Source organism: Nocardia sp. NPDC004278 (genome assembly GCF_053602975.1).
This window is the reverse complement of record NZ_JBSGEQ010000003.1, coordinates 1-57,128: the sequence shown is the minus strand read 5'-3', so window position 1 is coordinate 57,128 and position 57,128 is coordinate 1. Positions and strand designations below refer to the sequence as shown.

Genomic DNA, 57,128 nt, shown 5'->3' with positions numbered 1-57,128 from the left:
AGCAGTTCCCGGCGCACGAAGGCACCGAGCGGCAGTTCGGCGGCCCGAGCCCGGCGGCCGAACATGCCGAGTACGTCGGCGGGCAGGTCGTATACCTGGATGAGCGTCAGTGCGGCGGAGTCGAATGCCGGGGTCAGATCACGGCCCTGGGACTCCAGGAATTCCACGATCGTGTCCACCGAAGTTCGCCTGCGCGCCATCGCGATCAGTTCCTGACGAACGACATCCTCGACCGCTATACCCGCGGCACGGGCACGGCGGCGGAACACCGCGACAGCATCGGTGGGCAGATCGGATACCCGGAGTTGAGCCACGGTGACCAGAGTAGCTGTGCCACAACCGATTCGGCAGGTCTCGATTGTGCAACAACTATCCGAAAAACGCCTCGGCTTCGCGATATCGATCCTCGGGTACGCGCTTGAGCTGCTTGGTGGCCTCGGATAACGGCACCAAATCGATGGAAGTGCCGTGCAGCGCGACCATTTGACCGAAATGCCCGGCATGTACGGCCTCGGCGGCGTGCAATCCGAAGCGGGTGGCCAGCACCCGGTCGTACGGGGTCGGGCTACCGCCGCGCTGGACGTGGCCGAGCACCGTGGTGCGGACCTCCTTGCCGATGCGGCGTTCGATCTCGGGGCCGAGCTGCTGGGCGACACCGGTGAACCGCTCGTGGCCGAATTCGTCGATCCCCCCTTCGCGGAGCGCGAAACCGGTATCGGGGGCGGGATGCGCGCCCTCGGCGACCACGCAGATGAAATGCTTATCGCCGCGTTGGAAGCGGCGCTTGATCATCGTGCACACCTCGTCCACATCGAAGGGCACCTCGGGGACCAGTGTCAGATGTGCGCCCGCCGCCATGCCCGAGTTGATCGCGATCCAGCCCGCGTGCCGGCCCATCACCTCGACCAGCATGACGCGCTGATGCGATTCCGCGGTGGTGTGCAGCCGGTCGATCGCCTCGGAGGCGATGGACAGCGCGGTGTCGTGGCCGAAAGTGACATCGGTGCAGTCGATGTCGTTATCGATGGTCTTCGGTACGCCGACCACCGGGACGCCCTCATCGGACAGCCAACTGGCCGCGGTGAGCGTGCCTTCGCCGCCGATGGGGATCAGCGCCTCGATGCCGTTGTCGTCGAGGGTCCGCTTGATCTGGTCCAATCCGGCGCGCAGCTTATCGGGATTGGTACGGGCGGTGCCGAGCATGGTGCCGCCCTTGGTGAGCAGGCGGTCGGTGCGATCGTCGTTGTGGATGGTGATCTTTCGATTTTCCAGTAGGCCGCGCCAGCCGTCCTCGAAGCCGATGATCGCGTCGCCGTAGCGTCCGTTCGCGGTGCGAACGATGGCACGGATGACCGCGTTCAGTCCTGGACAGTCGCCGCCTCCGGTCAAGACTCCGATGCGCATGGCGCATATCTTGCACCGCTTTGCGCGATCATGTAGCCGCACCCCCATGAACCTTGGGTAACGGCTATGCCTCAATACACATAGACGATCGCGTTCTCGCCGCCGCTACAGGTCGCGAATTGATCACCAGCGGTGCAATTCATTGTGTAGTCGCGATTGCTGACCGGGCTGTGCGCAATGATCGAGCGGTCGGTGATGGCGGTGTCGCCACCGTCGGCGTACGCCTTGCGGACCTCCTCGGCGAAGGCGCAGCTGGTGACCGTGGTGCCGATCGCGGATGACGTGAACCGGCCGAGGGCCGGATAGAGCTGGGCGCACGGCTTGGCCCCTGCGGGTAGGCGGGCGGACATGGTCGTCGTGGTCGGCTGCGCGGAATGCTCGCCGAAACCGTTGCGCACATACCAGCCGACAGCGCCCGCGATGACGAGGACCATCAGTGCCGCGACGATCCACCCGACGCGCCGCGATCGGCGCGCGGACGTCGGTGACCGATCCGGTGGATACGGTGCGTCGGATTGGGGCATCGGCATGCCGGGAGTTTTCGCGAGAGCCTCGGTGGTGGCGTCGAGCGGCCGTCGCATCGGATCGGATGGAATCCGGGGCACGATCGTCGACTCCAGCCCGGTGATCGGCTGCGGGCCGCTGGTTGAATGCGGGCTGCCGGTCGGGTGTGGGCCACCGGTTGGATACGGCCTGCCGGGTGCCTGTGGCCCCTTGGTCGACGGCGGCACACCAGGTGACTGCGAACCCTTGGTCGACTGCGGCACACCAGGTGACTGCGAACCCTTGGTCGACTGCGGCACACCAGGTGACTGCGAACCCTTGGTCGACTGCGGCGCACCGGGTGACTGCGGCCCACTGGTCGACTGGTGTCCCCTGGTCGGCTGCGGCTCAGCGATCGGTCGTGGCCCACTGATCAATGGCGATCCCGCCACCGATTGCGGCCCACCCGCCGACCGCGGCCCACCTGGCGAGGACGCTCCGCCTGCCGACTGGCGCCCCACTGTCGATTCGGGTCCGAATGCCGGAAATACGATGGTGGCCGGGGCGCGCGACGGGCGCTGGGATATCTGCGCGGTCGGCAATTCCGAATTCGGCAGCGACGATGTGCCCGAGACCGCCGCCCTGGCCGCCGCCGCCAGCGCACCGGCCGTCGGGTAGCGATCGGCGGGCTCCTTGGCCATACCGCGCGAGATCACCTCGTCCAGTGCGGCGGGCAGTTCGGCACGCATGGTGGTCGGCCGTGGTGGCGGTGTCGAAAGATGAGCCCGAATCAGCGAACTCATGCCGTCCGATGGGAAAGGTTGGGCGCCGGTGAGGCATTCGAACAGCACGCAGGCCAGTGAGTAGACGTCGGCGGTGCCGCCGATCGGGGTGATATCGAATCGTTCCGGCGCGATATAGCTATAGGAGCCGATGGCCTGGCCGGTCGCGGTCACGCTCGGATCGCTTTCGGAGCGGGCGATGCCGAAATCGGCGAGGTACGCAAAATCGGAGGGGGTGACCAGAATATTGGCCGGTTTGACGTCGCGATGCACCAAACCCTCGGCATGCGCGGCATCGAGCGCGGCCGCGACCTGTTCGATGATGCCGACCGCGCGGGCAGGGCTCAGCGGACCCTTGTCCCGCAGCACCGAGCGCAGATCACTGCCGCGAACCAGTCGCATATCGATATAGAGGACACTCTCGATCTCGCCCCAGTCGTGGATCGGGATGACGTGCGGTTCGGCCAGCCGGGCGGCAACCCGGGATTCCTGCCGGAACCGCCGCTGGAACCGCGGGTCGCCCGCCAGTCCCACAGGCAGCAGTTTGACCGCAACCACCCGGTCCTTGACCGTGTCGTATGCCTCGTAGACCTCCCCCATACCGCCGCGGCCGAGCAGGGCGCGCAATTCGTAGGGGCCGAATCGCGTACCGGCCCGCGACTCCGTGTCGTCCACCCCGTTTACCTCCACCTCGCGGCCACGACCCCACAGTCGTGGTCCGGCGACCTCATCCGATAAGTCGGGATTGTCGGGTGCCGCCGTTACCCGGTCCAGTGTGCGCGCTCAGGTCGCCGCCTGCGCAGCCATCAAGGCCGCGCAGGCGAACGCCGCCGTATGGCACCGCGCCCGATCAGGAACAGGCGCCACCGGATAGTTCATCGAGATGCTGTGAGATCACCGTGGCCAGCCGATCCAGGATGCTCATACCGTCGGAGAATGAGCCCGAATCGGGTTGTACGGCAATGGCGACCGCTATCCGACCGCCCGGTCCCTCGATCAGACCGAACTGACGAACCAAATAGGAGCCGGAGGTATCGGGGCCCCAGCCGCCCTTGAATTCCGCGCCGGCGAGCCCGCCGAGGCCCCAGCGCTGACTCGACGTGATCTGCTCCATCAGGTCGATCACACCCGCGGCCTGTGGCAGACACGGTAGTCGGGAGGCGAATCTGACCTGCTCGGTCAGCGCCCAGTCCGCCTGCCCGAATGCCGAGGCATCCGATCGGACCTTGGTGGCGGGCACCGTGGTCTTGCTATCGCCGCCCTCGCGCAGGACGGTCTCGACCGCCTTGGCCGCATCCTGGCCGGTACCGAGCGACTGCCAGAGGGTATCCGCCGCCGCATTGTCGGACTGGGTGATCGCAGCGGTCGCCGCATAGCTCGAACTCGTCGAGCTCTTGCGGAATGCGGCGATCGTCAACGGAACCTTCATCGTCGACCAGGCGGGTCCGGTGGTCCAGTCGCCGAAGGTCACCATCTTCTGGCCGCCGACCGGCATGACCGCCATGCCGAGCTTGCCGTGCACACTCACCTGCAGTTCCTGGAATCCGGCCGCCAGCGTGCCCGGCACGGTGAAGGACAGTTGCTGCTGGTCGGTATGCGCCGCGGCCGCGGTGATGCTGGTCTGCGCTACCGAATTCCTACCGGTGTCCGCACCGCATCCGACCAGGACGAGCAGTCCGGTCAGCGCGGTACCGCCGACTGCCATACGCAGGCGCCGGGTTCGATCAAAATACATACTTCGACACATTCTCGTTTCGAACTCCCCCGGGTTTCGATGTCAATACGGCATCCCGACACCGTACTTGGCATTCGCGCTTGCCGCCCACCGCAACCGCGCCGAGGTCGCCGAACTGCGCACAGCGACAACGGCTTACGACGTGGTCGAACAGTATGAACACCGCGACTCGCACACCCGGTCGGTATCGGTCGGCCGGAATCGGCAGCGACACCCCCGCGCCGCTGGCGGCCGACCGCACCCGTGAACTCATCCTTCAGAACGTACTCGACGGTTGATCGCATCCCACTTTCGCCAGGCAATGACGCAAATGTGACACCGCACCGCGCCTGCGCCGAACCCAGTCGCAGACAAGGGCTCTCATGACCGCGTCGGCATCCCGGGATCGACACCCACCGCGCGAATGATCACCTTTTCGCTGGTCGCCGCCCCGACGGTCCCGCAGGCAAGGGCGTGTCGCCCTGGTGCACAAGCGCGCAGGCGGCGCAGGATAGGGCAATGGAGCTGACTTCGGTACACATCGATAAGCCGGACGATCTCAATGTCATCATCGGGCAGGCTCACTTCATCAAGACCGTTGAGGATCTGCACGAGGCACTGGTTGGGATCAGTCCGCATCTGCGGTTCGGGTTGGCATTCTGTGAGGCGTCGGGGCTGCGATTGGTCCGAACCTCCGGTAATGACGATGAGCTGACCGAACTCGCCACCAAGAATGCGGTCGCGCTGGGCGCGGGACATTCGTTCATCGTCTTTCTGCGCGAGGGGTATCCGGTCAATGTGCTCAATGCGGTGCGGCTAGTTCCCGAGATCTGCGGAATCTATTGTGCGACAGCCAATCCGGTTGAAGTCCTGATTGCCGAGACCGAGCTGGGACGGGGGATTCTCGGCGTTGTCGACGGTGGCGCACCGCTGGGTGTCGAAGGTCCGGACGATCAGCGCGACCGCAAACAGTTGCTGCGTCGGATCGGTTACAAGTTGTAGACGGCTCACCGTTTATCGGGTTGATTCGGCGCGAACAACCATCCGCCACCGCCGGTGAGTTCGAGCCGGGCGGTGTGGTGCTGGTCGACCGTTGTGCGGTGGGCGGTGCTGAACAAGATGATGTCGGGGAGTTCGGTGCGGATGAGAGTGTAGAGGGCGAATTCCAAACCTTCGTCCACGGCCGAGGTCGCCTCGTCCAGGAATGCCGCCTCGGGACGGATCAGGATAATCCGAGCGAATGCCAATCGCTGCTGTTCACCGGGCGAGAGGATATTCGCCCAATCGGCCTCCTCGTCCAATCTGGTTGCCAGATGCCCGAGTTGTACCTTGGTCAGAGCGGCACTCAGCTCCGCATCGGGGGCGCTCTCGGGCGCCGCGGGATAGGTGACGGCCGTGCGCAGATCGCCCAGCGGGATATACGGCAGTTGCGAGAGGAACAAGGTGCCGCTGGCCTCCGGTCGACCGACAACACCACTGGTGTAGGGCCACATCTCCGCGATGGCGCGCAACAGCGTCGTCTTGCCGGTCCCGGAAAGCCCCTTGACGACCACCGCGTCCCCGCTGCGCAGCCGCAGATTCAACTCCTCGATCAGGACAACGCCGTCGGGCTTCGACACGTCGACCTTTGTCAACTCCACCGAACCGTCCAACGCACGCACGCCGATGGTGGGCAGTTCGCGCGATTGCGCACTTGCCTCGACGAGACCGTACAGACGCAGCATGGTCGCGCGGAAGGCCGCGAATTGGCTGTAGCTGTTGCGGAAGAACGACAGCGATTCCTGGATCTGCCCGAATGCGGAACCGGTCTGATTGACATCGCCGAGGGTGAGCGTCCCGACGAAGAAGTGCGGCGCCTGGATGAGCCAAGGAAAGACCTTGGCCGTCTCCGTCGCCGCCTCATTCCAGCCGATGAAACGGGTAGTGAACAGGACCAGGCGATAGTAGACGCGCAGCACTTCCGCGAATAACGTACGCAATCCCATACTTTCCGCGCCCCCGCCGCGGTAGAACGCGATGCGTTCCGCGTTCTCGCGCAATCGGACCAGTGCATAGCGGAAGTCGGCCGTGACGGCCTGATATCGGAAGCCGAGCCCGATCAGTGGACGGCCGAGCCAGAACGCAACGGCCGTGGCCACCAGCACGTAGACGAACACCAGGAACACCATGGCCCGTGGAATTTCGACGCCGAAAAGATACAGCGGCTCCGAAAGGTGCCACAGGATCTCGCTGAAGGACACCACCGACACAACAGCGGTGACGGCCCCGAGCGACAGCGTCCGCGCACTCGCGATCATATCGCCGACATCCTGCTGGATGCGCTGGTCCGGGTTATCGATGGGATGGTCGATAAATCGGGTCCGATAGAAGGCCCGATCCCCGATCCACGTTTCGGTGAGATGGTCGGTAAGCCAACGGCGCCAGCCGATTTCGAAGACCTGACCGAGATAGAAATCCAACTGAGTGCGCAACACCTCGACGGAGGCGAGCAAGGCGAAGATGGCCAGCGAATGCCAGAACGCGTTCTGGGCGGCATCGAGCCCGGGGCCGTCACGGCGCCCCATCGCCTGGGCGGCACGCTGTAGGGCCGAGAACATGTCATTGCCCTGATAGGACAGCAGCACCTGCACCCGGACCGATAAAATGGCACTCAACATCAGCACCGCGACCAACGGGATACTGCGCAATGCCGCGCTACCGGTGAAGAACGCGCCGGTGACGATCCGGAAATGTCGACCCCATACGGTGATCCGCAGCAACAATGCCGCGACAAGGAGAAAGACGACGGCGGTGATCGGGAAGGCAATGAGCAGCCACCGCGCCGACCCGGCGAGTTCGTCGCTCCAGTCGCGTGACGCAGACACCGCAGTCTCCGATCGTTTCCGGGCAGCATCGAAACAGCAGTCGAGAATTCGCCCGGCACCGGGCGCGCGAATGCCAACGTTACTTGCTACCTGGGCAAACTCGGTGGATCCTGATCGACTCGCAACACACAGCGGGTCCGGGTGTAGATCGTCGGCATGCACTCGTTGCAGTGGATACATGCCGAACGCGTGCGCTGATCGGCTTGGATGCGGCGCAGCAGATCCGGTTCGCGCAGCAGCGCCCGCCCCATCGCGACGAAATCGAAACCCTCCGCCATTGCCCGTTGCATGGTGGCGAAGTCGGTAATACCGCCCAGCAGGATCAGCGGCATCGAAAGTTCACTGCGGAACTGGCGGGCGCGCTCGAGCAGGTACGCGTCACGATACGGATACTCACGCAGGAAGGCCCGGCCCATCAGGCGAAAGCCCCATCGGGCGGGCGCGGGAAGCACTTTCGCGAATTCCTTGCGCGGTGCGGCGCCATGGAACAGCAGCATCGGGTTGAGCAATGAGCTGCCGGCGGTCAACTCCAGGGCGTCCAACGCACCGTCCGCCTCCAGCCACGACGCCACCCGCAACGATTCCGGAACCGAAAGTCCGCCGCGCACACCGTCTTCCATATTCAATTTGGCAATGACGGCCAAACGGTCGCCCACCGCTTCGCGCACCGCGAGCGCAACCTCGCGAGCGAGTCGGGCCCTATTGACCGAGGATCCGCCATAGCGGTCCTTGCGCCGATTCAGCAGCGGACTCAGGAACGAACTCACCAAATAGTTGTGACCGAAATGGATTTCGACCGCATCGAAACCCGCTTGCTCGGCCAGTCGAGCCGCATTCGCGAAATCTGCGATGACCGTGGCAATTTCGGACAGATCCGGAACATGCATGGGGCGCATGCCGAGTGGACTGAACATCCGACTCGGCGCCAATGCGGGTGCGCGGTTGGATGCGGCATTGGCCACCGGGCCCGCATGTCCGAGTTGGGCGCTGGCCGCCGCACCCTCGGCGTGCACCGCGTCGGTGAGCTTGCGCAGTCCCGGCACGGCCTCTGGACGCATCCAGATCTGATGGCGGTCGGTGCGTCCGCCCGGTGACGTGGCGCAGTAGGCGAGTGTGGTCATCCCGACGCCACCGGCCGCGACTTCCCGATGGAAATCGATCAATTCGTCGGTGACCAGCGCATCCGGCGTCCGTCCCTCGAAGGTCGCGGACTTGATCACCCTGTTGCGCAACGTGACCGGGCCCAGCGTGGCAGGGGCAAATACCTCGTTCATTTCTGCTGTCCCCTCGTCGCGGTGAGTCCGGCGACCACGAAATCGCGCAGTGTGCGCACCGCCTCGTCCGACATCTCACGCTCCCCCGTTCCGACACCGCCGAACTGCACGATGATCAATTCGAAAGCCAACGCCCACCGCCGCCGACTCTCGGATTCGCTCACCTCCGGCAGCAAACCGATCCAGTCGTCCATCCGGAACCACGGCCGACGCCACACCGTCGGATGCCGTCCGAGGACGACCTGGGCCAGCAGCCGCAGGTGCAGCCGCCCGACCGGATCGGCCGCCAGCCCGATGAACGGCTCGATCACCGCGTCCACGACCGTCGCCACCGATGCGTGCGCATCGGTCACCTCGGTCAGCCGTTCGGCCCACAGCGATCCGAGGCGATCCTCCAGCAGCGCCGCGACCAGCGCCTCCTTCGACCCGAAGTGATAGTGCACCGCGGCCGAATTCGCCCCCGCCGCCACACACACCGCCCGCACCGAGACGTCGTCATATCGCTCGGTCAGCAATAGCCGCTCAGCCGCGAGCAATAGCCGCTCCCGCGTCCCCGTCGCCGTTGTCCGCTCCGTCATGCACAGAGTCAACCACGAATCCGATCATCGATTCAAGCATTGATTGAATCGATGATTGAAAGATGCGGAGCTATCATTGGGCCACCTCGATACCGGCGGGGTTTCCGACGGCGCGGTGCGCCGCGAAAACGACCCTGATCAGGACGGAAGCATGATGAGTCAGCACATCGGCTACCGGAGAATCTATGAAGCGCCGATTCCCTCCGATGGGACCCGGGTGCTCGTCGATCGGGTGTGGCCGCGCGGGATGCGGAAGACGGATGCGCATCTGGACGAGTGGATGCGCGATATCGCTCCCTCGACCGAACTGCGCCAGTGGTACGGCCATCGGCCGGAGCGGTTCGCCGAATTCCGTCGCCGATATCTCGCCGAATTGCGGGACGCGCGACATCGGGACGCGGTCGCGCAACTGCGGGAAATGGCCAGCCGACATCCGGTGACGCTATTGTCCGCCACCCGCGACATCGACCATAGCCAGGCCGCAGTTCTCGCGAACTGGATTGCGACGCAGACAAATTCGCCGGACTAGGCACTGGTATCGACACATTGTCGCAACCATGCCTGTCAAGGCCGGGTCACTCACATCGAGCCGGAATCGCTGGTAGTGCACGCAACATCGGTCTCGTGTGCATCTTCCGGTGCGGACTATATGCAATTTGCACAGTCGGTGTCGATGGTCAGCCATCCGATCAGCGCGGCGGCAATCAGGACATCATCGGCCGCTAGCGTGTCCGTATGCCCCGTACCACGCCAGCCTTCCTGTAACGTGTTCCACTTCTGGGGTGCGAGCAGAGGGTCCGGAAGGGGAATCAACGCGATGATGAGTTTCTTCGTGAGACAGGGCGACCAGCTCATAGCTGAGAAGCTGGCGCTCAGTCCATGGGCACCGGACAAGCTGAGCGGAACAGGCGTGTGCGGTCTGCTCGCTCGTGAGCTCGAGGGCCACTGCCCCGACGGATTCGTTCCGGCGCGGCTGACCGTGGACCTCTACCAGCCGGTGGCCAACGCAGCGTTCGATATGCGCAGCAGGGTGGTCCGCCGGGGCTCGCGGATCGCCGTCATCGACGCCACCCTGGTGCAGGAAGGCCAGGAACGGGTCCGGGCATCAGCGGTGTTCCTGACCACCGGCGACGAGCCCCCGGGACAGGTGTGGAGCCGGGCCGAAGACCTGCCGACGCCTCCGGAAGGTTGCGCTTCCCCGGAGGGGTCACCGCCACTGTTCAAAAGCGGTGAGCACGACTGGACTTCCGATTTCGGGGCCAATCAGAACGCCGAGCGCAAGGTCTCCTGGCACAGTCTGCCGCCGCTAGTGGCCGGTGAGCCGATCACCCCGTTCCAACGCGCCGCGTTCCTCGGCGACGCCACCAACCACGTGTGCCACTGGGGATCCGCAGGCGCCGGCTATATCAACACCGACGTCACCGTGGCCCTCTCTCGGCTCCCGATCGGCCACGAACTCGGGCTGCGCGCCGACAACACCATCGCTGCCGACGGCATCTCCATCGGCAGCGCCACCCTCTACGACCGCACCGGGCCCGTCGGCACCTGCGTGGTGACCACACTGTCCAACGCTCGCCGCCAAATCGACTTCACAACCACGACAGCCGCCGCACGCGCCGGCGAACCGCGCTGACGCAGGAGCGAGTTCGCTGCCCCCGGCTGCCTCGTTACCTGCTTCATCCGCGCCGCGGGCAGAGGCAAGTCAGGAAACACGCAGACAGCGGCCAGTTGCACTCACCACTGTCGGGGGTACTCAGTTCGAGCCAGTTGATAGCCTGAGTGCCGGTCGGACAGACTGCTTCGGCGTACGCGACCAAGAGGCGGTCGCCGCCATTGAATGGATCAGGCCAGGCCGAATACTTCGGGGGCATGCGTATGGACGTGCGTTTGCCGAGAACCGCCTCCTTCGCGCGCCATCTAAGAACCGCCTCCGACAGCTGATGTGGATCGTGCATGTGCATCGGAACCGTTGTGCTGCATGATGTCTCGTCGTAGTCGTCGAGTTCTCCAGCAGATGGTCGCAATCGACAGCGAAACCGTAACCGGTGCAACGGAATTCGAGTGCAATGCGCAGTTTCTGCGATTACTGCGGTCATCGGTCTCGGATCCGCGGAAATACTGGTGAGGAGTGCGCTGCCGCATGACCGGCGCGATCTATCGGCACGACATGGAGATATGACCCCCGCGCTCCGAGTCGGTCGACTCAATGCCAACGGCTACGTCGCAGCGTAAAGTGCTGTCTGCGTTCCGCATTCGGCTCTGCCCGACTGATTTGCTTTCTGGCCGAGTGGGATTGGCGAGACCGCGATGTTGTTCGCAGCACTCATCTCTGGAAGGACGCATGCTCACCACCACCGAATCCGAGCTGGAAGATCTCTATGCGGCCATTGAGAAATCCGCGCGGCTAGTGAACGTTCCCTGCGCGCGAGACGCTGTCCGGCCCACCCTGACCGCATACGGCAGGATGCTCACGCAGTCCGTGATCTCTTTCAGAGTGGTCACCGACGCCCGCCGCTCGGGAGACCTCGACTATCGTTTTCTGACGTTGCCGAGAGACGTCGACCCTTACAACATCGCCCTTTCCAACAAACTGATTCCCGAGACCGATCATCCGGTTGGCGCTCTGCTGGACCAGGTCCAGAAACAGTGCCCCATCGACAGCTACGGGATCGACATCGGTGTAGTCGGCGGCTTCAAGAAAATCTGGCCGTTCTTTCCTGCCGATGGCGTGCAAAAGGTATCGGAGCTTGCCGCACTCCCGGCCATGCCGCCCAGTCTCGCCGACCACGCCCGCATGTTCGCACGTCACGGCTTGGAGGACAAAGTCGGCTTGCTCGGGATCGACTACTACGACAAGACGATGAACGTGTATTTTCCCGGACTGCCGGCCGAGTGCTTCGCGCCCCGCGCCATCGTGTCGCTGCACCGCGACGCCGGACTTCCGGACCCGAGCGATCAATTCCTCTCGATCACCGAGAAAGCATTCGATATATACGCCACCATCAGCTGGGAATCTCCTCGGATCGAGCGGCTCTGTTTCCCTGTGATAACACCGGACCCGAGAACGCTCCCAGTCCCGATCGACCCGAGCTTCGCGCAACTCGTCGACAAAGTTCCGATCAGCACGACCGACCGTCGATTCACCTATGCCGCCACCTCGTCGCCCCGTGGCGAGTCCTACAAATTCAGTTGGTTCTACCAATGGCAGCCCAGAATGCTGGACAAGATGAAGACGTCCGATTCATAGTGCCCTGCACCTGCCTCTAGGCCGGCTCACCAGCCATAATGCACCGAGCGGAAGATTCGCGAGCCCGGCTCGACCTGCTCAACCAGCGCGCTCGACGCACTGCACCAGCGGGTCACCGATCAACCACGCCTATTCGCGTCGGTACTCTCATGCCGACCGGAAGTTGAACGTCGCACAGTAATCGCTGGCCCGAGGCCCCTGAGCGACAAGAGGTTCCCTCACGCGATGAAACCCAGGTCGTGACGAGCGGTACCGACAGCGGGACCCGGGTCGGTCGCGACGACGCGGTGCAGCAATTCCGAGTAAATGTCACGGAAGTCGACGGTGGTCTTCAGATCACCGTTGTCCAGGTCGGTGAGGCTTGGCTCGTCGCCGTAGCAGCCGCCCTTGACCCGCGCTCCCGCAACGAACACCGGCCCGGCAGTGCCGTGGTCGGTGCCCTGGGAAGCGTTGGCGGCGACGCGGCGGCCGAATTCGCTGTAGGCCATGAGAACTACGTCGCGGCCACGGGGATGCCCTGCCATATCCGTCAAGAACGCCGACACCGCCTGGTCCAGCCGTCCGAGCAGTTGCTGCTGGGTGCGGCGTTCATCGGCATGGGTGTCGAAGCCGCCCAGACTGACCGAATACACCCGGGTGGGCACACCCGCCTTGATGCACTGTCCGACGAGCGCGAGCTGGGCGGCGAGCGGATTACCGCCCGGACCGGCGGGTTTCGTGCCGATCGAGGAAAACGTCTGTGCCACAGCCTTTTCGGCGTGATAGCCCGCACAGACGAGTGCCTGGGCGGGACTGTCGCGGGGGTCGGTGGCGGCGAGCGCGGCCAATTCGGCGGACAATTCCGGCGATAGCGGGGCCGAGGCGGGATCCAGCGCCGCTGCGGTGTGCTTTTCCCCTATCGCCAGCTGCGGCAGCACCGGGCCGATATTGACCGCACGGACCGGGTCGTCGCCGGTCGTGTCGAGCCAGCGCCCGATCCATCCGGTATTGACGGGGCGGTCCGGAGTGGCCGTCTGCCAGATGTCCATCGAGCGGAAATGGCTGTGATCCGGATGCGGATAGCCGACCCCGCGCACGATCGCGAGGTTGTGGCTGCCCCACAGGTCCGCGAAGCCCTTCATCGCCGGATTGAGTCCGAGTTGCCCGTCCAGGTGCAGTACCTCCTGCGGCTGATACGACAACTCCGGCCGCGCGTCGTGATAGGCGTTGTCCGCGTACGGAATCACGGTGTTGACGCCGTCGTTGCCGCCGTACATCGTTACCAGGACCAGGATTCCGGCGTCCGGCGCCAGGGGGGCGGTGGCCGCGTGCCGGTGCACTTCCTCCCAGGTGATCACGGAGCCACCGGCCACCCCGAGCGCACCCAGTACGCTGCTGCCGACGAGGAACTGTCTGCGATTGAATCGAGCCATGGTTCGATGACTTTCCGGTCAGCTGGTCAGATACTCGGGAGTGTTCACCGCGATCGCGGTGAGCCGGGCGGGATCGTTTCGGACCGCCGCGAGCACGGCGGCGCTGCGGTCCGACCAGGCGCCGATGCCGAGCTGGTAGCCGACCGCATCGAGGCGATCGCCCGGCGCGGCGGACGAAATCCGGCTCAGGTCAGCCTTTTTCACGAGCTCAGATGCCGCGGTGAGCCGAATCCGCGCCGCGGCTGTCGACATCCACGCCTGGCCGTGCGGCCAGCCACCGACCGACGGCGGGTAGAACGGCAGCTGTCCGAGATTGCGCAGCACACCCGCCAGCTTCTTGACGTCGGCGTCGTTGTCCATCGGGACCGCCAGCGCGCGCACCATGCCGATCAGCCATTCGACCGGGCCGTGCACGACAGTGTCTTGCACAGTGGCGAATTCGTCGTCGGTGAGGATCGCAACCACCATCCCCGCGGCATCGCGATTCGGTCCGTAGGCCGCCACGGCGCGATCGATCGCCGGTTGCGACGGCGGTGTATCGGAGCCGAGCTGCTGCCACATCCGCCCGGCCACATAGCGAGCCGACTCGGGCCGACCGAGCACGATATCGCAGAATTCGCGGGCGCCGAGCGAACCCGTCACGCCGAGTACGGTTTTGGGTCCGGGATCGTGCCGCTGGGAATTCAGCGTGGCGGCCCCGCTGGCGTCGATCGTCCACCCGGTCAGTGCACGTGCGCCTTCGCGCACATCGGTCTCGGTGTAACCGTTGCCGTGTCCGAGCGCGAACAGTTCCAGGAACTCGCGCGACAGATTCTCGTTGGGCGCCTTCGCCGAATTACTCGTGCCGTCGAGCCATTTGAGCATGGCCGCGTCGGTGAGCATCGCGTAGGCCAGCGCGCCGAAGTCGCCGGTGCCCAGAGTGCGCAGCTTCTGGTTCTGCGCGGCCAGCGTGGCGGCATTGCGAACTTTGGCCGCCGATGTCGCAAAGTGGTTGTGCCACAATAGGGTCAGCTTTTCATGGATCGGCTGATGTACGGCGGCCATGCGCCGCAACCACCACGCGGTCAGCATTGCGAGTTCGTTGTTGCGTTCGGCGTTGTACCGTCGGCGGACCTCGGGCGTCGCATTTTTACCCGGTGCTGTGGTCTCGGCGAACACCGGCAGCGGCGTCGCCCGCGCGCCGGCATCGCCGTCCGGGTCGGTGGTCAATGCCGATCGCAGATAGTCGGCGGGCTGCTGCGCACGCACGGCATCGATCTCGGCCCCGGTCGCACCGAAGCCGGCGCGACGAAGCACGCGCGCGGTGCGCATCCACTGCGCCGATTGGCTGCCCATGATCCGAGTATCGCGCCGCCCCCGGCGTTCATCGGCTCGTTCAGCACGACCTTTCAGGCAATCTTCAGCTCCGAGGCGCAACAATGACACCTGTGCAGCCGGGACGAATACTTGTCATCGAAGACGCCGAGGCCATCCGGGTCGCGGTCGGATCGGGGCTGACCACGGCCGGACACGAGGTGCTCAGCCGGGAGCACGGCCAACAGTTGGAGCGCGATCTCGCGCAGTTCCGGCCGGATGTGGTCGTGCTCGACATCATGCTGCCCGGACGCGACGGATTCACCCTGCTGGAAACTGTGCGCGCCAGATCAGGGGCCGGTGTCGTCATCCTGACCGCCCGCGATGGTATCGAGGACCGGCTGCGCGGGCTGCGAGCCGGCTCGGATGATTATGTGGTCAAGCCGTTCGACCTGGCCGAGCTGGTGGCCCGGGTCGATGCGCTGTTGCGGCGGATGGGCCGACTCCAGACCAAGACCACGATCGGCGATCTCGTCATCGACGTGGAATCCGGTGCGGTGCACCGCGGCGGCGAGACCATCGTGCTGACCCTCACCGAGTTCAAACTCCTCGGCTATCTCGCCGCGCACCGCGACCGGGTGGTCACCAAGGCCCAAATCCTGACCGCCGTATGGGGATACGACGATTACGACCCCAACCTGGTCGAGGTGAATGTCAGCGCGGTTCGACGCAAGCTGGAAGCACACGGACCGCGGCTGCTGCACACCGTGCGCGGTCTCGGCTACACCTTGCGGGTCGGCGACCAGTGAGCTGGCAGCGCCGCCCGGGTGACTACTACAGCTCTCATCGGGCCGGGGTGCGATGAAGACGGTGTCGCTGCGCAGGCGCGTCACGCTCACCACCGCTACGGTGCTCGGTGCGGTACTGATCGTTGTTTCGCTGGTGGTGCACGGGTTGTTCGCGGTGGCGCTGAATCGCAGTCAGAACGCCGTACTCGCCGACCGCGTTCAACTGGCGCAGCAACTTGCCGGCCAAGGCATCTCGCCCACCGATCTGCTCACCCGGATCGATGCGCGGTCGGTGCGAGCGCGGCTCGTCCTCGCCGACGGCCGCACCTTCGGCAGCCTGAATGCCCAGCACGAGGACCAGTCCACGGTGAAGACCAGACACGTGCTGCTCAATGGCCGAGGCGAGTTGGACCACGCGCGAATGACCCTGCAACTCGACACCAAACTATTGGCGGGGGCGCAGTCGAAGCTGGTGGGCGTGCTCGCGGGCACCACCGCCGCGGCGCTGCTCGTCATCGTCATCGGGTTGCCGTTCGGTATCCGGCGCGCCCTCGCACCCTTGGATTCCATGACCGTGCTGGCTCGCGAGATCGCTCACGGCCGACGCGGGCGGCGGTTGTTGCCATCGCGACCCGACACCGAACTGGGACGCACCGCAACGGCTTTCGATGAAATGCTGGACGCACTGGAAGGCGCCGAGGCCCGAGCACAGGCGTCCGAGGAACAGATCCGTACCTTCGTCGCCGACGCCGCGCACGAGTTGCGCACCCCGATCACCGGAATTCGCGCGATCGCCGAAGCGGTCCTGCAGCAGCCGCCCGACGCCGATCCCGACGCCAGCCTGCAGATGCAGCTGCTGTTGGTCCGTGAGGCCCAGCGCGCGGGACGGCTGGTCGACGATCTCGTCGATCTGGCTCGCATCGACGCCGGACTGCCGCTGCGGCATACACCGACCGATCTACACGATCTCGCCGATGCCCAGTTGAGTCGGATGCGGCTGCTGCACGGCGATATCGAGTTCGAACTCGCGGGCGATCACGTGGTCGCGGCCATCGACCCCGAACGCGTCAACCAGGTGCTGTTGAACCTGCTCGAGAACGCGTGCCAAGCCATGCCGGATAGCGGCGCGGTGACGGTGCGGGTCAGCGCCACCAGCAACCTGGCCGAGGTGACGATCAGCGATACCGGCCCGGGGGTGCCACCCGGCGAACGCGAGCGGATCTTCGACCGGCTGGTGCGTCTCGACCGGGCACGCGATCGCCGCGCGGACGGTTCCGGCCTGGGACTTGCCATCGCCCGCGGCATCGCCAGAGCCCATGGCGGCGACCTGATCTGCCTCGACCCTGCGCCCGGACAACACGGTGCCGTATTCGTGCTGCGGCTGAAGATCGCCTGAAGATAGTGGCGCGACAAGTGCGCTCGGCAGGTCGGGTCGGCAGATTCGATGGGGACATATCCCGCCGACCACTGGAGTAAGAATGAAGCGCAGTCTCGTCGCCGCCACCCTCGCCGGCCTCGCCGGACTTGCCATCGCCCTGCCCGCGACCGCCTCCGCCGACCCCGGGCCGCAATGCAGCCCCGCGGCCGCGGCCCAGGCGAAGGCGGACAGCGCTCCGAAGGTCGCGGCATTCCTGTCCAGTCACCCGGACTTCGCCGCAGAAGTGGCGAAGGTGAAGGCCCTGCCCAAGGATCAGCGCAAGGCGGAGTGGAAGTCCTACCGCCAGGCGCACCCGCAGGACGTACAGGACTTCAGGACCGCCCGCGCGGACATCCACGACTACCGCCAGACCTGCCACAAGTAGCCATCGATCTCGGCCACCCGCGCCCGGTGTCACGGGTGCGGGTGCGGGTGCGGGTGCGGATCGAGAGATACTCGCGTCCGCCCTGATGACAGTTAGGCTGATCGGCGCCGCATCGGCCACCGTCCCCGCGGCAGCATCAAACTCGGCTGGCGCACATCGGATCCCCGGCGCCGATTCGACCGTCCCATGGGACTGCGTCGCGAATGCTCGGGCCCACGCATCTAACTCGTGCGATGCGTGCCTACGCACCACGCGACCAAACCAGTGCCGAATCCAGACAGCTTCTGCCGTATCCAGCCGTCGGTCCGGGGAGTTCCGTCGACGTAGTCAAATGGTGGTCGCACCCGCACAATCGACCGCCGGATGACTACGTTCGGCGAGCACTTGGACTGGATAGCGGGGGAATCGGTCTGACGAGATAGGGTGTGGCACTGGCGAATACAGCCGCCAGTGATGCGGTGTTTGCGCTGACTGCAGCGGGTGCAACGGACATTGTCAGCATCGGATGGATGTGGATTCCTCGGCGATCGCACGCTCAGGTCGTTGAGTGTTCGACAGGCGAGATGCGCTGCGGCTCAGGATATCCGCTCATAGCTCCCCGATGAGCGGACGTTCGTGGGATGGTCCAGCTTCGATAGCGGGATGCGCCGAGCTTCTTCGCTCGACGTTGGCAGTGCTTCTCTATGCTGACATTCGGCATCGCTTGCTGTGGACAGGTGAAAGGGGGGGCTCGTGGCTCATCCCGGCATCGGCGCAACGTTCGCGGACCATGTCATCGAAGGCGTGCTCGGCCAGGGCGGGATGGGCACGGTCTATCTTGCTCGCCACCCTCGCCTGCCCAGATCGGTGGCGCTGAAGCTGCTCAACCGTGAGGTTTCCAGCGACGCGGAGCTGCGTCGGCGATTCGAGCGGGAAGCCAGCGTTGTGGCACAGCTCGAGCACCCCAATATCGTGGGAGTCTACGATCGTGGCACTCACGATGGCCATCTGTGGATCGCCATGCAGTACATCCAGGGATCCGACGCCGGCCGCCTGGACTGCCGAACCGTCACCGGCGATCGGGCAGCACGGATCATCACCGACGTCGCTGCGGCCCTCGACTACGCCCACGCCCACGGTGTGCTGCACCGCGATATCAAACCGGCCAATATCCTGCTGGCCGCCCCCGATGCCGGCCGCGGAGAACGCGGCGTGCTCACCGACTTCGGCATCGCACGGCTGCAGGACGCGACGACCAAGGTCACCGCCACCGGAACCTTCGTCGCGACGATCGCCTACGCCGCGCCCGAACAGCTGACCGGCCAGCCCCTCGACGGCCGCGCCGATCAGTACTCACTGGCATGCACCCTGTTCAGCATGCTCGCCGGGCGATCGCCCTTCGCCGCCGACCACCCCGGGCAGGTCGTGGCCGGGCACCTGAGCGCACCGGTACCATCACTGGTCCGACTTCGGCCGGATCTCCCCGCGCAGCTGGACGCAGTTCTCGCTCGCGCCATGGCCAAGGAGCCTGGCCAACGATTCGGCAGCTGTGGCCAATTCGCCGCGGCGGTCGCCGACGCCCTTCGATATCCGGCTGAACCGACCACCGGGCTCGACGCACCGACGGTGGCCACCGAGACGGTAGGAGGGAGTCCATCCCAGCGGGCAACGATCGTCCAGGACTGGGCACATCCCGCCACGGCGGCAACCGCGGCGGCGCCCTATGGCCGACAGATTCCGATGCCGCGCCGCCAGGTGCGACCGCCTGCACGCGACAAGACCGGAGTCATCATCGCGATTGCCGTGCTCTTGTCCGTGGTCGTGGGTGTGGTAGCCGCTACCTCCCAGGCGCTGATCGGGACACACCGGGACGCCCAAACTACGGTTCCGGCGGGACCTTCGAAAACATTTGTGCCCAAGCCGTGGCTCCCAGAACTACAGGTAATTGCGGACACGTTCCCGAAACTGGTCCCGAGCAAGGAGGGCTCGTCAGCTTCCTGGCGAGGGGCTTTGTGTCTCCCCTCGTTCACTCAATCCGACGCGTCTGTGGGGGCGATCGAGTGCCAGCCGCCGGGTTCGAGCTCCAGCCAGGGAGACCATGTGTACAAGGTGATGGATTTCGGAACCACCGAGGCCGCCAAGGAGTGGATCGACAAGGGCACGAGTAGTGACCACGGTAAGGTCATACGGCTCGCGCACGCTGGGTGCGTCGCGGATCCGCTGGTCTTTCTCCCTCAGCTCGGTGGCGGTGCGGAGATAGCGTTCCCGGATGACCCCACCAGGTCGAGGTTTCTGGTGACTGTGAGTCCGGTCGCGGGTTCGATCGCGGACGTCCCGTCGAACTGGTTCCCGTCGGCTCCCGTTTGCGGATGAGTCGATATTTGCACACAGGTGTTGGCTCCTGCGGATGCCCGGCCAACCAGGCAGCATGTCGGCTTGGAAGTCTCACACGATCCGCTGATGCCTCCTCGCGGGCGTTGTCCGCATGCGCGGCAGTGCCGCTGGGTGCGGTCAACCGTGCGAGATACACAGCGGCACAGGACATCCGCTATTCCGCTGATCGACTGCTAGCCAACGAATTCTGGGCCGCTGTCCCCACCGTCGACCAGGTCTGTTGTTGCGGCCAGTCGAGACAGGCTCATGCCGTGCGGAGATCCTGCGGCGGTTGCCGCTGTTATGCCGTCAGGTGTTGAGCCATGAACACCTGGGAACGGTGTCAGTCGATGTGAGCCGTGGCGGGTGTACGAATATGACGTAACCGCAGGTAGTCGAGTTGGCGACGCTACAGGGGTCGTCTGGTTGAGGTGTCGGTAGATGGTGGGCCCGGTGGCGCCGAACTATCACTGGTACATGTGATCTGGACGTCTCCCAGGAGATTCGATGCCAAGGCCGAGTCGGGGTGTCGTAGAAGACCTTTCAGAAGACGAAGCCGCGCAGTGCCAGGAAGCGCATACCGCCGACCGCCGCCATGATGGCGATCACGGCGCCGGCCTGCGCGATCTCGCCGAGGCCGGGTGCCAAGAACTCGAGACCGGCCAGCGCCGCCGTGCTGATCAGCAGGCCGATCAGTGCCAGCCCGCCGCCTTCCCACTGTGCGCTGAACCAGCCGACCCGTCCGGCCGCACGGAAGGTGAGCTGGCGGTGCAGTTCGTTCGCGATCACCGTGCTGACGATCGAGCCGACGATATTGGCGACCAGCGGGCCGCTCCCGTTCATGGCCATGAACAGCAGGCCATAGGCAATGTTGCTGGAGCCGCCGACCAGGGCGAAGCGGATCAGCTGGGCGAAGGCGTGATCACCGCGCAGATACCGCATCATGCGGGCGAGACGGTCGAGCGATTCTGTGCGCAGCATCGGGAACGGGCCGGCACCGATGGTAGCGATGTCATCGAGGATCGTGGTGTCCCCGTACGCTTTCCGCATCCCGGAAGCGGCGATTGCTGTGCTGTTCACATGAGTACTGTCGCCAGCCGGTCGGTCACCGACCTGACGCCGACCTGACACGCCAACTGACACGGTGTCCGGCCTGGTCACCGCGGACAAGGGGTGACGAACACGCACCGGTCCGCGTATTACGTACGCGGGATCATCGACAGCGGTGCGCGGCCCGACACAACGCCCCACGTCAACGAAGGCACCTCATCGCGGAGGATCCAATCGATCTCGAGCGCGTTCAACGCGCGATAACGCCGCGACCCGCGCGTTCAATCGGGGACAAACGTTGGCCAGCAGCTGATCTCACGACCGCGTGCTCATGCCGCATTGCGTACGTCTCGGCCAGCGCGATTGGTGTCCTCGCCGCGCGGCAACACCGGCGATCGCGGAGATCGGGCTGGACCAGCTCGCGCAGCTGGGTCTCGACAGGTCATCCACCTCGGTTCGGGGCGCGTGTCGACGTGGCCTTCAGGCAGGTGCCTCACCGAGTATGCTGATCTGCTCGGCAAGGATCTCGTCGGATCGCTCGGCGAAGTCCAGTAGCAGCGTGATCTGATCGTCGGTGTAGCCGCTGACCAGATCTGCCATCCGCTCGTACAGCGGCTGGTACAGCGCCGTCGCTTCCGCGACGCGCTCGGGCACAGCGTGGACGGTCACCTGCCGTCGATCCGCCGAATCATGTTGCCTGGTCGCGAAACCGGCACGCTCCAGCCGGTCGATCACGGTGGTGGTAGCGCTGGGGGTAAGCCGCAACTCATCGGCCAGCGTGCGGGCTGATCGAGGACCCTGCGAGAGTAGGTACACGCTTTTCAGATCGGTCGGGGTGATGCCGAGCCGCGTGGCGATCAGTTCGGCGAGCACCGTGCTCCGCGCCGCCGCCCGCTGCTGCCCGGCGAGTAGGCGCTCGACCGCCATGAAATCTCCTTCGATGAACGCATTGTTCGATGATCGTATCATTTCGACATACAGTGGCGGCATGCGAACCACATTGCTCGACAAGTCCAGACTGTTCGACGGCGCCGATGTCACTCTGATGCATCGTGACGACCGGTGGTGGATGATCATGGGCGAGCTCGTGGACCCCGCCGTGCACCGGATCGACCTCCGGGTCGCGCACCTGCCCCAGGGTGCCGCCATCGACAGCCTGGAGTGGACGATCGACGGACAGTGCGCGGAGCGGACTCCGGCGAACAGCTGGGACGCCACCGGCTACCACTGCGTGTCCTATGTGCGCGGCCGGTCCGGCGGACAGTGGGTCGAACGCCTCTACTACGCGAGCGCTGCCGCCGCGACCGACATCACCGGGCCGTATTCGATCGGCTTTCTGGAATGGGATGGCTCCGAGTGGGTTCGCCATCCCGAGCCCGTGTTCACCGCGACAGAATCGTGGGAGCTCGGCACCGTGGCCGAGCCGAACCTGCTTTACCACGGCGGTCGCTGGCTGCTCTGGTACTGCGCGGGCCTGTCCGCCAACGGCACCCAGGTGATCGGATACGCGGAAAGCCCGGACGGCGTGACCGGTTGGACCGGTAGGCGGATCTTCGCCGCCGATGGCGAATTCGATGCTGTCGTCGCCGCTTCCGATGCGGCATTCGATTTGGTGACCGCGAAGCACCCGCTGACCACTACCCCCGGATCCCGAGACGGTGTGTGGTGGACGCGGGCCGCAACGTTCGGCGACTGGCCAGGGCCGATACAGCTGGTTTCCACCACCGACGGCACGCCATGGCACCGTGACGGCGTGTGGAAACCATCGGTGGTCAGGCAAGGCGACGATCTAGTCGTGTTCTTCAACGGCTCGCGGCGCGAGGGCCGCTCGCCCGGACTGTCCGTCGGCCGAGTCCACTACCGTCTCGGCTGACGATCCCCCTCGTCGAGCACCCCGGCCGGACGGCCTCTCATACCGCGACCCGCGCGTTCAATCGGGGACAAACGTTGGCCAGCAGTTGATCTCGCGAGCGCGCTCCTAGCCGATTACCGAGTCGCGTACGGGCCGAAACACACATCAACCGCACAGCGCCAGTTGGGTGAAAGCCCGAAGCGCATCGTCGATGGGATGGGGCTGTGGCTTCCCTGAGGAGTCGAGTTGGTTCCATCGCTGCAGGTTCACCGCGATGGACATTTGCCGCTTTTCGTCAGCGCTGGTCATGGATATCGCGCCGCCGCCCCAGACCGAACCGTCATGGCCCCAGTAGGTGCCGTGACCGGGCACCGTCATCTTATGCAGGCCCAGACCGTAGTCGATTGTCTTACCTTCGAAGGAGATGACCGGAACAGTATGTTGCATCTGCGCCAGCGCTGCTCGGCTGATGATTTCGCCTGCCAGCAGCAGGCCGAAGAAGCGGTTCAGGTCCGCGGCGGTCGATATCAGCGAAGCCGCCGGCCCCACCCACGACATGTCATAGACGCTGTAGTCGCGGGGCGGGTCGATCATGCCGAACCACGCCTCGTAGTGCAGTGAGTGCGGTCCGTTGATATGCGGTCCGGCTGGGAGTTCGGTGTCCCGCAGCCCGGCGCGCTCGATGACGTTGCGAGTGATGCATTTCTCCGCCGAGGTACCGGTAACCGACTCCAGGAGTTGGCACATGAGCAGGTAATTGGTGTTCGAATACACCCCCGGAGTGCCACCCGGCTTCCCGGTGGCAGGCGCCGACACCCCCATCTCGATCAGTTCGGTCGCGTGAAACCTGGTGAACCGGCTGTCATCCAGGCTTGCCGGTGTCGTTTTCGCCAGGTTCGGGAATGCCGCGAGGGACGGGTAGGCATGCGGGAGGTAGTCGGCGAGGCCGCTGGTGTGGTTGATCAACATCCGGACGGTGATCGCCGCACCTCGTTCGCCGGGAACCAGCCGCGGCAGGTAGTGGCCGATGGGTGTGTCGAGCTCTATTTCGCCGTCGTCGACCAGCTGCAGCACGGCGGCGGCGGTGAACGTCTTGGTGATGCTGCCGACGCGGTGTCGCATCTCGACTGTGACGGGGCGGCCGGTGGCGATATCGGCTACTCCGGCTGCGCCGCACCAGATTTGGTCGTCGTTGCGCACTTCGGCGAAGACTCCGGGTATGCCCGCGCGATGGACGGTCTCCAGGGCGGTCTGTAGCTTCTCGGGATCAAATGTGTTGGTCACGGGACCACTATCGGCCGAGCGGTCCCGCACGGTATTGGAAAAATCTTCCCCAGGCCCGGTACCGGTGCCGCGCGATGGTGGGCAGATAGTGCGCCGTCAGTGATCCCGGCGTGCGGTCGGCGAATATCGATACGTCTCGGCACAGATGAGCCTGATCGGTATAACCGCAGTCCACCGCGACGTCGGCGGCGGGCCGGCCCGCCAGCAGACCGTCGACCGCGGACCGGAACCGGACCAGCATCGCCGCCCGCTTGGGTGTCAGGCCGATCTGGGACTCGAATCGCGCCCACAGCCGCTTATGGCTCCATCCGACGGATTCGGCGAGTTCGCCGATCTTCACCTGGCCGCCGGAGGTGAGTATGCGATTCCAGCCGGCGAGCACCTCCGGGTCAGGAGTCCGCATCGGCCTGTCGCACTGCGCCAGAAACGATTTCGTCAATGCGAAACGTTCGTCCCAGGTCGGGGTGGACGCGAGTTGCTCACGCAGTCGCCGAGCCCGCAATCCCCACAGGTCCTCCAGGGCGACAACGCCCCGGCCCAAATCTGTTGGGGAAATACCCAAGAGCGAATACGCCTGTATCGGCGACAAGCGAACCTCGATGCACGCTGCCCGCTCGCCACGAACACGCATGGCCTCGATGGGAAGCCCGGCAACGAAGCCGCCGAGGGTCCGCCGCCCGACCGCATCGTCGACGATCAGCCCGCGATCCCCGAATTCGATCAGCACAGTGATCGCCGCCGTCCCGGCGACCCGAAGATCCACCCCGGCGCCACCCGCATCGCGGTAACCGATGATCGCGGCCCCCAGCGGCACGGCATCGGCCGGACCTGCAAATTCCCACCCCACATCAGACTCGCGGCCGAAGTCCACAGTTCCCACCCGTCCAGGCTACGGAATGGTGCGGACACCGCCATCGCTCACGCAGGCCCGTCTTCCTTCGATGGTGTGCCATCCACCCATGGCCGTCATCGCGCCCGGGCGAACAATCGGCCGGCGAGATCGATTCCGGTCACGGCGCCGGATCCGTCACGAGTGAAGTACCCGCGTTGTCCCTGCAGGCCGCCGTCGGTGACGATGTACTCGTCCGCGTCGCCGGGCAGCAGGCCGAGGGTAGCCGGTGGCAGGTCGGGCGGCATTTCGGTGTCCGCGGCGGCACGGATCTCCGGTTTGATGGCACATCCGATCGTCAACACCGCCCCGTCGGCGTCGAGAGTGAGCCGCATCATCTCGTTCTCGTAATGCCCGGCAATCTCTGCTGCCCGCCTCTGGTCGTAGGGCAGCGGTTCCGGGTCAGGTTCGATCACGCCGAGGTAGTGTTCGAGCACCCAGTTCACCAGGGCTCGGTTGAACGCGAGGCCCGCGTCCGGACCAGCGTTCGACGCCACGGTGACGGCGAAGTTCCGCTCCGGGACGATGAGCAGGTCGGCGAACTGGCCATTGCCCGACCCGCCGTGCCCGATGGTCGCGACACCGTCCACCTCACGCAGGAACCAGCAGATGCCGAATGCTTCACCCAACGTGCTACCACGCAGTTCCACGGTCTGCTCCCGCATCCGGTACAGCAGTTCGGTAGGCAGAATTCGCTCGCCGCCATCGGTCCGGCCGTCGCCGAGATGGAACCGCGCCCACTGCAGCAAATCCCCCACCGACGTTACGACGCCGCCACCAGGGTTGTTGGCACGGTTGTCCTTCCACTGCCGGGCCACCGCGAGCACACCGTTCGCATCGACGTTGTGGCCCACCGCAAATCGCCTGGTCATCACGTCGCTGACCGCGTAACAGCTGTGTGCCAGTCCGAGCGGTTCGAACAACAGCGATGCGACGCCCCGTTCGAAGGTCGATCCGGTGACGTTCTCGACGATCCGGCCGGCCAGGTTGAACCCCGCCTGGCTATAGGACGCCCGCGCCCCCGGTTCCGCGATAAGCGGCGACTCGGCAAGTTTCACCGCGTGCCGCGCCAACGCGTCGTCTCCTTCGCCGGTATCGACGCCGAGCTTCCATTCCAGCCCGGCCGTATGGTTGAGCAGCCGCAAAACGGTGATTTCGTCCGCGGCTGCATCGGTGGGGGCGAATTCCGGGACATACCGCCGCACCGGCGCGTCCAACTCCACCCGACCCTCGGCGACCAAGCGCATCAACGCGGTCGCGGTGAACGTTTTGCTCACCGACCCGACAACGAACATCGTGTCCCGATCCACCGGAAGCGGATTGTCCACACTCGTCACGCCGTGGCATGCGAAGTCTTCTCGACCACCGGCCAACACCCCGACAGCGACACCCGGTACGCCCAGTTTCTCCGCCGTGGCCGCGACGAATTCCAACAATTGCTGTGTCATCTCGTTCATACCAACATGCTCGAACCTTGCCCCTGGGGCAAGGTCAAGCCCTTGGTCGAAACTCGCCGACCGCACCGCACTTCCACCTGTACACCGAGCACTACTGGCTGCCGCCGAAACAGTCGGAGAGAGCGCTTCGGCCGCTGATCGCAAGGCATTTCGGAGCTACAGGGACCGACTGAACGACGCGACTATCTGATCAATCCGCAGCGTATCCGGTGAATTCCTGGGCGGTCGTTGTGACCATGCGACCGCCCATCGCGTGCACCGCGGAGTGCAATCGAGAATCACCGCTGGGCGGCAATGGCATTGACCACACCGACGAACCGTCTGCGCCATCGATCGCCTGCACGGTGACGCCGTCGGTCAAGATGAGATGGCTTGCATCGGTGATGCCTTCGTACCTCGTGAATTGTGAGGTGTTCGCGAATGGCGACGGCTGCTGCCAGATTCGATGTCCGTCGGTGAGATCGAGACCGGAAAGCGTTGAGCCATCGAGCGATCGGACGATCACCGTATCGCGCACCACTCCCACTATCGCGCCCTTGCGTCCCGTGGTATCGGCGAGGCCGATCAGCGCATTGGTCCACAGAACTCGGCCGCTCGTCCGGTCGTAGGCGCTCTCCCCGGTAAGGATCGGCAGTGGTGTGGCGGTTGCGGTCGGATACCACTCGAGGATGAAGCTGGCATTGGCGACCTCGGTGATCCGGTGGCCATCGCGACCGAGCAGCGCGACTGTTCCCGCACTGCCGCTGCGATCGATCACCTGCATGGCGATCAAGCCGCCGTCGAAGACGTAGCCGACGGGAGCGGTGAAAAGCAGCTCACCGGAACGCAAATCGTATACGCGGACCTTGCCGTCGCGCCCTTCCCGGAAGTAATCCGGGGCGTCGATCCGGGGAGTAACGGGTTCGCCGGGAATCGGTGTCGGATACGTCTTGCGCCAGGTCGCGGCGATATCGGCAACGGTCCCCCGCGTAATGACAGCGGTCTGCCAGTCCGCGGTGCGCCCGGCAACGGAGACAACGCCGTCGCGGACCGCGATGTCCATGACCTCGAAATCCGTTGTGTGGTCCGTGAGTACCCTGCCGGTCGCACTGTCGACGATCAGCACTCGATGTGTGCCGTGACAGGTGAGCAGCCCCTCGAGTACGATTTCAGCACAGCCGTCGATTTCACCGACATCGGTTGTCCAGCGCGGCTTTCCGGTGTCCGGGTCGATACCGTGCATTCGCACCGGACCGACCGGCAATCCAGCCTCGCCGGTTGCGCTACCCGGCACCGCGGTGGCCGCCACGATCATCGCCCCGGCGTCCATCGGCCCGCCGTATCCGTAGTAGCGGCCCAAACTGTGCGGGGCCGACAGCAGGACCGCACCGGGCTCATCGGACAGATCCGAGGCGCGCACCGTCCACCGCGGGGCGGGAGCGGAGTCGAGCTGGGGCGAAATACGAAACCTGCCGCCCAACACCGGAGTCGCTTGCTGCGACTGCCGAGGTGACCGGTCCGTCCACACGATCGCTGCCACGCCCACCACCACGACCAGCACCACGATCCAGATCCCGCGCCTGTTCCGACCGGTGAACCACTGTGCGGCCGAGCTCATGCGGCTGTCTCCTCCAAGCATCGATCTGATCCAGACTCCAGTCCGGATGCGCCCACGCAAGGTATCAGCCACTTCCGAGGTGGGAATAGAGACCGGAGCGGTTTCGCTGCCCGGTAGTTCACCGGGCGCTGTTCAACAAACGTGTCGAAAACGATTGGTGTTCAACAAGTCCTGTCGGACCGTTCTCGTCCAGTCCAGCGCAGTGCCGACCACCACCGCCGTGGCCAGCACTGCGGTCAGTTGTTCCTGGTCAGGGAGCCCGAGGTCATCATGAACGGGATGCTGTGATCCTGTCCCGCCAGGATGGCGGTTTGATGTCGCTCGTCGTCGGCGATCGACCAGAACGCCAGCGTGGTTGCGCCGCAGGTCTGCGTGGCCGGGGACAGCTCGGCGGTATTCCCATGGGCCTCGAAGGTCCAGTTGCAGCCGTCGACGGTATGCGCGGTGACGGTGCTGCCCGCCGACGGGGCGAAGGTGACCGGCCCGGACATGGGAGCGGGCGTGAACGGCAGGGGAATGAAGTAGGAGTTGGTGGCGGCGTTGGTGGGGAAGGGCGCGCGGTCGAAGGTCCAGGTACCGCTGAAACGCCGCGCGGTGTCGGCCTGCGTGCCCGCGGCGGCGTTGGTGCGGCGGCCGTCGACCAGATCGAATCCGAAGGTGCCCGGGCCGAGATAACTGTTGGCGTGCAGGGTTTCTCGCTCGATGCCGTCATCGACGGTGACACGCCAGCGGTCTATGTTGTAGCCGGATCCGATCACCTGGTTGAAGCAGTACTGGGTGGTGGAGGTCATTTCCAGAGCGTCCCCCAGCGGTCGGAAATGCCAGGTGCAGCCCTGATCGGTGCGGCCAAGGACCTCGCCGTCGGCACCGCGAGTGAAGGTAATGGTGCCGATCTGTGGAATGTCGGGCCGGTATCCGAACAGGTCCATGGTGGCGATGTTGGTTCTGGTGACGTGGTCCGGCTGGTCGTAATTCCATGTGCCCAGGTATTTTTCGACGGATCCGGTCGTTTCGGCGGACGCGGTCGAATCCGCTCCGGCCGGTGCCGGGGCGGTCGCGAGGCCGGCCAGCGCCAGGGCTGCGATCGCGGTCAGTCGGCTCGAACTGCGCAACATGAGATCTCCTCGAATGGTGCTTCGTGTTTTGCGGGTCGGCACTATGACGAGGCGGGCGGCGGGAAAGTTACCGCGCCGGATCGGTAACTTTTCGCCCCGCCGTCTCGTCGTAATCGGTATGGAGACTCATGGCGACCAGTTCACCGCGCTGTGGGATGCGCATCGCGCCTACCTGGTGGACCTGGCATTCCGAATGCTCGGTGACATCGCGGAGGCCGAAGACGTTGCGCAGGAGGCGTTCCTGCGCCTCTCACGCACCCCCGCGGACGAACTGAACAACGTCCGCGGCTGGCTGACCGTGGTGACCGGCCGCCTGTGCCTGGACCTGATGGGCAGTGCCCGGGCCCGGCGCGAGCAACCCGGCGACCCGGAGCTGCTGAACTCGGTGGTCTCGCCGGGCGTCGACCCGGCGGACCGGGTCACGCTCGACGATCGTGTCCGGTCGGCACTGGCGATAGTGCTGCAGCGACTGAATCCGCCCGAACGGGTGGCGTTCATCCTGCACGATGTGTTCGCGCTGCCCTTCGAGGAGATCGCGGCGATCTTGGGCCGTCCAGCGGGTACGTGCAGACAGCTGGCGCGACGGGCGCGTACGAAGATCACCGGGGCGGGGGCAGGTCCCACGACCGCGGCGGCTGACCGCGCGGTCGTCTCGGCCGACCCGGTAATCGATCAGGCCACGGCATCGACACACCGAGCCGTCCTGGACCGGTTCATCGCGGCTTGCTCCGGCGGCGACCTCAACGCCCTGCTGACCGTGCTGGCCCCGGACGCCTGGGGATCGGCGACCTTCGTCGCGGGCTCGCTGCCGACCCCGGAGGACACCCACGGCGCAACGGCCGTGGCGTCGAACCTGCTCAGCTACTTCGGATCCGGCGCGACGCTGGTGTCACACCCAGCACCCGCAACCGTGGGCATCCTGGCGTACCACAACCGCGTGCTGTACGGCATGCTCGTGCTCACGATGCGCGGCGACCGCGTGGCGGGCATCGAGGCGATCGTCGACCCGACGATCCCCATGGCGTGAGGACGGCCTACCGGCGCGCGCCCTGCGAGTAGTGTCGCTAGCGTGGAAGACGCTGGACTCGTCGGAGTGCAGAAGACCCTCAGCCCCGTCCTCAGGGCCAAAGCACTGGACAACCGACTGCCGGACCCGATCCTCGGCGACAAATACGCCGAACAGACGATGCGCCGCCTCGACCCCGACTACGACAAACGCAGATTCGGCACCAACCAGATGGGCCTTGCCGCCGTGGTACGCACCAAGGCCCACGACGACTGGGCCCGAAGCTACCTCGCCGATCACCCCGACGCGGTGGTGCTGCACCTGGGCTGCGGCCTCGACGCCCGCGTGTACCGGATCGACCCGCCCGCCACCGTCGACTGGTACGACCTGGACTATCCCGCCATCATCGAACTGCGGGAACAATTCCTGCCGCCGCGAGAGCGCTACACCCTGATCGGCTCCAGCGTCACCGCCCTGACTTGGCTGGACCGTATCCCCCGCGGCCGGCCCGTGCTGATGATCGCCGAGGGACTGGTGCCCTACCTGACCGAAGCCGACGTCCGGCGACTGCTGACCAGTGTCGTCGACGCCTTCCCCACCGGCCGAATACAGCTCGACACGGTACCGGTCTGGGCATGGCGCACCTCGAAATGGGACCCCACCCTGCGCAAATACGGCACCCAATTCCACAGCGGCTTCAACGATCCGGCCGCGCTGGCCGATTGGCACCCGCGACTCGAATACATCGACGAGGCACCGATGAACGACTCACCGGTGCTGATGGCCAAGGCACCCGCGAACATACGCCGCATGTTCCGCCTTCTGAACCTGCTACCGGGCATGAAACGATCCACCCGCATCGTGCGGTTCCGGTTCTGATCCGCCGACAGTCGGTACAGGCTGGTGAACGCGGGGATCTCGCTGCTCTGGCTGCGATCTGACGCGGGGCGATAACGACCGCCGAGGAGGCTGTCGCTGCTCGTCTCAGGGGACGGTGACGCGATGTAGCCGTGGTAGTGCGCGCAACAGGACCCATCGTTGCACCGCATTGCTCCCGGTCAGGCGGAGTAGTTGTTTGTTTGCGTCGCCGACTGCCCGGAATGCATAGGGCACCATCTCGGTTTGGTAGGCCGACAGCGCGTGCTCAAGTGAATCACCTTGCGCAGCAGCATGTTCCAGCTTTGTTGCCAGCAGGGCCGCATCGCGCAGTGCGGTATTGCCGCCGTGGGCTCCCACGGGTGGCATCGTATGGACCGCGTCCCCCATCAGCGTTACCCGCGACATCCGCCACCCACGAGGACGAGGGGCGGCCATGAGTTTCACCTCCATGGTGTATTCGGGCTGGGACTCGGTGATGAGTTCCTGTACGGCAGGGTGGAATTCGCCGACCAGGGTGCCGGCGAATTCGTACAGTTGCGCCGGTGTGGGCTGGCAATCGGTGAACGGGTCGTCAGCGCCCGGAAAGACCAGTCCCCACATCACATAGTCGTCGTCGACGGGGGCGTCGGTCCCGGGCGCGAGTCGCTCGAAGGCTGCCGAAGGTTGCTCACCGAAACGCATGGAGGTGAAGAACGCACATCGTCCCGGCCTGTCACCGACGGCCAGCACTCCGCTCTTGGTCAGAGCCGGCGGCACCATGCACCGGCCGCCGATCCGCAGCGGCGTGCGGCCGTAGAGCGCACGCATGCCGGAGTCGATCGGTTCGTGATCGGGGAGCGTGGCCGCGCGCAGTACCGAACCGATGCCGTCGGCGCCGACGACCACGTCCGCGCGTGTCGAACTGCCATCGGCCAGATGTAATACGGCACCGTCGCGGTCCTGCTCGACACCGACCGCTCCCCTGCCGAAATGCACCCGGTCCTCGAGTCCCTGTAGCAGGATCGTGCGCAACGTCTGGCGATCCATCTGGCCCGCGCCGTCGGGAACGTTTTCGTCGAAGTGCAGGGTGATGGCGTCGCGCAGGTCCTTGTTGGTGATCCTGAAGTATCCTCCGGGCGCCCCCGCGACCGCCGATATCAGGTCGAACAATTTGGCCGGAACGCACTGCCGCAATGCCGCTCTGCCGTGTTCGTCGACTGTGATGCGGTATCCCTGGCGGCGCACGAACGGCCCGGAATCCCGCTCGTACACCTGCACCTCGATCCCGGCCTTGTGCAGTGACTGCGCCAGGCACAGTCCGGCCAGACCAGCACCGGCGATAGCGATCGAAGAACGAGAACGATTGGTAGCCATAGAATTTCTGCCCATCAACGTCAGATCCGGCTCCAGCCGAACCGATTCGGATAACGCGAGCCCGCCCCCTGCTGGTGCCGAACCCCGACCGCGGCCCAGGACTCGATCAATCGGTCGAGCAGCCGGGTGAGGTTGACGACGTCCTCGGCGGACCAGTCGGCGATCACCGCGCCGAATACCTCGTCTCCCACGTCCAGGAACTGCTGGAGCTCGGCCCGGCCGGCGTCGGTCGCCTCGACCAGCACCACACGTCCGTCGGCCGGGTCCGGCGAGGTCTGTGCCAGACCTGAATCAACCAGGGCGCGAACGTGTCTAGTGACCGACGACGGCAATGCATCCAGCCGCTCGGCGATCTCACCGGACCGCACCGGACCGGACTCCGCCGCGAGCTGGAGCACCCCGACCCGCATCGGGTCGAACGCCCGCGAGGTACCCAGCCGCATCGCCTCGGCGAAGCGAAAGGTCATTCGTGCCAGGTCCGACACCTGTTCCTTATTTGCTTCCATGAAGCAAATATATCACTTGTTTCACTGAAGCAAACAACTGAACCTGAACTGGGCCAACAGCTTCGCCGCAACAAGGCAATGACGTGCAGAAAGGCCGCTCATCGGCTACTCGAGCCTGGCGTGAGGGCCGGGTCCCGGCCAGGATCTGGTCCAGGTGCCCGGTGGGATGCTCCCCGAAGCGGCTGCCCGCCAGCGTGATCGGCGTGGCTCTCTCATGCCCCCCACCGAGTGCCGTGCGGGACTGGCTGGAAAGGGGAACGCACGGTCTGGAGGAGACCGCCAGGTGTTGCCCTGCACCTGCCTCCAGGCCGTGCCCACCGGCCGAAAGCATCGAGCGAAAAGGTTTGCGAGCCCGGCTAAGTAGCTCTGTCCGTGGGCGGCCGTTATTCGCGAATCCTGGTGGCGTGTCGCCACAGGTATTCACCGAAGATATCCGCGATCGGACGAACAGGGGTCGGCGTCTCGCGCTCGGCCGAGCCTCTACCCCTCTCGAACATCTGAAATGCCGATGCACGGATGCCAATTCGCCACACGCCGGCCTATTCGCGCGAGCACACCGGTGCTGCCCTGATCCGATGGATCCCGGCTGTCCGGTCGGGTCTCCGGTGATCATTTTGTGATGCCAGTAATGTGCGAGTTCGCATGCAGCGCAGTATCGTCGGGCGCGGTGCGCAATAGTGGCCGCTCGATTGCTGTCTATTCATCAGAGCAGCAAGAGGCAGTCTCCCCCTGATGAAGTAGTGAAACTCGGTTGTTCCGAGGGTCCGAAAGGTTAGGAAAAATATGTTCCGTTATGCCCTGATCAAGACGAGTCGCGTCCTTGCGGTGAGTGCCCTGCCGTTAGCTGCGGCCGTCGTATTCGCGGGCGCGTCTTCCGCCTCCGTGGATCAGGCTGCTGCGGCGGCTCCGGCGGCACCGGTTGTTGCCCAGCCGATCGCCGGGCTCCCACTGGAGGTCACCACCAACCCCGACGCGCAGTACCCCGATCCGGTGCTGAACGGCGCGGCTGCGGGCGCTGCGATCGGCTCCGCCACCGGTTCCTTCATCGATCCCGTGCCCACCCTTCTCGGCGCCGTGATCGGCGGGATCGTCGGCGCGGTCGCCCCCGGCGTCGTCCCCCAGATCCTGCCCTGATCCCCTAGGGCACAACCCTTTTCGTCGAGTCCGAGCAGTTCGCGCTGCTCGGACTCGACTGGTTCACCGACTGTGCACTCACCTCGCGGTGCGGATAGACACCGTTTCGGTCAGCGCGGTCGGGGCAAGAGCGGACATTCGCAGCCGACGACAGTGCGAACTGTCTCCCCAGCGTGGAACTATGCGCAATGGATAGCGTAGGCAGGCACGGTGAGGCGGACTAGATGTATTGACCCGCAGGGTCGTTTACACGGCTGATGGGTGGTTGACCACCGAGCGCGGTGTGGCCGCGGTGATGGTTGTAGGTGTGGAGGAAGTCGGCCAGAGCTGCGGTGCGCTCGGTGTTGCTGGTGTACGGGCGAACGTAGGCCCATTCGTCGAGCAGGGTGCGGTTCAGGCGCTCTACCTTGCCGTTCGTCTGCGGGCGGTAGGGCCGGGTGCGTTTGTGGATGATGTTGGCGGCACGCAGAGTCTGAGCGAATAGCCTGGACCTGTAGCAGGATCCGTTGTCCGTGAGGACGCGTTCGACGGTGATGCCGTGCCCGCTGAAGAAGGCGTTTGCCCGCTGCCAGAACTCCGCGGCGGTCTCCTTGCGTTCGTCGGTGAGGACCTCGCTGTAGGCAAGTCGGGAGTGATCGTCGACGGCTGTGTGGATGAAGCTGTAGCCGATCACAGGGCTGCCCCCTTTGCGCGCACTGGTCGTGGCTTGCCGGTTGGCGTAGGCCTGCTGCCGGGGCATGATCCGGTGCCCACCGCCGTCGGGAATGTTGCCGAGCTTCTTGATGTCGACATGGACCAGTTCACCGGGGCGTGATCGCTCGTACCGCCGGATGATCTGGCCGGTGGGTCGGTCCATCCATCGCAGACGGTTCAGATTGTGGCGGGTCAGGACACGGTGAACGGTCGAGGCGGGCAGTCCCAGGATCGGCCCGATTCTGGCCGGGCCGAGTTTCCGCTCCCGCCGCAGGTCGCAGATGCGGGACTCGACATCTGTTGGGGTGCGGTGGGGAGTTGTGCGCGGCCTGCTGGGGCGGTCGTACAGGCCGGCGTCGCCTTCGGCTCGCCAGCGGCGGACCCATTTGTGGGCCGTGGTGCGGGAAATGCCCATCTCGTCGGCCACATGGGCGACGGGCCTACCAGCCCGGACCCGGTCGACCAGGAGCCGTCTGCCATGGACGGTCAGCCGCGCATTTGGGTGGGACAAGGAGACCTCTGTGGTGGTGTGGAGGCTGCAACGCTCCTCGGCGGGGCGAGGCGCGTGGGTGTGCCGTATGGGGGGGTGTCGGGTGGTCAGGCTGTTTCAGCAGCGGACCCACTTGTGAGCCGGTGGTGTGGTAGACGCCCATTTCGTCGGCTTGGCGCAGGTGACGCGCGGCAACGGGCTGCGATCCGCCCCCGCGTTGTCGGCACGGCGAACGTTCATTGGGCGCGGCTGGCGGCCGGTCCGACCGTGTCGCCGGTGTGGAGTCCGGCTGGCTTACGGCAGGCGCACTGCTCGCAGGACGGCGTCATGGGTGTGGTGTGTGTCGGCGTGTGCCGAGGTGGGGCGAGGGCGGGTTTCGTTGATCAGTACGTTCCAGGTGGGGTCGAGGAGTCCGGCGATGTCGTCGGGCTGGTAGTAGTCGTCGGGGTCGAAGTCGTCCGATGGGGTGAGGTCTGTGCGGGCGTGGGTGGCGAAAAGCAGTGTGCCGCTGGGGGCGACAGCACTCAGCAGGCCGTGCAGCACCGTGTGGCCTGCCTGTCGGCGCAGGGGGAAGTAGTGGAGGGACACCAGGTCGAAGGCGCCTGGTGGGGGCGGTGTGGTGGTGAGGTCGGCTCGCGCCCATGCCACGCGGCCCTGCGTGTCGGTGGCCGCGGTGGCGGCGCGGTTGAGGGCGATGGCGGAGATATCGACTGCGGTGACCTGCCAGCCTCGCCGGGCCAGCCAGAGTGCGTCGGCTCCTTCGCCGCATCCGACATCGAGCGCCTGGCCCGGTGGCATGTTGGTGATCTCGGTGACGAGTACGGGGTTGGGGCTGCCGCTGAATATCTGGTCGCGGCTGCGATACATCTCGTCCCAGTGCTGGGCGTCCATGACGCTCGGTCCTCTCGTTGGTTTCCCGGTCGTGGTCGGCGTGCAGGCGCGCTCAGATCGGTGCTGTGACCGTGGCGTCGGCGTCCTGCACTCCGATCTGTCGGCCGGGCCGGACGAGGAAGCCGCACACGAGAGCACCGAGGACGAATATCGCCACGGTCACCCAGAAGGCGACGGTGTTGCCGTGTACGGATGCCTGCGCGGCAGTTTCCGGGGTCTTGGGGTGGGTGGTGAGGTAGCTCGTTGTGGCGCTGACCGCGATGGTGTTGAGCAGGGCGGTGCCGATGGCGGCTCCGATCTGCTGTCCGGCGTTGACCAGGGCGGAGGCGGCGCCGGTGTCGGCGGGGTCGACTCGGTCGGTGGCGAGGTTCATCGCCGGACCGAAGATCAGGCCGAAGCCGGCCCCTGTGATCAGCAGACCCGGCAGGATGCTTGCGGCGTATCCGCTGTGCACGGTCAGCGAAGTGAACAGGGCGGTGCCCACGGCGGTGAGCAGAAATCCGCCGATGACGGCGGGACGCGGTCCGGTGCGGGGCAGCAGGACGCCCCCTGTCACGATCGCCAACACCACCATGGCGATGACCATGGGCAGGAACGCCACGCCGGTCATCAGCGCGGAGAAGCCGAGCACCTGCTGCAGGTGGTAGGCGAGGAAGAGGAAGACGCCGAACATGCCGATACCGGCGATCGCGACCATCAGATAGGCGCCACCACGGTTGCGGTCGCACACGACCCGCATCGGCAGCAGGGGCTGGGAGACTCGGGTCTGGATGAACACGAACAGTCCCAGAAGCAGTACACCTGCGGCGAGGGCGCCCAGGGGCACCGGGCTCGTCCACCCGTCGCGCTCCGCTGTCGAGCAGCCGTACACCAGGGCGAGGACACCGAGCACGGAGGCGACCATGCCGGGCAGGTCCAGGTGCGGGCGGGGCGATACGGCGGCCTGCGCGGGCACCAGCGCCGAGGCCGCCGCGAGGACCACGGCGCCGACCCCGACGTTGACCAGCAGGCACCAGCGCCAGTCCAGGTACTCGGTCAGCGCCCCACCGAGCAGCAGCCCGATGGCGCTGCCGCTACTGGAAACCGCGCCGAAGACGCCGAACGCCTTGCCACGCGCCTTGGCGTCGGTGAAAGTCGTGGCCATCAGCGACAGCGTCGCCGGTGCGAGCAGGGCGCCGAAGAAGCCCTGCAACGCGCGCGCAATGACGAGCATGACGAACCCGTTTGCCAGGCCGCCCAGTACGGAGGCGAGGGTGAATCCAGCCGTGGCCAGCAGTAGCATGCGCTTGCGGCCGAGTATGTCGCTCAACCGGCCGCCGGCCAGGAGGGTACTGCCGAAGACGAGGGCGTAGGCGGTGACCACCCACTGCCGGTCCGCGCTGCTGAAGCCTAGGTCTGCCTGCACCGAAGGCAGCGCGACGTTCATCACTGTGGAGTCGAGCACCAGCAGCAGCTGGGTCAGGCTCAGTACGGCGAGGATCCACCAGTGCCGGGATCCTGCGGGATGTGCACTGCCCGCACTCGTGGTGCGGTCGGGCGAGGTTGGTTCACTCATGACAGTCCTGTCTGGGGTGTCGGGATGCGCAGCGGGTTACCGGCCGTGGCGCCGGTCGCCGAGGACCTGTTCGCACACGCGTGCCTCGGAGGCGGGCGAGAAAGGATCGCGGTGCGCCCCGACCGCGTGGCGGGTGTCCTCGGCGATGAGGTCCGCGTTGATCGCTCCGGCGGCCGTGGAGCCCGAGGCCGCCGAGCCCAGGACGTTGGCGTTCGGGTCGGCGAGGTTGCCCGCGACCCATACGCCGGGAACCGCGGTGAGACCGGTCGGGTCGGCGGCGATGTAGGCGCCGAGCCCGCTCGGATGCGCCGTGGGCCCGAGCCCGAGCCCGGTCAGGAAGTCCGCGCGCGGGACCGGCTGCGGTGCGACGGCCAGGGCCTGCAGCGGGATCTGCTCGCCGGAGCGCAGGCGGACACCGATCAGCCGGTCCTCGATGACCTCGAGGCCGGTCACCTCACCGTCCACCACCGTGATCCGGCGGGCAGCCAGCTGCTCGGCCTCTTCGGCGGTGGGGCGTGGGGCGGTGTGCAGCAGCAGGGTCAGCCGGTCGGTCCACTGCCGGAACAGCAGGGCCTGGTGCACCCCGAGCGGGCCGGTGGCCAGGACACCGATCGGCTGGTCGCGGAGCTCCCACCCGTGGCAGTACGGGCAGTGCACCACGTCACGCCCCCACCGCGCGGCAAGTCCGGGCACGTCGGGCAGCTCGTCGGTGACTCCCGCCGTGGCCAGTAGCCGCCGTGCCCGCACGGTGCGGCCGGTATCGAGCTCGACCGCGAACCCGTCGTCGTCGCGCACCACGGTCAGTGCCCGCCCCGCCTGCACGGTGCCGCCGTAGCTCGCCACCTCGCGCAGTCCCACCTTCAACAGGTCACTGGGCGACACACCGTCGCGGGACAGAAATCCGTGCATATGTGCGGCCGATGCGTTGCGGGGCCGTCCTTCGTCGATCACCAGCACCGACCGTCGGGCGCGCCCGAGCATGAGCGCCGCACTCGAGCCGGCCGGGCCTGCGCCGACCACCACGACGTCGTACCGGTCATCACTGCTGAACTGGGTGTTTCGGGTCATCCTGACCACCTCCGACCGCCAAGGTGCACCCAAAATCGACAATCGGGCAAAGTTCTTTGCGGAAAGTGCAAACCCGGGCAGGCTGGACGTATGAGTGACGACTTCGACGCGGTGCTGACCGCGGTCGGCCCCCGGCTGCGCGAACTGCGCCACCGCCGCGGCGCCACCCTGACCGCCCTGTCGGAGACCACCGGCATTCCGGTCAGCACGCTGTCCCGGCTCGAGTCCGGGCACCGCAGACCGGGCCTGGAGCTCCTGCTGCCCCTGGCCCGCGCCTACCGGGTGCCGATCGAGGAGCTGATCGGCGCTCCGGCCGACCTCGACCCTCGGGTGTATTCGCAACCGTTCACCCGCAACGGCATGACCGTCGTCCCACTGTCCCGCACACCCGGCGGACTCCAAGCGTTCAAACACATCATGCCCGCCGGCCTGACCGACGGCCGCGAACCCGACCCTCGCTCACACGAGGGCTACCACTGGCTCTACGTCCTGCGCGGTCGCCTGCGGGTCGTCCTCGGCGACAAGGACTTCGTCATCACCGACGGCGAGGTCGCCGAATTCGACACCCACCTCCCGCACTGGTTCGGCAACGCCGACGAACACCCCGTGGAATTCCTCAGCATCCTCGGCCCCCAGGGCGAACGGGTCCATATCAGAGCCAGCTACCGCCCCGACGACTCCCGTCCTCTCTGAACAACCCGCCAGCAAGCACCACATACGGGACACAGCTCTCACCCAAGGGGGACTGTCTGAGAAGAATCGGACACTCCCACCCAAGGCGGCTCACTCGCCGGATGTCAACAACGTTCGTGGTCAATACAACTAGATGGTTCTGGCACGAGATGAGGCATTGGCGTTACTGGCAGATCCGCTCTCGGCGCGGCGACGGCGCGGTGCCAAATGGCTGCGTGCACTCGCCGACCCGACGACAGCAGCCCAGATTCGCACCGCGCTCGAACGTGAAATGCTGGACCGACGCACCTGGGAGACGCAGTATCAACTGATCATGGCCCTGGGTATGACCGGTGTCCGCGACGACGTCGAATTCCTGAAAGGACTGGCACGCCAACCTCGCTCCACGACGGCGGTGAACGCCGCGCTCGGAGACGCGATCGTCCGGCTCGGTCGTGCGGTCGATAACGACCCGGCCCCAGCGCTTTGGTGCCTGCGGCAAGATGCCGAACTGCTCGCCGACGGCGCGCTGCGCGCGGTTGCGATGCTTCGACTGAGATTTCCTGACGACGCGGTCGGCGACGTCTTGGACTACGCCGAAGCGCATTTCCGCGATCTCAACCATCGGTATCTGCCGTACTGGCCGGCGGTCGCGGCGGCCGGCTGGTCCGGGCCCCGAGTGCAGGCGTTTCTGATCCGGTGTTCACAAGACGACCGGCAGATCATCGCCGCCGCCGCGAACGACGCTCTGAATGGTCGATATGGAAACTATGCCAGCATCCTGTAGGGACAGCCGGGAAAACACCTACCCGAGATCGCTTCGGCCCATTGATCTTTGGACGAAATCCGTACGGAAGTCAGACCGTGCCAACCGGATTCGGTTGCCGCCGAGCGGCGGGCCAGTTCAGGTCATGGCGTGGACGGCTGCGCTGGACCGAGAAGGTCCCACCGGTTGCCGGATATGTCGAGAAAGACGGCGACTCGTCCATAAGGCTCGCGACGCGGCCTGATCACGAACTCCACTCCCGCAGCGGTCATTCGGCGGTATGCCTCATCGAAATCGTCGACGCGCAGGAAGAATCCGACGCGACCGGCCACTTGGTTGCCGATTACCGGAAGTTGCAGGTCGCCATCGGCTCGGGCCAGCAGGATGCCCGTGGAAGCAGCGGGCGGGCGCACCACAACCCATCTCTTCGGGCGGCCGTCGTTTGTCAGCGAAGGCGAGTCCTCGATCAGGTCGAAGCCGAGGACTCGCACGAAGAAGTCGATGGCCGGGTCGTACTCCGCGACCACGATCGTGACCAGTTCCAAGTGCACGGTGCCAGCGTATTGCGCACCGAGCCCCAACTATCAGCTCTTGCCGCCGAGTGAGCGCTTCGGCGGGGTCGGCCCACGGCGTCCCCTGCAGCCTATGAGCGGGCATTGGTGAGGTGCTAGGTCCGGATCGCCATCGTCTGTCTACGTTCCGTGGATCGGCTCGGATGGGCTGGCGAGTTCGGTTCGACGCCATTGACCTGGTGGTTGTCCGTGGTGGCGGCGGAAGGCGGCGGCGAAGGCGTTGGGTGAGGTGTAGCCGGTGCGATCGGCGATCTGGGCGAGGGTCAGTTCGCCGGTGCGGAGGTGGTCGCGGGCGAGGGTCATCCGCCAGTCGGTGAGGTACTGCAGGGGTGGCTGGCCGAGTGCGCGTTCGAAGTGGCGGGCGAAGGCAGGGCGCGAAAGTCGGCTCAGGGAGGCCAGTTCGGGCACAGTCCAGGGATGACCAGGCTCGGAGTGAATGGCATGTAGAGGTGCGGCCAGCCGGGAATCTTTGGCCGCTCGGTACCATGCGGGCGCTGTCGGGTTCTGCTCGAAGTAGGCACGCATGGCCAAGACCAGTAGCACGTCGAGGAGTCGATCGAGGACGGTTTGTTGTCCGGGGGCCGGTCCGCTCAGCTCGCGCGACAGCATTGCGATGACATCGTGCAGCGGGTCGTTGGCGGCGGTGCGCAGTAGCAAAATCGGGGGCAGTGTCCGGATCAGGCCGAGACCGACGTCGCCAGCGAATCGATATGCGCCACAGAGGAATACCGTCGCATTCCGGAGGTCGGTGTGCTCGTCGTCGGTGTGGAGTTCGCGGAAGCGTTCCGGTGAGATGCAGACTGCGCGCGGCTCGTGTGCGATGTGGTGGTCACGGCCGCCGCGGACCAGGACCAGGTCGCCGGGCGTCAGTTCGATCGCATCGTCGTGATCGTCGAGCCACAGCCAGGCGCGGCCCTGCACGACGGTGTGCACGGTCAGCTGGATGGTGCCGGGCAGCTGCAGCCCCCAGGGGGGCTGCGCGATCGAGCGGGCAAAGACACCACCCGACGCGCGGGCACACGCCAGGTGTTCTTGCAGAATATCCACTAGATGAGAGTATCTCATCGTAATTGGAGAGTTTCACACATTGATCAGCTCGATCGAGGAGGACAGGATGGGCGTATGACGACTTCAACTGCTCTCACACTCGTGCTCGGCGCCACCGGCAAAACCGGCTCGCGCGTCGCGAGCAGGCTGCGTGCGGCTGGGATTGCGGTGCGCACCGCCGCCCGAGCCACCGCCGATGCGCACTTCGATTGGGACGACCCGCACACCTATGCACCGGCCCTCGCGGGTGTCGAGCGGGTCTATCTTCTCGGTCCGGTCGGGCGTATCGACTTCGCCGGGCAGGTGTCTACGTTCCTGGACAAGGCCGAGGCCGCCGACGTCGGTCACGTCACCTATCTCAGCGCCTACGGTGTGGACGCCGCGCCACCGCAAATGGCCACGCGCAGTGTCGAACTCGACCTGATCGGCCGCGCGGGCCTCAGCCACACGATCCTGCGTCCAGCGTGGTTCATGCAGAATTTCAGCGAAACCTTCCTCGCTCCGATCAACGGCGTCATCGCTGTCCCCACCGGCAACGGCGCGGAGGCGTTCATCGACGCGGAGGACATTGCCGCGGTCGCGAGCGCGACCCTCGCCGATCCAGCGGCACACACGGGCGCGGAGTACACGCTCACCGGTCCCGAAGCGATCACGGTCGCCGACGCGGCCGCCATCATCAGCAGCGTCTCGGGTACCGCGGTCAACTATCTCGACATCGACCGCGACGAATGGATCGCCGCCGCTATTGCGGGCGGAATACCGGCCGAGTACGCACCGGTGCTGCGCATGCTGACCGAAACCATCGCGTCCGGACACGGTGCGCAACCGACCGGCGATGTGGAGAAGGTCACCGGAACAGCACCAACGAGTTTCACCGACTTCGCCCACCGCACGGCGACGGCCTGGACCACCGAGACTGCCCGATGACTCCGATCGGCGATCTCGGCGACTTCCGTGCCTTGGACCCGTTCTTCCGGATCATCGAGCAGGGAGTGGCCGGCCTGGTGGACGGTGACCACTTCTTCGACATGCTCGCCGAGGACGTCGTCATCGAATACGTGATCACGGTTCCGGGGTATCCACGCCGGGTGGTCGGCCGGCAAGCCATCGCCGATCTGTATCGACCCTACGGCGAGGTGTTCGTCCTCGACCGCTGTCACGACCTGGCCGTGCACCACGACAAGGACTCCGGCGTAGTCGTTCTCGAATACGCTTCCCAGGGCCGGACCGTCGCGACCGGTGCCGCATACGCCAACCGCTACATTTCGGTACTGACCATCGCCAACCGCAAGATCGTGCACTGGCGCGACTACCTCGACCCGCTAGCGGTCTTCGACGCCATCGGCTGGCCCGTCGACAACCGAACCTGAACACGAAGCGCGAGTACCGCCGCGGCCTGACAAGATGATTTCTCCTGCGCCAGACCGACATCCGCTACGGCCGCAGATCGCGCTGACCTAACCGGCCAGCGAGAATGGTCGGCGGGTGGGCTCACCGCCGCTCAGTGGCAGATCTTGTCTGCGACATCGCCGGGCACGCCGATCTCGGTGCAGTGCAGCGCACTGCCGAGGTCCACAGGCTTCCAGCCTCCATCGGCCGCCACGTAGTGGAACAAGACCTGGGCTCGGTTGACAGTATTGTTGTGTGTTCCCGTATGGGCCATCGACCACTCACCCGCACAGTCGATTCGATCCTCGAGTTCGATCGGCCTCGCCAACCGCGACTCGATATCAGTGCCCCGCAACGCTTCCAGCAAAACGGCCTTGGTAACCGGGCACACCGGCGGCGAGCTTGCCGAACTCGGATCAATGACCTCCGTCGGGAAGTCACGGTCCGGGGTCACCGTGCGGCCGTCGGCGCCCAAGGTGAGAGTGACAATGACCGGCCCACCCGAGGGACAGCAGCTGGCGTCTTTACCCGTCAGCCAACGGTACTGGACCTGGACACTGCGATCGGACGAGCCGACCACCTGTGTATACGCAGTCGACTTCTTGGTCGCGGTGCCCAGATAACCTGCGTGGTTGAACAGCATCACGTGCCAGGGTGAGCTAGCGGTGCCGTGCGGAGTCCCAGCGAGCACCCAAAGTATGGCGGGACATGCGCCGACGGAGGCGTCGGTGCCGCTGTCTGCATAGAACCCGTCGCCGCCGACACCGGTACCGAGTGTGCCGAGCGCGGCCGTGACCACCGCCGACTTCAGATCCACGCATCTGCCGTTTCCGGCAGTGGCAGGAGCATTGTCACCCGCAGGCGGCGTGGGACCCGGTGACTGCTCAGTGACGGGAGGCTGAGTCGATCCCGGCACGGCAACGGTAGCGGAGTTCGACACCGACGACCCTCCGGACGTCTGCGTCGTCACACCGTCCTGACATGCAGTCGCCAGGGTCACCGCCGCGACCGCCATGATGATGCCGATGATCCTTTTCATCGAATACCCCTTTCCCCTCTGTACTACAGAGCACTTCGCGTTCTGAGCGAAGATCGTTGCGCCCCTGCTTTCATGGGCACACCGCCCTGTGTCCTCGTCAACCGGCCGTCGACACCCAACCCGGAACCTACCGGATCGGATTCGAGCAAACCCGCGCCGACCGAATCGGCAACAGTGGGCAATCGCGACGCGAGACCTGTTGCAGCTCAGCGCATCCTGCTTTGCCGAGATACCGCCAAACGACCCAGCCGATGACTGCAGGCCGATAGGCTCGGTCCGGTCGTTTGTGCTTCGCAGAACAGGCGGTTGGTGTGAACACCGATAGCTAACACGGCTTCACACGGGTTCAGTTCCCCTGCTGCAGGTCGTGCCGAAATAGGCTCTGTTGCAACAGCTTCGTGCGCACATGATGCAGATGTCGGGTTGACAAAATTTTCATGGGCAGCGAGGGTTGTCGCGGCTACCGCCTTGGCGAGCCGTTCGATGGAGGGGGTATCAGGTGTCAGTTCACCAGAACAAAACGGTGCCTGTGTGCGGCGCCCGATGCCAATGTGAGGTGCTGTGATGGCGAGTGGATTCTACAACCACCTCGACGACCCGGATGAGTTCTGGGACGACGAGCCTCTCGTACCGCAGAGGTCCAAAGCCGCTCAACCTGATTCGGCGCCGCCTCTTCTCGCGCCGAAACCCTCATCCACCCATCAACAATCGGTGCTACCGCGGGTCGAGGGTGTCAAAGCATCCTATGGGCCAGGAATCGAAGGAATTCGGGCGGCGATCGGTGATGCATCGACGAAAGACGGAGACAAGTCCGACTGGACTGTGGGCCAATGAGGATTATGTCAACGATGATCGCCGCTGCTGCCCTGATTCTGGCGACTGGATGTTCCTCGTCGCCGCCTTCAGGAACACCCACGTCAACTCAGGCTCGACCAGCGATGACGCAGGGAGAGCTGTGCAATGTGGTGATGAACTTCTTTACGACCGAGTTGCACGCCGTCGAAGTGCGGACCATCCCGGTTGTCTCCGCAGATACCGCCCTTGCGGGCAGCGGAATATGCGAAGTCGCTCAGGGCCAAAGCCCCGCTGGCAACTACATGGCGCGAAATGCGCCGAACGATTCGGACCCGACTGAGGGTCGCCGTGGGTACGCGAAGGCGCCAGAGCTGGGCGATGCCGTGTGGGTTTACGACATGAGAACAGACACAGGGAATCCCTCGAACACAGTCCGGTTCGCTACCCGGGTCAACAACTGGAACGCCGTTCTCGAGGTCCAGGACACCGAGACTCGAACAGCCAACGGCACACTGCACCTGACCGATGAGGACAAGCGCAAATCCGTCCAATTCCTTGCCGAGCTGACCACTAAACTGGCTGGCTGACCGATAGCAGATGCGCTGAGCTCCAAATCCTGTAGAGCCAACGTGTATAACGCGGAAAACAACCTAGTGCGCAGGCGCTGGTGAGAATGACCGTGCCGGAAAGGGCTGAACGACCGGCCGAGGGGGCGTCCATGTCGATCAGGGGAGTCTCGTCCGGCCGGAGAATCAGGGGATGTACCCAGGCCGGCCGAGAGTCGACGACCCGCTGTCGGATAGCCAGGAAGGACTCCACCCGAGCGACCATACTCAGCGATCACGCCGCAGGGAGCCCGTGGATGGATGCGCGTGGCGGCAGATATGCGACCACCGATCGTGCAGGAGGGGCCTTTGAGTGAATCAGCGATGGGTGTGGCTGGAGGGCGAGCTGGCCGGGCGCGTCGTTCCGATACTGCCTGATGATGCGGACATCGCGATGGCGCGCCGGGAGTTCGAGCACACCGGCTACGGTCGCGGTGTCGCCGCTGATGCCTACTCAGCTGCGGTCGGCGGTCGCAGCAGAAACCCTGCGGTTGGTCCATCCGATGCAGCGCGGGCGACGCACGATTGTGAACATCGCTTTGCGTCAGTGGGAGAGTTGAGCGCGGCGATGTCGCACCAGACGATGGACAGCTTGTGATCGACGCCAGAGGCCGAGTGAATGGGAGCTGACCAGTGGAACGCCTCAAATTGACCTCTGTTGACGGTGTCCGGCTGGACTTCGCGGTCCACCACACCGCGATCGGTCGGCGCGAAGAAGATAACGGGTTCCATCCGACGACTGACCGCGATGCCCCCAGAACGTCGCGGGAATTGCGAGGCCGCCCGAAATTGTCAGCGGCTGAACCGCATCAGTAGGATATGGCGCTCTGACGTCGCCGGGTGGGGTCGATGATGGGTAGATGACCACCAGATCGCGTGCCCAGTCTTTCAATACGGCCGCCGCCGAATATGCGGCCAGCCGGCCTTCTTATCCACCTGAGCTTTTCGACGCGATCGAAGAACTCTCCTGTCACAGTCTGACGGGTGCTCGCGTCGCCGATATCGGCGCGGGCACCGGGATTGCCACGGCGCTACTGCGTGGGCGGGGAGCCGAAGTCACCGCGGTCGAGCCTGGTGCGGAGATGGCCGCTGAGTGTCGCAGAAAGGTTCCGGGCGTGCCAGTCGTGCGCGGAGACGGCAATGCTCTCCCACTGGCCAACACTTCCCACGACTTCCTCACCTACGCGCAGTCCTGGCAGTGGACCGACCCGGCAGTCTCTGTACCTGAGGCGCTGCGTGTATTGCGTAGCGACGGTGCACTGGCGATCTGGTGGAACACCACGGCCTTCGACGTGCCGTGGATCCACGCGCAGCACCTGCGCATCGCCCACCACTGCGGGACGAAACCCAGGCCCGCTACGCGCCCCGACGACGCCGAAGCCATCCGCCTTGCGGGCCTGACAGGTCTGCGAGTCGCGCGCCGCCAGATGCGCTGGTCCCGCACGGTCTCTCTGGACATGCATCTGGCCAACATTGGTAGCCGCTCGGCGTTCCTCGTTCTCGACGAAAGCCGACAACGTGCCTTTCTTGCCGAGGAACACAGGTTGCTGAGCACTGCTTTCCCGGATGGCACCATCGAAGAGACCTACTTGGTTGATCTGTTGGTGGGCCGTTTCCCCAGTTCAGGGCACTGACATTTTGTCCGCCCCTCGCAGGAATGTCGGTACCGGCTTGCCACCGCTGACATTCTCGAGCGCGCCCACAGATCTCGCCACCACCGTCGGCCGGACACTCTCCGCAGGTCAGTGCCCTACTGACATTCAACGGCAAGTTACAGTGCGTTGCTACTCAAAGTGGCTGAACGGGAAGACCTCTCGAAATCGCTGCAGGGTTGGAGTTGGCATCGTCGGCGCGGGTGTGCTGCGCATCGCAGGCTTCGGTGCTGCCGATCAGCACGCCAGGGTTGTCAGTTCCCTTGCGCCGGAGCACTTCCGGGAACGCTGTTCCGACTTCTTCGCGGACGCCGTTGGAGTGGGCTCGGTGTTCGACCGCGCATTGTGCCCGTAGGGTTCGGTGATCAATCCGGGGAGGACTACCGCGTGGCGCAGCTTCAGCATCGGATCGACGAAATGACCGATGACTCGGGATTCCTCGGTCTTGTCGACCCACATGCGTACACGTCGTTCGTGGGCGAAGACTGGACCTTGGAGATGCTGTTCGAGCGCGTCGAATCGGAGATGCGGCAGCGGACGATGCTGCTCTGGGGAACCGGCGGCGAGGAGCAATGGCGGATCGACCTTTCGGATTCGCCGGTAGATCCGCGGCTGCCGGTCATCAGGCAAATCGCCGGCCCCATCACCGTGACGCGCGGTGAGCTGGTCGTCGTCAATTTGGACACGGTCACCATGGCTGCCCAGTTCGCGGACTCCGCCGTGGACGACGACAAGGATATACGGGTCCAGTATCGAACTCCCAAACGGCGACTACATCTGCACCATCGGTCAACTCACCGATCCCGAAGAGGATCGGACACATGAAGGCCCCGACTTCCACCTCCAGCTACTAGCTGGACGAACCGCACCATGGTTCGGGGTCGCATGGTCCGAACTGTGACGCTCCGACGGAATGCACGGCATTCGCCATGAGCGCGCATCGCCAGCGAACGCGCGCTACGCGACAGATCCGGACGCTCGCGGATCGCGCGCCCAGCGGCAATAGCGAACGTTACCGATGGTTTACCGATCGGCTTCGCGGGTGGTGGGCACGCAAGCGCCGCGCAAGAACTCCGGTTTAACGTGTGTTCATGGGCGAATATGTGACCGCGGGCGGCGTCCACACCTATTACGAGGTATACGGTGACGGGGAACCGCTTGTGCTACTACACGGAGGCGGTAACGGAGCTGACAGTTGGCAGGGCCAGATACCGGAGTTGGCCAAGTACTTTCGGGTTCATGTACCCGAACGTCGCGGCCACGGGCGCACCCCCGATGTCGACGGCCCGATCAGCTTTCAAGTCATGGCCGAGGACACTGCGGCGTTTCTGGACACCCTCGGGATCGGTGCCGCGCATGTGGTCGGCTGGAGTGATGGCGGGATCGTCGGTGTGCTTGTCGCCTTGAACCGTCCCGACCTCGTGCGCAAGCTCGTCACGATCGGCGCGTACGTCAATCGTGATGGTGAAACAGTAGGTGCCCGTCAGCTTTTCGAGGAGCCCGCCTGTTCGCGACTGGCCGCGGTCCTGCGCGAGGGCTACGCGGCATCCCCGGACGGGATCGACCATTTCCCGGTGCTGTTCGACAAGCTGCTGCGCATGTGGCGGGAAGAACCCAACATTGCCATCGGCGACCTGGCTCGGATCCATGCGCCAACCCTGGTCATGCAAGGTGACGACGACGGGGTGACGGTCGAGCACAGCTTCGCGATGGCCGTGGCGCTACCCGACGCTCAACTTGCGGTCATCCCCGGTGCCTCGCACGGCGTGCCCATGGAGAAACCTGAACTGGTGAATCGCCTGATCCTGGACTTCCTCGACGACGACCAGCCGATGAAACTGTTTCCGTTGCGCGATTCCTTGCCGGACTACCTGCACGGGGGTGCTGCCGAGTACTGAGAACCTCTCCGACAGACACAGCGGCGCACGCCCGCTCATCGGCATTTCCGGACGTTCATTTTGCCATCGCCATGATCGGTCGGCATAACGCATCTGGAACATGTTCTCCCAGCGGATCACCTGCTGTCGGTGGTCCCACGACTGGCAACATGGTGGTCCGACAACGGTGGCAAACGACATCTTCAGCGCTATCTGACAGTTCGATGGTCGCGGTAGCTATGCCGGAGACATGCTGGCATCTCGGGGATCGGCCACCGCCGGTCGTGCGCTGTCGGTGACATTGCCAGCAGTACCGCCCGCGTGGCGTGATGATCGCAATGGCTACGACACAGGTGCGGGCGGGCCCACATCGTCACTGCTTATGAAACACCGCCCAGCCGGGTGGGGATTTGCGCGCGGCAGCGACGACGGCGGGCACGATGGCCAATGCCAGGATGCCGCCGCCGATGGCCAGCCTGGGGTAGCCGGCAGCGGCGACGACCAACCCCGAGGCCATGCCGCCGGCAGCACCTGCGATGGCGATGGTGACGTCGACCAGGCCCTGGGTTTTGGCACGGGTAGCCAGCGGCACGGCGTCGGTGATGATCGCGGTGCCTGCGACGAGGCCGAAGTTCCAGCCGAGACCGAGCAGCGCGAGTGCCGCCGTCAACAGGGCGACGGAGTCGCCGGGGGCACAGGCGGCGACGATTCCGGCGCCGAGCAGGGTCAGCCCGGAGACGGCGGCGATGGTGAAGCGGCCATAGCGATCTACGAGCCAGCCGGTCAGCGGCGATGGCAAGTACATCGCGCCGATGTGGATGGCGATGACGAGGCCGGCGGCGGCGGTGCCGTGGCCGTGGTCGCGCATGTGGACGGGCGTCATGGTCATGATCGCGACCATCACGAACTGGGTGAGCACCATAACCACCGCACCGACCAGCACACCGGAGCCGCGCCTTTCGACCGCACGGCGCGGCAGGCCGTCGGCATCATCAGGCTGCGCGGCGATGCGTCCGGCCTCGAGCGTGCGGGCAAGTAGTAGCGGATCGGGGCGCAGCCAGATGGCCAGCACCACGGCTGCCAACGCGTAGGCAGCGCCAGCGAGCAGGAACGGACCGGCCAGGTGGGGGATGCCGAGTGCGTGTGCGAGGTCGCTGGTCGGCGCGGTGAGATTGGGGCCGACCACGCCGCCGAGTGTGGTGGCGACCAGCACGGTGGACACGGCACGGGCGCGGTGCTCCGGGCCGGCCAAATCGGCTCCGGCATACCGGGCTTGCAGATTGGTGGAGGTGCCAGCGCCGTAGACGAACAACGCAACGAACAGCAGGATCGGATTGCCCGCGACAGCGGCCGCAATGACTCCAACGCTGCCGATGGCACCGGTTAGATACCCGGCGACCAGGCCGGGGCGGCGGCCGCGGGCTTGCGAAATTCGTCCGACGGCGACGGCCGCCAGCGCGGAGCCTGCGGTGCCGAGCGCACTGGGCAGACCGGCAAGGCTGGTTGAGCTGAGCATGTCCTGCGCGAGCAGTGCACCTACGGTCACACCCGCCGCCAGCCCCGCACCGCTCAGCGCCTGAGCGGCAACCAGGACGAACAGGGTGCGGCGCTGGGCCTGGGAGCCGGAGAGATCATCGGTCCGGGCAGATACTGAAGTCGCCACGACAGAGTCAGCCCAGCTCGCCCAGGTCAAGGCGGTCGCGGAGGCCGGCAGCAGTGAAAGCCGCGACCAATTCGGCGCGGCCCTCGGTGAAGTGGGCCCAACCCTCGTAATGAACGGGAACCACACGACGTGCGCCGAGGAGCTCGGCGGCCTCGGCGGTCTGGGTACTGTCGAGGACGATCGGCGCACCGTCGAAGAGAACGGAGAAGCGGGGCGCACCGGCGAAGAGGATGGCGGTGTCCACCGGTGCGAAACGCTCGGCGATCTCCTTGACCGCAGTGAGTGCGGCATTGTCGCCGCTGACATAGACGGTGGGCAGGCCTTCCCCGGTCAGTACGAATCCGACAACCTGGCCGGTGATCGGTTCGACCTCCTCGCGTGTGCCCGGCCCGTGGATCGCAGGCACGCCCGTCACGGTGATCGTGCCGCCGCCCGGGCGATCCAGCTCGATCGACTCCCAGTCGACCAGGCCTCTCGCCCCGTTCCCGAGGCGTTGCCCGCCACCCGGCGTGGTGAGGGTGAGTGGCACGTCGGCGAGCAGGGCACGGCCGGAGTCGTCGAGGTTGTCGGGGTGCTCATCGTGCGAGAGCAGAACCACGTCCACGCGGCCGAGGTCGGCCGGCGTAGCGGCGGCCGGCGCGGTCTTGGTCAGCAGGCCGCCGGACTGCTGGTAGTCGCGGGGCGCGTCGAAGGTCGGGTCGGTGAGGAATCTGAGCCCGCCGTATTCGAAGAGGGCGGTCGGGCCGCCGAATACCCGGACGCGGACCTGCTGATCGGTTGTGCCTGCAGAAGTCACTAGCAAACTCCTCACGGATGAAGCTCCACATATCCGTGAGATACGGTAGGTTGTTCTCACGGATAAAAGCAAGTCGTAACATGAGACTTATGAGAGTCGTGCGAGAGACCTCGGCCGCCGCATTACCGCCCGCACCCGGGGCCGAGCAGTACCTCGCTCTCGACTTCGCCGACAGCGCCTATGTGCTGCCCGGCGGACACTTCATCGACCTGCTCGGCACCCCCGAATCGACGAATCGGTGGCTCGCCGAACGCGGCCTCGCGCCTGCCGACGCCGGAGTGCAGGAGATGTGCGCGACGCAGCTGCGCGTGCTGCGAGAACACATCAGGGCACTGTTCGCCGCCCGCGTCGCGCGGCAACCGGCATTGCCTGCAGCGCTGTCCGCCGTCAACGACGCGCTGAGCCGGACCCCAACGGCCGCCCTGCTGCAATGGGACGAGAAGAAAGGCCCCTACCGCGCTGCGCTGTGTCCGCCCAACGAGATCCTCGACCGCGCGCTCGCGACGCTCGCCGCAGCTGCGGCCGACCTGCTCACCGGTTCCGATGCCGATTTCCTGACCATCTGCTACTCCGCCCCGTGCAATCGGTACCTGATCCGCCACGGCCGCCGTCACTGGTGCTCAACGCGCTGCGGCGACCGTGCTCGCGCAGCCCGCGCCTACGCCCGCGCCAAGTCGAAGGTGGACTGACCATGCCATTGAGCCGAACAGCCCTCGCGGCCCACATGGCTTCGGCCACACGCGTTGCCGGCGACGAGTCGCGGACGACGGTGCTCAACCGAAGATCGGGGTTTCGGTGGTGTAGAGGAAACGGGTCTGGGCGCGATCGATGAACAACCTCACGCACATCGGATTCTGCCGACGAGCGGCTGCGCGGCGGCCGTGGAACGGATCGGTCGCCGCGTAATTGGTTATTGCATCAACTGGATGTGCGGATGTTCATGTGATGCCGGGCAGACTCGGATGATCTGGTTGTTGCGGTCGGAGACACAGATCTGGGTCGGCTCGCTCGGGCCGCCTTGTACGGCGCCCCATGAGATATTGGCGGCCTGGTCCTCGTACGGGACCCAGTGGTGGACATCAGATTGCCACTCGTCACTGGCGATCGTCAGCAGCGGCTCGGTCGGGGTGCCGCAGATGGGGCAGGGGTTCGGATAAGGATCTTGCATGCCCCATTTGATAAAGCCGCCGATCTTCCAGCCGGGCGCGATACACAAGAAGTTGTACGGCTGATCACGGTCCTCGAGACCGCCGAACTCGACGCCGGGAATCTGGGCCATGGTCCACTGGTCCACTCGTTGCCGAAGCTCCCCCTCGAGCTCCCCCGAGTGCGGGTATTCGATCACTTGTTCCGGATCGATCATGCACGGTTCGGGCACGAGGTCCGCCTCGTACTCCGCCGGTTCCGGAGGATCCACCAGAACGTCAGTGATCGCCGCTGCGGACCGCCAGAGCAGTGCGGTCTTGGGCATGCCATCGTCGTCGTGCTCGTAGGGGCACCACAACACTTGCAGCAGATCCGCTCCCTCGGGCGGATGCAGACCGGGCACGTCACGGACGTACAACTGCGCGACCGGCAGCATCGCTATCGGACCGTCGGCTGCCGGGCGCTCCTCCATCCGGTCGAGGATTTCCCTTTCCTCCGCGGTGTATTCCCTGCCCGCACTGCTTCTGGCCGCGCGCATCCGCCGCTCCAGCCTGGCGTCCGCCAAAGAGATCGACGGGAGACGTTCTGCGTCGTGGTCCTCAGCGTGGCAGTGCGGCCATGGCTCGCTGGCCGGCCACAACAAAGGCCCGCCGATCGAACTGTCGTGCACCGATGGTGTTCCCGGACGCGGATGCAGGCGAGTCGCGGTGCGGGCCAGCGGCGCCAACTCGGGAAAGACGGTCACGAGATCAACCGGACGTGGCGGCGTAATACGAGTCATACAACAGCCTCTCGACGTACCCGGAGATGTTCGATTCGATGACGATGGGGCTGGCATGGTCCCATCCCGAGACTAGGCATCCGAGCCTCGACCAACTTCCCACCACTGACAATCGCAGACCTCTCCGAGAAAGCTGGGGAATCTCAATGCAGGAGAGGTTTTCGGCGGTTGGCCGAGCGGATGAGCAACCTGCTCGAACCGCTCGGTCGCAGTCAAGAAGGTTGAACAATTCGCATCAGGCCGACTGTCGAACAGTGGCGATATGCAATAGCCGAGGTGCCCGAATGGCTCCTAAAGTGGTGCAGCGCCATGAAATTGAGCGTCCGCCGTGGCCGAAGCTGTCCGACCGGACCCGGTCCACGAATTCGAGTGTCGAAACGAATGTCAGGAGTTTGTTGCTGTGAAGAAGTGGATGCCCGGGGCCAGTGCGGTGCTGATGCTGATGCTGGGCTGCTCGCCGATGGCTGGCGCCGAGAGTGCGGGCCCGGCTGATTGTTACGGTACTCAGTGGGTTGGTAGCTGGATGGCCGCACCATCGGATTCGTTCGGTGTCATCGATCCGTTGCTGGTGCCGCAGTTGTCGGCCGGCGATCAAACTTTCCGACTGGTGGTCACCCCGCACCTGGGCGGCTCGACAATGCGCGTGCACCTGACCAACCGCACCCGGCCGACACCCATCGAGATCGGGCACGTGACCATCGGCGCGCAAGCCGACGATGCTGCCGTGCACCCGGATTCGCTGCGGGAAGTGACGTTCGGCGGCGGTCGCGGTGTGACGATCCCTGCATGGGGAGACCTGGTCAGCGATCCGATCGAGCTGTCCTTCAATGCATTCGAGCCGTTGTCGATCGGGGTGTACGTGCCCGGCACCGCGGTGCTGCCGACCGAGCATTTCGTCGCGAACGCCACCAGCTTCTACAGCCCGCCGTTCGCCGGCGACCAGGCCGCCGACCCGTCCGGTGCGGCATTGTCGTTGCGCACCACCGCGATTCCGCTGGTTTCAGGGCTCGATGTAGTGGCGCCCGGTGACGTCGGGGCGATTGTCGCGGTCGGGGATTCGATCACCGACGGGTACGTCGACTCGAACTATCTGGGTTACCCGCAACACATGTCGGTGGTGGACCGCAACGTGCGCTACACCGACTTCCTGCAGCGCCGCCTCGACGCGGCGGGCAAGCCGTTCACTGTGCTCAATGCCGGTATCTCCGGAAACCGGGTCAGCCGTGACGGTCTCATCCCGCAGTTCGGGCCCGACGCCGTCGCCCGGATCCGGGCCGACGCGATCGACAAGGCGGGGGTCACCGATGTGATCGTCGCCGAAGGCATCAACGACCTCGGCATACCCGTCGGCGCCGGCTACGAGCAGGTCATCGCCGCATACACCACGGTGATCGAACGCCTGCACACCGTCGGGCTGCGCGTACACCTGGGCACCGTCATGCCCGCGAGCAACGCCCTCGCCGACGGCATCCTCACTCTCCCCACCGCCGAGCCGGTCCGCCAGCGGATCAACGCCTGGATCCGCGACCAGCAGCTGGCCGACACCGTCATCGATTTCGATGCGGCCCTGCGCGATCCCGCCGACCCCACCGTCCTCGACCCCCGCTATGCGAGCCCGGACAACCTCCACCCCAACGCCGCGGGCTACCAGGCCATGGCCGAAGCGATCAACCTCGATATCTTCACGCCCCGCTGCGCCTGACACCGGCCGCAGTCACCCGGCCACGTGATCTCGGGGCAGGTGCCGTCGGGGCGCTGGGTGGGAGCGGCCACGAGCCCCTGCTCGGTCCGGTGAGGTCACCGGCACCAGCGGAGATCTTCGGGTGCGGCACCGACAGCGATCGGGTTGGGGCAATGCCGGTCTAGGCGTCGAGCCTTATCTCGGGCATCCGCGAGTGGCCTTGTCCGCACCCAACTCTCGGGCCTGGCGCTCTTGTGTCGCCGCAGCCCGGCCGGGGAAGAGTTCATCCGGCATCCTGGGGTCGGTCGGTGGTGCGCAGCGGCGCGCCGACGTGGTGCATGTGCTTCAGCGCCTCGCGGTAAGAGGAGATCAGCCCGGTCTCGTGGTATGACACGCCGATTTCGGCGCAGTAGTCGCGGACGATCACCTGGGCGTGACGCAGATTCGGCGTCGGCATGCTCGGGAACAAGTGGTGCTCGATCTGATAGTTGAGCCCGCCGAGGGCGAGGTCGGTCAACACGCCACCGCGCACGTTGCGGGAGGTCAGCACCTGCCGGCGTAAGTAGTCGGGGCGGTCGTCGCCGATCAGAGTTGGCATGCCCTTGTGGTTCGGGGCGAAGATGCAGCCCATGTACAGGCCGAACAGCGCTTGGTGGACAGCGAGGAACGCGAAGGCTTTGTCGGCGGGCAGAACCGCGAACAGTGCGGCCAGATAGACGGCGAAGTGGCCGAAGAGCAGCGCGCCCTCCAATCCGCGGTGTTTGACCGATCGATTTCTGAGCGCACGGGCGCCGGCCACATGGAGGTTCAGGCCCTCCAGCATCAGTAGGGGGAAGAACAGGAATGCCTGCGCCCTCCCGATGAGACGAGGCAGGCCACGGCTCGCCCGCGCCTGCCGTTGTGACCAGACCAGAATGTCGGGCGCGACATCGGGGTCGAGTTCCTCGTGGTTCGGGTTGGCGTGATGCCGAGTGTGCTTGTCCTGCCACCAGCCGTACGCCAGACCTATGCCGGCGTTGCCGACGAGTCGGCCCATGATCTCCGTCGGCCGCCGCAGCCGCAAGACTTGGCGGTGCGCGACATCGTGCATGACGAGGGCGACCTGAGCGCACGTCACGGCCATGAACGCCGCGACCATGAGCGTCCACCACGAGTCCCCGACGAGGACGAACGCCACCCAGCCGGCCGCAAAAGCGATCCCGACGAGGCTGAGCCGGACCGCGTAGTAGAGGGGACGCCGGGTCATCAGTCCCGCATCGGAGATCCGGCGCAACAGACGGGCGTAATCACCGTCGGCGCCGCCGCTCCGCGATGATCGTGGAAATGACTCTGGGACCAAGGCCGGTGTCGTCATAGATCTTCCTGAGAGCTGGGTCGGAGGTACCACCTCCGCCCGTCCTCGATGCCGGCCGGTCGACGTCGATCGAAGATTTGATTTCAGCGAGAACTGCTCGGTGTGTCGGGGCGGAGGTGCCGATTCGAAGCTATCGGCCGGATTCTCGTTCGATGTAACCCCTTGGTATGACATGGAATCGGACTGCGGTGTGATAGCGGACGCGGACCGAGGGTCCGGGGCGCAGATCCGGACCTCGTAGCCGACGGCCCCGTCCACGACGGCATGGCCGAAGACGAGCCCCGGGATCGAGCGCGGTCCGGTCGAAACGCACGACCCTGGCAATGGTCTGCGCGAGTGAGCGGTAGTGCTGCTGGGCGCACGTTTCCCAACGGCCATGCGGCCGGACTTCGACGGCCGGTGGCCGAGGCGCGCGGGGATGGCATGGCGCACGCGGCCCGTCGAAGACGACGTGAGGTAGCACCCGGGATGTGAACCCGAC

The 57,128-nt window shown here is 65.5% G+C and carries 54 protein-coding genes (1 of these 54 running past the window's edge); 24 read left to right on the top strand and 30 right to left on the bottom strand.

All coding sequences use genetic code 11. The annotated features are described in order from the left end of the window. From ACWEO2_RS05220 to ACWEO2_RS05205, 4 genes are all read right to left on the bottom strand, one after another. Positions 1-314, bottom strand: the 5' portion of a protein-coding gene (locus ACWEO2_RS05220) for a hypothetical protein (RefSeq protein ID WP_452404215.1). Its footprint begins 130 nt before the window's first position; 314 of the gene's 444 nt are visible here — the first part of the coding sequence; its start codon is at positions 312-314; its stop codon lies beyond the left edge, outside the window. 55 nt (positions 315-369) lie between these two features. Further along, a complete protein-coding gene (locus tag ACWEO2_RS05215) occupies positions 370-1,404 on the bottom strand; it encodes an ATP-dependent 6-phosphofructokinase (RefSeq protein ID WP_354954302.1) in 1,035 nt (344 codons plus the stop codon). 71 nt (positions 1,405-1,475) lie between these two features. Further along, a complete protein-coding gene (locus ACWEO2_RS05210; RefSeq protein ID WP_452404214.1) occupies positions 1,476-3,344 on the bottom strand; it encodes a protein kinase domain-containing protein in 1,869 nt (622 codons plus the stop codon). Between the two features lie 175 nt (positions 3,345-3,519). Continuing rightward, entirely contained in the window at positions 3,520-4,404 is an 885-nt protein-coding gene (locus tag ACWEO2_RS05205; protein WP_452404213.1) for a hypothetical protein, read from the bottom strand. Positions 4,405-4,559: 155 nt separating this feature from the next. On the opposite strand from ACWEO2_RS05205, the gene ACWEO2_RS05200 reads away from it, so the two are divergent. Together ACWEO2_RS05200 and ACWEO2_RS05195 are read left to right on the top strand one after the other, a co-directional pair. Next, a complete protein-coding gene (locus tag ACWEO2_RS05200; protein WP_452404212.1) occupies positions 4,560-4,682 on the top strand; it encodes a hypothetical protein in 123 nt (40 codons plus the stop codon). A 220-nt stretch (positions 4,683-4,902) separates the two neighbouring features. Further along, entirely contained in the window at positions 4,903-5,385 is a 483-nt protein-coding gene (locus ACWEO2_RS05195) for an adenosine-specific kinase (RefSeq protein ID WP_452404211.1), read from the top strand. Between the two features lie 5 nt (positions 5,386-5,390). On the opposite strand, the gene ACWEO2_RS05190 is transcribed toward ACWEO2_RS05195, so the two are convergent. The 3 genes from ACWEO2_RS05190 to ACWEO2_RS05180 form a co-directional block, all read right to left on the bottom strand. Then, positions 5,391-7,247: an ABC transporter ATP-binding protein/permease gene (locus ACWEO2_RS05190; protein ID WP_452404210.1), complete on the bottom strand. Its 1,857-nt coding sequence runs from the start codon at positions 7,245-7,247 to the stop codon at positions 5,391-5,393. Between the two features lie 86 nt (positions 7,248-7,333). Continuing rightward, positions 7,334-8,521 carry an NADH:flavin oxidoreductase gene (locus tag ACWEO2_RS05185; protein ID WP_452404209.1) on the bottom strand — a complete coding sequence of 396 codons (1,188 nt, stop codon included), beginning with the start codon at positions 8,519-8,521 and terminating at the stop codon, positions 7,334-7,336. Continuing rightward, positions 8,518-9,099, bottom strand: coding sequence for a TetR family transcriptional regulator (locus ACWEO2_RS05180; RefSeq protein WP_452404208.1), 582 nt, complete (start codon positions 9,097-9,099; stop codon positions 8,518-8,520). Before ACWEO2_RS05180 ends, ACWEO2_RS05185 begins: the two co-directional genes overlap by 4 nt. Positions 9,100-9,154: 55 nt before the next feature. Between ACWEO2_RS05180 and ACWEO2_RS05175 the strand changes: the two genes are divergently transcribed. From ACWEO2_RS05175 to ACWEO2_RS05165, 3 genes are all read left to right on the top strand, one after another. Continuing rightward, entirely contained in the window at positions 9,155-9,628 is a 474-nt protein-coding gene (locus tag ACWEO2_RS05175) for a DUF488 domain-containing protein (protein ID WP_452404207.1), read from the top strand. A gap of 291 nt (positions 9,629-9,919) precedes the next feature. Further along, complete coding sequence (locus ACWEO2_RS05170) at positions 9,920-10,732, top strand: acyl-CoA thioesterase domain-containing protein (RefSeq protein WP_452404206.1); 813 nt, start codon at positions 9,920-9,922, stop codon at positions 10,730-10,732. Between the two features lie 708 nt (positions 10,733-11,440). Beyond that, the gene (locus ACWEO2_RS05165) at positions 11,441-12,346 is read left to right on the top strand and encodes an aromatic prenyltransferase (protein ID WP_452404205.1); all 906 of its coding nucleotides are present in this window, start codon (positions 11,441-11,443) and stop codon (positions 12,344-12,346) included. A gap of 218 nt (positions 12,347-12,564) precedes the next feature. Here the strand turns inward: ACWEO2_RS05165 and ACWEO2_RS05160 are convergent, their stop codons facing one another. Both ACWEO2_RS05160 and ACWEO2_RS05155 read right to left on the bottom strand, forming a co-directional pair. Beyond that, positions 12,565-13,758 carry a DUF1501 domain-containing protein gene (locus ACWEO2_RS05160; protein ID WP_452404204.1) on the bottom strand — a complete coding sequence of 398 codons (1,194 nt, stop codon included), beginning with the start codon at positions 13,756-13,758 and terminating at the stop codon, positions 12,565-12,567. Between the two features lie 18 nt (positions 13,759-13,776). Next, positions 13,777-15,093, bottom strand: coding sequence for a DUF1800 domain-containing protein (locus ACWEO2_RS05155; protein WP_452404203.1), 1,317 nt, complete (start codon positions 15,091-15,093; stop codon positions 13,777-13,779). Between the two features lie 83 nt (positions 15,094-15,176). Here ACWEO2_RS05155 and ACWEO2_RS05150 point away from each other — a divergent pair, with 83 nt between their 5' ends. The 4 genes from ACWEO2_RS05150 (at position 15,177) to ACWEO2_RS05135 (ending at position 19,993) form a co-directional block, all read left to right on the top strand. Further along, complete coding sequence (locus tag ACWEO2_RS05150) at positions 15,177-15,860, top strand: response regulator transcription factor (protein WP_354954272.1); 684 nt, start codon at positions 15,177-15,179, stop codon at positions 15,858-15,860. Positions 15,861-15,912: 52 nt separating this feature from the next. After that, positions 15,913-17,235: an ATP-binding protein gene (locus ACWEO2_RS05145; protein ID WP_452404202.1), complete on the top strand. Its 1,323-nt coding sequence runs from the start codon at positions 15,913-15,915 to the stop codon at positions 17,233-17,235. Between the two features lie 82 nt (positions 17,236-17,317). Next, positions 17,318-17,641, top strand: a complete 324-nt coding sequence (locus ACWEO2_RS05140) for a hemophore-related protein (protein WP_452404201.1) — start codon at positions 17,318-17,320, stop codon at positions 17,639-17,641. Between the two features lie 732 nt (positions 17,642-18,373). Further along, a complete protein-coding gene (locus tag ACWEO2_RS05135; protein ID WP_452404200.1) occupies positions 18,374-19,993 on the top strand; it encodes a serine/threonine-protein kinase in 1,620 nt (539 codons plus the stop codon). A gap of 543 nt (positions 19,994-20,536) precedes the next feature. Here ACWEO2_RS05135 and ACWEO2_RS05130 read toward each other — a convergent pair. Both ACWEO2_RS05130 and ACWEO2_RS05125 read right to left on the bottom strand, forming a co-directional pair. Then, positions 20,537-20,974: a GtrA family protein gene (locus ACWEO2_RS05130; protein WP_452404508.1), complete on the bottom strand. Its 438-nt coding sequence runs from the start codon at positions 20,972-20,974 to the stop codon at positions 20,537-20,539. Between the two features lie 549 nt (positions 20,975-21,523). Continuing rightward, on the bottom strand, positions 21,524-21,970 hold the full coding sequence (locus ACWEO2_RS05125) for a MarR family transcriptional regulator (protein ID WP_452404199.1): 447 nt from the start codon (positions 21,968-21,970) through the stop codon (positions 21,524-21,526). A gap of 61 nt (positions 21,971-22,031) precedes the next feature. Between ACWEO2_RS05125 and ACWEO2_RS05120 the strand changes: the two genes are divergently transcribed. Further along, complete coding sequence (locus ACWEO2_RS05120; RefSeq protein WP_452404198.1) at positions 22,032-22,916, top strand: hypothetical protein; 885 nt, start codon at positions 22,032-22,034, stop codon at positions 22,914-22,916. A gap of 144 nt (positions 22,917-23,060) precedes the next feature. On the opposite strand, the gene ACWEO2_RS05115 is transcribed toward ACWEO2_RS05120, so the two are convergent. The 5 genes from ACWEO2_RS05115 to ACWEO2_RS05095 form a co-directional block, all read right to left on the bottom strand. Next, the gene (locus ACWEO2_RS05115; protein WP_452404197.1) at positions 23,061-24,179 is read right to left on the bottom strand and encodes a serine hydrolase domain-containing protein; all 1,119 of its coding nucleotides are present in this window, start codon (positions 24,177-24,179) and stop codon (positions 23,061-23,063) included. Between the two features lie 7 nt (positions 24,180-24,186). Further along, on the bottom strand, positions 24,187-25,059 hold the full coding sequence (locus tag ACWEO2_RS05110; RefSeq protein WP_452404196.1) for a helix-turn-helix domain-containing protein: 873 nt from the start codon (positions 25,057-25,059) through the stop codon (positions 24,187-24,189). An 86-nt stretch (positions 25,060-25,145) separates the two neighbouring features. Beyond that, on the bottom strand, positions 25,146-26,525 hold the full coding sequence (locus ACWEO2_RS05105; protein WP_452404195.1) for a serine hydrolase domain-containing protein: 1,380 nt from the start codon (positions 26,523-26,525) through the stop codon (positions 25,146-25,148). Positions 26,526-26,715: 190 nt separating this feature from the next. Then, entirely contained in the window at positions 26,716-28,122 is a 1,407-nt protein-coding gene (locus tag ACWEO2_RS05100; protein ID WP_452404194.1) for an outer membrane protein assembly factor BamB family protein, read from the bottom strand. A 236-nt stretch (positions 28,123-28,358) separates the two neighbouring features. After that, entirely contained in the window at positions 28,359-29,237 is an 879-nt protein-coding gene (locus tag ACWEO2_RS05095) for a hypothetical protein (RefSeq protein WP_452404193.1), read from the bottom strand. 118 nt (positions 29,238-29,355) lie between these two features. On the opposite strand from ACWEO2_RS05095, the gene ACWEO2_RS05090 reads away from it, so the two are divergent. Together ACWEO2_RS05090 and ACWEO2_RS05085 are read left to right on the top strand one after the other, a co-directional pair. Beyond that, positions 29,356-30,264: a sigma-70 family RNA polymerase sigma factor gene (locus ACWEO2_RS05090; RefSeq protein WP_452404192.1), complete on the top strand. Its 909-nt coding sequence runs from the start codon at positions 29,356-29,358 to the stop codon at positions 30,262-30,264. Between the two features lie 42 nt (positions 30,265-30,306). Continuing rightward, positions 30,307-31,122, top strand: coding sequence for a class I SAM-dependent methyltransferase (locus ACWEO2_RS05085; protein ID WP_452404191.1), 816 nt, complete (start codon positions 30,307-30,309; stop codon positions 31,120-31,122). A 105-nt stretch (positions 31,123-31,227) separates the two neighbouring features. Here the strand turns inward: ACWEO2_RS05085 and ACWEO2_RS05080 are convergent, their stop codons facing one another. Together ACWEO2_RS05080 and ACWEO2_RS05075 are read right to left on the bottom strand one after the other, a co-directional pair. Then, positions 31,228-32,475 carry an FAD-dependent oxidoreductase gene (locus ACWEO2_RS05080; RefSeq protein WP_452404190.1) on the bottom strand — a complete coding sequence of 416 codons (1,248 nt, stop codon included), beginning with the start codon at positions 32,473-32,475 and terminating at the stop codon, positions 31,228-31,230. 20 nt (positions 32,476-32,495) lie between these two features. Beyond that, positions 32,496-32,981: a MarR family winged helix-turn-helix transcriptional regulator gene (locus tag ACWEO2_RS05075; RefSeq protein WP_452404189.1), complete on the bottom strand. Its 486-nt coding sequence runs from the start codon at positions 32,979-32,981 to the stop codon at positions 32,496-32,498. A gap of 783 nt (positions 32,982-33,764) precedes the next feature. Here ACWEO2_RS05075 and ACWEO2_RS05070 point away from each other — a divergent pair. After that, positions 33,765-34,115, top strand: coding sequence for a glycine zipper domain-containing protein (locus ACWEO2_RS05070; protein ID WP_355187867.1), 351 nt, complete (start codon positions 33,765-33,767; stop codon positions 34,113-34,115). A 220-nt stretch (positions 34,116-34,335) separates the two neighbouring features. Here ACWEO2_RS05070 and ACWEO2_RS05065 read toward each other — a convergent pair whose 3' ends face one another. The 4 genes from ACWEO2_RS05065 to ACWEO2_RS05050 form a co-directional block, all read right to left on the bottom strand. Continuing rightward, positions 34,336-35,319, bottom strand: a complete 984-nt coding sequence (locus ACWEO2_RS05065; RefSeq protein WP_452404188.1) for an IS481 family transposase — start codon at positions 35,317-35,319, stop codon at positions 34,336-34,338. Positions 35,320-35,592: 273 nt separating this feature from the next. Then, positions 35,593-36,189, bottom strand: coding sequence for a class I SAM-dependent methyltransferase (locus ACWEO2_RS05060; protein WP_452404187.1), 597 nt, complete (start codon positions 36,187-36,189; stop codon positions 35,593-35,595). Between the two features lie 52 nt (positions 36,190-36,241). Beyond that, a complete protein-coding gene (locus ACWEO2_RS05055; RefSeq protein WP_452404186.1) occupies positions 36,242-37,744 on the bottom strand; it encodes an MFS transporter in 1,503 nt (500 codons plus the stop codon). A 36-nt stretch (positions 37,745-37,780) separates the two neighbouring features. Next, complete coding sequence (locus ACWEO2_RS05050) at positions 37,781-38,812, bottom strand: NAD(P)/FAD-dependent oxidoreductase (protein WP_452404185.1); 1,032 nt, start codon at positions 38,810-38,812, stop codon at positions 37,781-37,783. Positions 38,813-38,902: 90 nt separating this feature from the next. Here ACWEO2_RS05050 and ACWEO2_RS05045 point away from each other — a divergent pair, with 90 nt between their 5' ends. Together ACWEO2_RS05045 and ACWEO2_RS05040 are read left to right on the top strand one after the other, a co-directional pair. Beyond that, the gene (locus ACWEO2_RS05045) at positions 38,903-39,505 is read left to right on the top strand and encodes a helix-turn-helix domain-containing protein (RefSeq protein WP_452404184.1); all 603 of its coding nucleotides are present in this window, start codon (positions 38,903-38,905) and stop codon (positions 39,503-39,505) included. 133 nt (positions 39,506-39,638) lie between these two features. Beyond that, positions 39,639-40,271: a hypothetical protein gene (locus ACWEO2_RS05040; RefSeq protein ID WP_452404183.1), complete on the top strand. Its 633-nt coding sequence runs from the start codon at positions 39,639-39,641 to the stop codon at positions 40,269-40,271. A 122-nt stretch (positions 40,272-40,393) separates the two neighbouring features. Here ACWEO2_RS05040 and ACWEO2_RS05035 read toward each other — a convergent pair whose 3' ends face one another. Then, positions 40,394-40,801 carry a VOC family protein gene (locus ACWEO2_RS05035; RefSeq protein WP_452404182.1) on the bottom strand — a complete coding sequence of 136 codons (408 nt, stop codon included), beginning with the start codon at positions 40,799-40,801 and terminating at the stop codon, positions 40,394-40,396. 141 nt (positions 40,802-40,942) lie between these two features. Further along, positions 40,943-41,869 (bottom strand): AraC family transcriptional regulator, encoded by a 927-nt coding sequence (locus tag ACWEO2_RS05030; protein ID WP_452404181.1) that lies wholly within the window; start codon positions 41,867-41,869, stop codon positions 40,943-40,945. A gap of 75 nt (positions 41,870-41,944) precedes the next feature. Between ACWEO2_RS05030 and ACWEO2_RS05025 the strand changes: the two genes are divergently transcribed. Then, positions 41,945-42,796, top strand: a complete 852-nt coding sequence (locus tag ACWEO2_RS05025) for an NAD(P)H-binding protein (protein WP_452404180.1) — start codon at positions 41,945-41,947, stop codon at positions 42,794-42,796. Next, positions 42,793-43,239 carry a nuclear transport factor 2 family protein gene (locus ACWEO2_RS05020; protein WP_452404179.1) on the top strand — a complete coding sequence of 149 codons (447 nt, stop codon included), beginning with the start codon at positions 42,793-42,795 and terminating at the stop codon, positions 43,237-43,239. The genes ACWEO2_RS05025 and ACWEO2_RS05020 overlap by 4 nt, the downstream gene beginning before the upstream one ends. A 131-nt stretch (positions 43,240-43,370) precedes the next feature. On the opposite strand, the gene ACWEO2_RS05015 is transcribed toward ACWEO2_RS05020, so the two are convergent. After that, a complete protein-coding gene (locus ACWEO2_RS05015; RefSeq protein WP_452404178.1) occupies positions 43,371-44,075 on the bottom strand; it encodes an LppP/LprE family lipoprotein in 705 nt (234 codons plus the stop codon). A gap of 1,160 nt (positions 44,076-45,235) precedes the next feature. Between ACWEO2_RS05015 and ACWEO2_RS05010 the strand changes: the two genes are divergently transcribed. The 3 genes from ACWEO2_RS05010 to ACWEO2_RS05000 all read left to right on the top strand — a co-directional run bounded on the left by ACWEO2_RS05010 (position 45,236) and on the right by ACWEO2_RS05000 (position 47,331). Continuing rightward, positions 45,236-45,679 carry a hypothetical protein gene (locus tag ACWEO2_RS05010; RefSeq protein WP_452404177.1) on the top strand — a complete coding sequence of 148 codons (444 nt, stop codon included), beginning with the start codon at positions 45,236-45,238 and terminating at the stop codon, positions 45,677-45,679. A gap of 331 nt (positions 45,680-46,010) precedes the next feature. Continuing rightward, positions 46,011-46,295 (top strand): hypothetical protein, encoded by a 285-nt coding sequence (locus ACWEO2_RS05005; protein WP_452404176.1) that lies wholly within the window; start codon positions 46,011-46,013, stop codon positions 46,293-46,295. A 262-nt stretch (positions 46,296-46,557) separates the two neighbouring features. After that, the gene (locus ACWEO2_RS05000) at positions 46,558-47,331 is read left to right on the top strand and encodes a class I SAM-dependent methyltransferase (RefSeq protein WP_452404175.1); all 774 of its coding nucleotides are present in this window, start codon (positions 46,558-46,560) and stop codon (positions 47,329-47,331) included. Positions 47,332-47,586: 255 nt separating this feature from the next. Here the strand turns inward: ACWEO2_RS05000 and ACWEO2_RS04995 are convergent, their stop codons facing one another. Then, positions 47,587-47,808: a hypothetical protein gene (locus tag ACWEO2_RS04995; RefSeq protein ID WP_452404174.1), complete on the bottom strand. Its 222-nt coding sequence runs from the start codon at positions 47,806-47,808 to the stop codon at positions 47,587-47,589. Positions 47,809-47,823: 15 nt separating this feature from the next. On the opposite strand from ACWEO2_RS04995, the gene ACWEO2_RS04990 reads away from it, so the two are divergent. Together ACWEO2_RS04990 and ACWEO2_RS04985 are read left to right on the top strand one after the other, a co-directional pair. Next, positions 47,824-48,174 (top strand): hypothetical protein, encoded by a 351-nt coding sequence (locus ACWEO2_RS04990; RefSeq protein WP_452404173.1) that lies wholly within the window; start codon positions 47,824-47,826, stop codon positions 48,172-48,174. 266 nt (positions 48,175-48,440) lie between these two features. Then, entirely contained in the window at positions 48,441-49,247 is an 807-nt protein-coding gene (locus ACWEO2_RS04985; protein WP_452404172.1) for an alpha/beta fold hydrolase, read from the top strand. 352 nt (positions 49,248-49,599) lie between these two features. Here the strand turns inward: ACWEO2_RS04985 and ACWEO2_RS04980 are convergent, their stop codons facing one another. Both ACWEO2_RS04980 and ACWEO2_RS04975 read right to left on the bottom strand, forming a co-directional pair. Continuing rightward, a complete protein-coding gene (locus ACWEO2_RS04980) occupies positions 49,600-50,889 on the bottom strand; it encodes an MFS transporter (RefSeq protein ID WP_452404171.1) in 1,290 nt (429 codons plus the stop codon). A 7-nt stretch (positions 50,890-50,896) separates the two neighbouring features. Continuing rightward, positions 50,897-51,685, bottom strand: coding sequence for an MBL fold metallo-hydrolase (locus ACWEO2_RS04975; RefSeq protein WP_452404170.1), 789 nt, complete (start codon positions 51,683-51,685; stop codon positions 50,897-50,899). 89 nt (positions 51,686-51,774) lie between these two features. Between ACWEO2_RS04975 and ACWEO2_RS04970 the strand changes: the two genes are divergently transcribed. Further along, on the top strand, positions 51,775-52,374 hold the full coding sequence (locus ACWEO2_RS04970) for an ABATE domain-containing protein (RefSeq protein ID WP_452404169.1): 600 nt from the start codon (positions 51,775-51,777) through the stop codon (positions 52,372-52,374). A 221-nt stretch (positions 52,375-52,595) separates the two neighbouring features. Here the strand turns inward: ACWEO2_RS04970 and ACWEO2_RS04965 are convergent, their stop codons facing one another. Further along, the gene (locus tag ACWEO2_RS04965) at positions 52,596-53,576 is read right to left on the bottom strand and encodes a hypothetical protein (protein WP_452404168.1); all 981 of its coding nucleotides are present in this window, start codon (positions 53,574-53,576) and stop codon (positions 52,596-52,598) included. A gap of 436 nt (positions 53,577-54,012) precedes the next feature. Here ACWEO2_RS04965 and ACWEO2_RS04960 point away from each other — a divergent pair, with 436 nt between their 5' ends. Beyond that, on the top strand, positions 54,013-55,314 hold the full coding sequence (locus ACWEO2_RS04960; protein ID WP_452404167.1) for a GDSL-type esterase/lipase family protein: 1,302 nt from the start codon (positions 54,013-54,015) through the stop codon (positions 55,312-55,314). A gap of 262 nt (positions 55,315-55,576) precedes the next feature. Here ACWEO2_RS04960 and ACWEO2_RS04955 read toward each other — a convergent pair whose 3' ends face one another. Continuing rightward, positions 55,577-56,647 carry a fatty acid desaturase family protein gene (locus tag ACWEO2_RS04955; protein WP_452404166.1) on the bottom strand — a complete coding sequence of 357 codons (1,071 nt, stop codon included), beginning with the start codon at positions 56,645-56,647 and terminating at the stop codon, positions 55,577-55,579. Between the last annotated feature and the right edge of the window lie 481 nt (positions 56,648-57,128).

Excerpts from the sequence above, each read along its gene's own strand:
- ACWEO2_RS05025 (WP_452404180.1), top strand. The coding sequence starts at position 41,945 with ATGACGACTTCAACTGCTCTCACACTCGTGCTCGGCGCCACCGGCAAA.
- ACWEO2_RS05130 (WP_452404508.1), bottom strand. The coding sequence starts at position 20,974 with ATGCTGCGCACAGAATCGCTCGACCGTCTCGCCCGCATGATGCGGTAT.
- ACWEO2_RS05215 (WP_354954302.1), bottom strand. The coding sequence starts at position 1,404 with ATGCGCATCGGAGTCTTGACCGGAGGCGGCGACTGTCCAGGACTGAAC.
- ACWEO2_RS05080 (WP_452404190.1), bottom strand. The coding sequence starts at position 32,475 with ATGGCTACCAATCGTTCTCGTTCTTCGATCGCTATCGCCGGTGCTGGT.
- ACWEO2_RS05105 (WP_452404195.1), bottom strand. The coding sequence starts at position 26,525 with ATGAACGAGATGACACAGCAATTGTTGGAATTCGTCGCGGCCACGGCG.
- ACWEO2_RS05155 (WP_452404203.1), bottom strand. The coding sequence starts at position 15,093 with ATGGGCAGCCAATCGGCGCAGTGGATGCGCACCGCGCGCGTGCTTCGT.
- ACWEO2_RS05180 (WP_452404208.1), bottom strand. The coding sequence starts at position 9,099 with ATGACGGAGCGGACAACGGCGACGGGGACGCGGGAGCGGCTATTGCTC.
- ACWEO2_RS05185 (WP_452404209.1), bottom strand. The coding sequence starts at position 8,521 with ATGAACGAGGTATTTGCCCCTGCCACGCTGGGCCCGGTCACGTTGCGC.
- ACWEO2_RS04970 (WP_452404169.1), top strand. The coding sequence starts at position 51,775 with ATGAGAGTCGTGCGAGAGACCTCGGCCGCCGCATTACCGCCCGCACCC.
- ACWEO2_RS05090 (WP_452404192.1), top strand. The coding sequence starts at position 29,356 with ATGGAGACTCATGGCGACCAGTTCACCGCGCTGTGGGATGCGCATCGC.
- ACWEO2_RS05075 (WP_452404189.1), bottom strand. The coding sequence starts at position 32,981 with ATGGAAGCAAATAAGGAACAGGTGTCGGACCTGGCACGAATGACCTTT.
- ACWEO2_RS05140 (WP_452404201.1), top strand. The coding sequence starts at position 17,318 with ATGAAGCGCAGTCTCGTCGCCGCCACCCTCGCCGGCCTCGCCGGACTT.
- ACWEO2_RS05145 (WP_452404202.1), top strand. The coding sequence starts at position 15,913 with ATGAAGACGGTGTCGCTGCGCAGGCGCGTCACGCTCACCACCGCTACG.
- ACWEO2_RS05205 (WP_452404213.1), bottom strand. The coding sequence starts at position 4,404 with ATGTATTTTGATCGAACCCGGCGCCTGCGTATGGCAGTCGGCGGTACC.
- ACWEO2_RS05045 (WP_452404184.1), top strand. The coding sequence starts at position 38,903 with ATGAGTGACGACTTCGACGCGGTGCTGACCGCGGTCGGCCCCCGGCTG.
- ACWEO2_RS05060 (WP_452404187.1), bottom strand. The coding sequence starts at position 36,189 with ATGGACGCCCAGCACTGGGACGAGATGTATCGCAGCCGCGACCAGATA.
- ACWEO2_RS04985 (WP_452404172.1), top strand. The coding sequence starts at position 48,441 with ATGGGCGAATATGTGACCGCGGGCGGCGTCCACACCTATTACGAGGTA.
- ACWEO2_RS05000 (WP_452404175.1), top strand. The coding sequence starts at position 46,558 with ATGACCACCAGATCGCGTGCCCAGTCTTTCAATACGGCCGCCGCCGAA.
- ACWEO2_RS04995 (WP_452404174.1), bottom strand. The coding sequence starts at position 47,808 with ATGTGGGTCGACAAGACCGAGGAATCCCGAGTCATCGGTCATTTCGTC.
- ACWEO2_RS05100 (WP_452404194.1), bottom strand. The coding sequence starts at position 28,122 with ATGAGCTCGGCCGCACAGTGGTTCACCGGTCGGAACAGGCGCGGGATC.
- ACWEO2_RS05170 (WP_452404206.1), top strand. The coding sequence starts at position 9,920 with ATGAGTTTCTTCGTGAGACAGGGCGACCAGCTCATAGCTGAGAAGCTG.
- ACWEO2_RS05040 (WP_452404183.1), top strand. The coding sequence starts at position 39,639 with ATGGTTCTGGCACGAGATGAGGCATTGGCGTTACTGGCAGATCCGCTC.
- ACWEO2_RS05200 (WP_452404212.1), top strand. The coding sequence starts at position 4,560 with ATGAACACCGCGACTCGCACACCCGGTCGGTATCGGTCGGCCGGAATC.
- ACWEO2_RS05125 (WP_452404199.1), bottom strand. The coding sequence starts at position 21,970 with ATGGCGGTCGAGCGCCTACTCGCCGGGCAGCAGCGGGCGGCGGCGCGG.
- ACWEO2_RS05195 (WP_452404211.1), top strand. The coding sequence starts at position 4,903 with ATGGAGCTGACTTCGGTACACATCGATAAGCCGGACGATCTCAATGTC.
- ACWEO2_RS05070 (WP_355187867.1), top strand. The coding sequence starts at position 33,765 with ATGTTCCGTTATGCCCTGATCAAGACGAGTCGCGTCCTTGCGGTGAGT.
- ACWEO2_RS05160 (WP_452404204.1), bottom strand. The coding sequence starts at position 13,758 with ATGGCTCGATTCAATCGCAGACAGTTCCTCGTCGGCAGCAGCGTACTG.
- ACWEO2_RS04955 (WP_452404166.1), bottom strand. The coding sequence starts at position 56,647 with ATGACGACACCGGCCTTGGTCCCAGAGTCATTTCCACGATCATCGCGG.
- ACWEO2_RS05165 (WP_452404205.1), top strand. The coding sequence starts at position 11,441 with ATGCTCACCACCACCGAATCCGAGCTGGAAGATCTCTATGCGGCCATT.
- ACWEO2_RS05055 (WP_452404186.1), bottom strand. The coding sequence starts at position 37,744 with ATGAGTGAACCAACCTCGCCCGACCGCACCACGAGTGCGGGCAGTGCA.
- ACWEO2_RS05020 (WP_452404179.1), top strand. The coding sequence starts at position 42,793 with ATGACTCCGATCGGCGATCTCGGCGACTTCCGTGCCTTGGACCCGTTC.
- ACWEO2_RS05050 (WP_452404185.1), bottom strand. The coding sequence starts at position 38,812 with ATGACCCGAAACACCCAGTTCAGCAGTGATGACCGGTACGACGTCGTG.
- ACWEO2_RS05120 (WP_452404198.1), top strand. The coding sequence starts at position 22,032 with ATGCGAACCACATTGCTCGACAAGTCCAGACTGTTCGACGGCGCCGAT.
- ACWEO2_RS05095 (WP_452404193.1), bottom strand. The coding sequence starts at position 29,237 with ATGTTGCGCAGTTCGAGCCGACTGACCGCGATCGCAGCCCTGGCGCTG.
- ACWEO2_RS05150 (WP_354954272.1), top strand. The coding sequence starts at position 15,177 with ATGACACCTGTGCAGCCGGGACGAATACTTGTCATCGAAGACGCCGAG.
- ACWEO2_RS05010 (WP_452404177.1), top strand. The coding sequence starts at position 45,236 with ATGACGCAGGGAGAGCTGTGCAATGTGGTGATGAACTTCTTTACGACC.